Origin of the sequence: Bradyrhizobium sp. HKCCYLRH3059 (assembly GCF_051168035.1) — a bacterium.
Lineage (GTDB): Bacteria > Pseudomonadota > Alphaproteobacteria > Rhizobiales > Xanthobacteraceae > Bradyrhizobium.
Window position 1 is genome coordinate 57672 of record NZ_JBNPUF010000007.1, and the last position, 57149, is coordinate 114820.

General features: G+C 66.3%; 50 protein-coding genes (2 of these 50 cut by a window edge). 16 read left to right on the forward strand and 34 right to left on the reverse strand.

All coding sequences use genetic code 11. The annotated features are described in order from the left end of the window. The 3 genes from ACQR13_RS21910 to ACQR13_RS21920 all read right to left on the reverse strand — a co-directional run. Window positions 1–309, reverse strand: partial view of an arsenate reductase ArsC gene (locus ACQR13_RS21910; RefSeq protein ID WP_316192934.1) — the 5' portion only. It extends 219 nt beyond the left edge of the window; the window shows 309 of its 528 coding nt (coding positions 1–309); the start codon lies at window positions 307–309; its stop codon lies beyond the left edge, outside the window. Further along, window positions 302–664 carry an ArsR/SmtB family transcription factor gene (locus ACQR13_RS21915; RefSeq protein WP_315712722.1) on the reverse strand — a complete coding sequence of 121 codons (363 nt, stop codon included), beginning with the start codon at window positions 662–664 and terminating at the stop codon, window positions 302–304. The genes ACQR13_RS21910 and ACQR13_RS21915 overlap by 8 nt, the downstream gene beginning before the upstream one ends. 92 nt (window positions 665–756) lie before the next feature. Further along, window positions 757–1407 (reverse strand): Crp/Fnr family transcriptional regulator, encoded by a 651-nt coding sequence (locus ACQR13_RS21920; RefSeq protein WP_434841836.1) that lies wholly within the window; start codon window positions 1405–1407, stop codon window positions 757–759. A gap of 78 nt (window positions 1408–1485) precedes the next feature. On the opposite strand from ACQR13_RS21920, the gene ACQR13_RS21925 reads away from it, so the two are divergent. The 5 genes from ACQR13_RS21925 (at window position 1486) to ACQR13_RS21945 (ending at window position 6751) form a co-directional block, all read left to right on the forward strand. After that, on the forward strand, window positions 1486–1965 hold the full coding sequence (locus ACQR13_RS21925; protein ID WP_316169667.1) for a hypothetical protein: 480 nt from the start codon (window positions 1486–1488) through the stop codon (window positions 1963–1965). 103 nt (window positions 1966–2068) lie between these two features. After that, a complete protein-coding gene (locus ACQR13_RS21930; RefSeq protein ID WP_315712726.1) occupies window positions 2069–2386 on the forward strand; it encodes an ArsR/SmtB family transcription factor in 318 nt (105 codons plus the stop codon). A gap of 48 nt (window positions 2387–2434) precedes the next feature. Next, window positions 2435–3799: an NAD(P)-binding domain-containing protein gene (locus tag ACQR13_RS21935; RefSeq protein ID WP_434841835.1), complete on the forward strand. Its 1365-nt coding sequence runs from the start codon at window positions 2435–2437 to the stop codon at window positions 3797–3799. Between the two features lie 27 nt (window positions 3800–3826). Continuing rightward, window positions 3827–5014 carry an MFS transporter gene (locus tag ACQR13_RS21940; protein WP_316167148.1) on the forward strand — a complete coding sequence of 396 codons (1188 nt, stop codon included), beginning with the start codon at window positions 3827–3829 and terminating at the stop codon, window positions 5012–5014. 162 nt (window positions 5015–5176) lie between these two features. Then, window positions 5177–6751 carry an EAL domain-containing protein gene (locus ACQR13_RS21945; RefSeq protein WP_434841834.1) on the forward strand — a complete coding sequence of 525 codons (1575 nt, stop codon included), beginning with the start codon at window positions 5177–5179 and terminating at the stop codon, window positions 6749–6751. Window positions 6752–6781: 30 nt separating this feature from the next. On the opposite strand, the gene ACQR13_RS21950 is transcribed toward ACQR13_RS21945, so the two are convergent. Next, on the reverse strand, window positions 6782–7210 hold the full coding sequence (locus ACQR13_RS21950; protein ID WP_434841833.1) for a CHRD domain-containing protein: 429 nt from the start codon (window positions 7208–7210) through the stop codon (window positions 6782–6784). Window positions 7211–7399: 189 nt separating this feature from the next. Between ACQR13_RS21950 and ACQR13_RS21955 the strand changes: the two genes are divergently transcribed. After that, window positions 7400–8056 carry a TetR/AcrR family transcriptional regulator gene (locus ACQR13_RS21955; RefSeq protein WP_315753189.1) on the forward strand — a complete coding sequence of 219 codons (657 nt, stop codon included), beginning with the start codon at window positions 7400–7402 and terminating at the stop codon, window positions 8054–8056. Between the two features lie 2 nt (window positions 8057–8058). On the opposite strand, the gene ACQR13_RS21960 is transcribed toward ACQR13_RS21955, so the two are convergent. Continuing rightward, window positions 8059–8775, reverse strand: coding sequence for a GntR family transcriptional regulator (locus ACQR13_RS21960; protein ID WP_315828184.1), 717 nt, complete (start codon window positions 8773–8775; stop codon window positions 8059–8061). A gap of 174 nt (window positions 8776–8949) precedes the next feature. Here ACQR13_RS21960 and ACQR13_RS21965 point away from each other — a divergent pair, with 174 nt between their 5' ends. From ACQR13_RS21965 to ACQR13_RS21980, 4 genes are read left to right on the forward strand one after another with little or no spacing between them, the layout of a single operon-like run. After that, window positions 8950–9843 carry a VOC family protein gene (locus tag ACQR13_RS21965; RefSeq protein ID WP_434841832.1) on the forward strand — a complete coding sequence of 298 codons (894 nt, stop codon included), beginning with the start codon at window positions 8950–8952 and terminating at the stop codon, window positions 9841–9843. Between the two features lie 31 nt (window positions 9844–9874). After that, entirely contained in the window at window positions 9875–11431 is a 1557-nt protein-coding gene (locus ACQR13_RS21970; RefSeq protein ID WP_434841831.1) for a bifunctional 3-(3-hydroxy-phenyl)propionate/3-hydroxycinnamic acid hydroxylase, read from the forward strand. Between the two features lie 27 nt (window positions 11432–11458). Further along, window positions 11459–12781, forward strand: a complete 1323-nt coding sequence (locus tag ACQR13_RS21975; RefSeq protein ID WP_316167151.1) for an MFS transporter — start codon at window positions 11459–11461, stop codon at window positions 12779–12781. A gap of 9 nt (window positions 12782–12790) precedes the next feature. After that, window positions 12791–13642, forward strand: coding sequence for a fumarylacetoacetate hydrolase family protein (locus ACQR13_RS21980; RefSeq protein ID WP_315753194.1), 852 nt, complete (start codon window positions 12791–12793; stop codon window positions 13640–13642). Window positions 13643–13764: 122 nt separating this feature from the next. Here ACQR13_RS21980 and ACQR13_RS21985 read toward each other — a convergent pair whose 3' ends face one another. From ACQR13_RS21985 to ACQR13_RS22035, 11 genes are all read right to left on the reverse strand, one after another. Then, on the reverse strand, window positions 13765–15348 hold the full coding sequence (locus ACQR13_RS21985; RefSeq protein ID WP_315753195.1) for a DHA2 family efflux MFS transporter permease subunit: 1584 nt from the start codon (window positions 15346–15348) through the stop codon (window positions 13765–13767). 12 nt (window positions 15349–15360) lie between these two features. Then, window positions 15361–16626 carry an HlyD family secretion protein gene (locus ACQR13_RS21990; protein ID WP_315753196.1) on the reverse strand — a complete coding sequence of 422 codons (1266 nt, stop codon included), beginning with the start codon at window positions 16624–16626 and terminating at the stop codon, window positions 15361–15363. A gap of 312 nt (window positions 16627–16938) precedes the next feature. Continuing rightward, window positions 16939–17631, reverse strand: coding sequence for a YoaK family protein (locus tag ACQR13_RS21995; protein WP_315753197.1), 693 nt, complete (start codon window positions 17629–17631; stop codon window positions 16939–16941). 19 nt (window positions 17632–17650) lie between these two features. Next, window positions 17651–19054 carry an alginate export family protein gene (locus ACQR13_RS22000; protein ID WP_434863239.1) on the reverse strand — a complete coding sequence of 468 codons (1404 nt, stop codon included), beginning with the start codon at window positions 19052–19054 and terminating at the stop codon, window positions 17651–17653. A gap of 30 nt (window positions 19055–19084) precedes the next feature. Further along, window positions 19085–19975 (reverse strand): glyoxalase, encoded by an 891-nt coding sequence (locus ACQR13_RS22005; protein ID WP_316167162.1) that lies wholly within the window; start codon window positions 19973–19975, stop codon window positions 19085–19087. A 26-nt stretch (window positions 19976–20001) separates the two neighbouring features. Next, window positions 20002–20427, reverse strand: a complete 426-nt coding sequence (locus ACQR13_RS22010) for a DoxX family protein (protein ID WP_316167163.1) — start codon at window positions 20425–20427, stop codon at window positions 20002–20004. 1 nt (window position 20428) lies between these two features. Then, a complete protein-coding gene (locus ACQR13_RS22015) occupies window positions 20429–22306 on the reverse strand; it encodes an amidohydrolase (protein WP_434863240.1) in 1878 nt (625 codons plus the stop codon). After that, window positions 22303–22590: a XapX domain-containing protein gene (locus ACQR13_RS22020; RefSeq protein ID WP_315738868.1), complete on the reverse strand. Its 288-nt coding sequence runs from the start codon at window positions 22588–22590 to the stop codon at window positions 22303–22305. Before ACQR13_RS22020 ends, ACQR13_RS22015 begins: the two co-directional genes overlap by 4 nt. Window positions 22591–22604: 14 nt before the next feature. Further along, window positions 22605–23249 (reverse strand): hydrolase, encoded by a 645-nt coding sequence (locus ACQR13_RS22025; RefSeq protein WP_315712755.1) that lies wholly within the window; start codon window positions 23247–23249, stop codon window positions 22605–22607. Between the two features lie 27 nt (window positions 23250–23276). Further along, complete coding sequence (locus tag ACQR13_RS22030) at window positions 23277–23789, reverse strand: hypothetical protein (RefSeq protein WP_434844060.1); 513 nt, start codon at window positions 23787–23789, stop codon at window positions 23277–23279. 15 nt (window positions 23790–23804) lie between these two features. Beyond that, window positions 23805–24629: an alpha/beta fold hydrolase gene (locus ACQR13_RS22035; protein WP_315753203.1), complete on the reverse strand. Its 825-nt coding sequence runs from the start codon at window positions 24627–24629 to the stop codon at window positions 23805–23807. Between the two features lie 140 nt (window positions 24630–24769). On the opposite strand from ACQR13_RS22035, the gene ACQR13_RS22040 reads away from it, so the two are divergent. Continuing rightward, a complete protein-coding gene (locus tag ACQR13_RS22040) occupies window positions 24770–25819 on the forward strand; it encodes an AraC family transcriptional regulator (RefSeq protein ID WP_434863241.1) in 1050 nt (349 codons plus the stop codon). A gap of 33 nt (window positions 25820–25852) precedes the next feature. Here ACQR13_RS22040 and ACQR13_RS22045 read toward each other — a convergent pair whose 3' ends face one another. Both ACQR13_RS22045 and thiD read right to left on the reverse strand, forming a co-directional pair. After that, window positions 25853–26308 carry a nuclear transport factor 2 family protein gene (locus ACQR13_RS22045; protein WP_409977945.1) on the reverse strand — a complete coding sequence of 152 codons (456 nt, stop codon included), beginning with the start codon at window positions 26306–26308 and terminating at the stop codon, window positions 25853–25855. A 114-nt stretch (window positions 26309–26422) separates the two neighbouring features. Further along, on the reverse strand, window positions 26423–27223 hold the full coding sequence (thiD, locus tag ACQR13_RS22050) for a bifunctional hydroxymethylpyrimidine kinase/phosphomethylpyrimidine kinase (protein WP_434863242.1): 801 nt from the start codon (window positions 27221–27223) through the stop codon (window positions 26423–26425). A 122-nt stretch (window positions 27224–27345) separates the two neighbouring features. Here thiD and ACQR13_RS22055 point away from each other — a divergent pair, with 122 nt between their 5' ends. After that, window positions 27346–27591: an Lrp/AsnC ligand binding domain-containing protein gene (locus tag ACQR13_RS22055; protein ID WP_315712762.1), complete on the forward strand. Its 246-nt coding sequence runs from the start codon at window positions 27346–27348 to the stop codon at window positions 27589–27591. Between the two features lie 381 nt (window positions 27592–27972). Further along, window positions 27973–29037: a helix-turn-helix domain-containing protein gene (locus ACQR13_RS22060; RefSeq protein ID WP_315753295.1), complete on the forward strand. Its 1065-nt coding sequence runs from the start codon at window positions 27973–27975 to the stop codon at window positions 29035–29037. On the opposite strand, the gene ACQR13_RS22065 is transcribed toward ACQR13_RS22060, so the two are convergent. Further along, a complete protein-coding gene (locus ACQR13_RS22065) occupies window positions 28991–31513 on the reverse strand; it encodes a bifunctional diguanylate cyclase/phosphodiesterase (protein ID WP_315753206.1) in 2523 nt (840 codons plus the stop codon). The two genes, ACQR13_RS22060 and ACQR13_RS22065, sit on opposite strands and share 47 nt — an antisense overlap. Before the next feature lie 236 nt (window positions 31514–31749). Here ACQR13_RS22065 and ACQR13_RS22070 point away from each other — a divergent pair, with 236 nt between their 5' ends. Further along, a complete protein-coding gene (locus ACQR13_RS22070; protein ID WP_315753207.1) occupies window positions 31750–32910 on the forward strand; it encodes an ABC transporter substrate-binding protein in 1161 nt (386 codons plus the stop codon). 27 nt (window positions 32911–32937) lie between these two features. Here the strand turns inward: ACQR13_RS22070 and ACQR13_RS22075 are convergent, their stop codons facing one another. The 9 genes from ACQR13_RS22075 to ACQR13_RS22115 all read right to left on the reverse strand — a co-directional run bounded on the left by ACQR13_RS22075 (window position 32938) and on the right by ACQR13_RS22115 (window position 44467). Next, entirely contained in the window at window positions 32938–33858 is a 921-nt protein-coding gene (locus tag ACQR13_RS22075; RefSeq protein ID WP_316201843.1) for a cytochrome c, read from the reverse strand. Between the two features lie 148 nt (window positions 33859–34006). After that, on the reverse strand, window positions 34007–34456 hold the full coding sequence (locus ACQR13_RS22080; RefSeq protein WP_315753208.1) for a c-type cytochrome: 450 nt from the start codon (window positions 34454–34456) through the stop codon (window positions 34007–34009). Between the two features lie 129 nt (window positions 34457–34585). Next, on the reverse strand, window positions 34586–36895 hold the full coding sequence (locus tag ACQR13_RS22085) for a xanthine dehydrogenase family protein molybdopterin-binding subunit (RefSeq protein WP_316201842.1): 2310 nt from the start codon (window positions 36893–36895) through the stop codon (window positions 34586–34588). Window positions 36896–37047: 152 nt separating this feature from the next. After that, a complete protein-coding gene (murJ, locus tag ACQR13_RS22090) occupies window positions 37048–38577 on the reverse strand; it encodes a murein biosynthesis integral membrane protein MurJ (RefSeq protein ID WP_315753210.1) in 1530 nt (509 codons plus the stop codon). 268 nt (window positions 38578–38845) lie between these two features. Further along, window positions 38846–39883, reverse strand: coding sequence for a trypsin-like peptidase domain-containing protein (locus ACQR13_RS22095; RefSeq protein ID WP_434841830.1), 1038 nt, complete (start codon window positions 39881–39883; stop codon window positions 38846–38848). A gap of 76 nt (window positions 39884–39959) precedes the next feature. Then, window positions 39960–40685: a hypothetical protein gene (locus ACQR13_RS22100; RefSeq protein WP_316201840.1), complete on the reverse strand. Its 726-nt coding sequence runs from the start codon at window positions 40683–40685 to the stop codon at window positions 39960–39962. After that, complete coding sequence (locus ACQR13_RS22105) at window positions 40682–40924, reverse strand: hypothetical protein (RefSeq protein ID WP_316201839.1); 243 nt, start codon at window positions 40922–40924, stop codon at window positions 40682–40684. Before ACQR13_RS22105 ends, ACQR13_RS22100 begins: the two co-directional genes overlap by 4 nt. A 1328-nt stretch (window positions 40925–42252) precedes the next feature. Next, the gene (locus ACQR13_RS22110; RefSeq protein WP_434863243.1) at window positions 42253–43404 is read right to left on the reverse strand and encodes a DegT/DnrJ/EryC1/StrS family aminotransferase; all 1152 of its coding nucleotides are present in this window, start codon (window positions 43402–43404) and stop codon (window positions 42253–42255) included. Between the two features lie 55 nt (window positions 43405–43459). After that, window positions 43460–44467, reverse strand: coding sequence for a Gfo/Idh/MocA family protein (locus ACQR13_RS22115; RefSeq protein WP_315712777.1), 1008 nt, complete (start codon window positions 44465–44467; stop codon window positions 43460–43462). Between the two features lie 360 nt (window positions 44468–44827). Between ACQR13_RS22115 and ACQR13_RS22120 the strand changes: the two genes are divergently transcribed. Then, on the forward strand, window positions 44828–45538 hold the full coding sequence (locus ACQR13_RS22120; RefSeq protein WP_315753213.1) for a DUF1223 domain-containing protein: 711 nt from the start codon (window positions 44828–44830) through the stop codon (window positions 45536–45538). A 7-nt stretch (window positions 45539–45545) separates the two neighbouring features. On the opposite strand, the gene ACQR13_RS22125 is transcribed toward ACQR13_RS22120, so the two are convergent. From ACQR13_RS22125 to ACQR13_RS22150, 6 genes are all read right to left on the reverse strand, one after another. Further along, a complete protein-coding gene (locus ACQR13_RS22125; protein ID WP_434863303.1) occupies window positions 45546–47765 on the reverse strand; it encodes a tetratricopeptide repeat protein in 2220 nt (739 codons plus the stop codon). Window positions 47766–47849: 84 nt separating this feature from the next. Next, window positions 47850–50063, reverse strand: coding sequence for a tetratricopeptide repeat protein (locus tag ACQR13_RS22130; RefSeq protein ID WP_434863244.1), 2214 nt, complete (start codon window positions 50061–50063; stop codon window positions 47850–47852). A gap of 81 nt (window positions 50064–50144) precedes the next feature. Continuing rightward, the gene (locus ACQR13_RS22135) at window positions 50145–52367 is read right to left on the reverse strand and encodes a tetratricopeptide repeat protein (RefSeq protein ID WP_315712781.1); all 2223 of its coding nucleotides are present in this window, start codon (window positions 52365–52367) and stop codon (window positions 50145–50147) included. Between the two features lie 70 nt (window positions 52368–52437). Continuing rightward, the gene (locus ACQR13_RS22140) at window positions 52438–53850 is read right to left on the reverse strand and encodes a mannose-1-phosphate guanylyltransferase/mannose-6-phosphate isomerase (RefSeq protein ID WP_315753217.1); all 1413 of its coding nucleotides are present in this window, start codon (window positions 53848–53850) and stop codon (window positions 52438–52440) included. Window positions 53851–53861: 11 nt separating this feature from the next. Further along, window positions 53862–54878 (reverse strand): NAD-dependent epimerase, encoded by a 1017-nt coding sequence (locus ACQR13_RS22145; protein ID WP_315753218.1) that lies wholly within the window; start codon window positions 54876–54878, stop codon window positions 53862–53864. 10 nt (window positions 54879–54888) lie between these two features. Beyond that, on the reverse strand, window positions 54889–56172 hold the full coding sequence (locus ACQR13_RS22150) for a nucleotide sugar dehydrogenase (protein ID WP_315753219.1): 1284 nt from the start codon (window positions 56170–56172) through the stop codon (window positions 54889–54891). A gap of 187 nt (window positions 56173–56359) precedes the next feature. On the opposite strand from ACQR13_RS22150, the gene ACQR13_RS22155 reads away from it, so the two are divergent. Beyond that, window positions 56360–57149 carry the 5' portion of a lysylphosphatidylglycerol synthase transmembrane domain-containing protein gene (locus ACQR13_RS22155; RefSeq protein ID WP_315712786.1) on the forward strand. It continues 173 nt past the right edge of the window, so only the first 790 of its 963 coding nucleotides appear in the window; the start codon lies at window positions 56360–56362; its stop codon lies off the right edge, out of view.

Here is a 57149-nt window from a genome sequence, read left to right on the forward strand (position 1 = left end):
CGGCTGCCCCGGCCAGATCGGACACGCCTCGCCGGCGGCGTTGTCGCAGACCGTGAAGACGAAATCCATCGCCGGCGCGCCGGCGGCGGCGAACTCGCTCCAGCTCTTCGAGCGCAGATCGTCGGTCGGATAGTCCATGCGCGCGAGCGTCTCGAGCGCCAACGGATGCACCGCGCCCTTCGGCGTACTGCCGGCGGAAAAAGCGTGGAAGCGGCCCGCGCCGTCCTTGCGCAGGATCGACTCGGCCAGCACCGAGCGTGCCGAATTTCCGGTGCAGAGGAACAATACATTGTAGATGCGGTCAGACACGGCTCTTCTCCTTGCGCTTCGGCGGACAGCACGGGGTGAGACTTGCGATGACGGGCGCGCAGACCTCCGGCCGGCCGCCGCAGCAGTCCTGCAGCAGGAACAGCGCGACCTTCTGAAACTGCGTGAGATCGGCCCGGTAGACGATCGAGCGGCTGTGCCTGATCGAACTGACGAGGCCGGCGCGCGCCAGCACGGACAGATGCGCCGACAGCGTGTTCTGCGGCACCTCCAGCAGACGTGCGAGCTCGCCGGCCGGCAGACCGTCGGGCTCGTGCTGCACCAGGGTGCGAAAGGCCTGCAGGCGCGTCGGCTGCGCCAGCGCCGCCAAGGCCAGAACGGCTTGCTCGTTTTCCATATATCCAGAACTATCGATATGATGATCCGGCGTCAAGGCTGACGAGTTCGAATGGTCCGTGTCGACGATCGGGAGACGCGGCGCCCGAAGGCTCACCGCAAGCGCAGGCGGGTGCCATCGACGGTGAGCTCGCCGTCCCGTTCCATGCGTGCCAGCGCACGATAGAGCGCCTCATGGGTGACGCCGAGCTCGGCGGCCCAGTCCTTCTTCGACCGGCCGAGCTCGACCTCGCCGCCCTCCCCCTCGGTCTCGATGAAATGCACGATCCGCTCGCGCGCCGTCTTCAGGCTGAGCCGCTCCGACTGCGCCCGGACCTTGCGCAACTCGCGGGCGAGATGATCGCACCATCGGTCCCCGATCTCGGGACGACGCAACGCTTCGGCGAAGGCCTCGCGGTCGATCGCGAGCAGCGCTGAGTCCTGTGTCGCGACGGCGTCGCAATGATACGTTGACTGATCGAGGCTGGCCTCGGCGAGAAAGCCCCGGCGGGCCCGCTGCAGGACGATGTCGTCGCCGGCGCGCGAGCGGCGCACCAGCCTCACCTCGCCGGTCAGCACGAAGAACATCGCCCGCGGCCGATCCCCCCGGCAGAACACCGTGCCCTGGCGCGGCACCTGGATGCGCCGGGCCTGCAACCGCGCGGCCGCGGGCAGCGCGGCGAGCAACGGCGACAGCCGTGCAAGAGCGCGCCAGTCGAGCGACGGGCGCGTGCCCTCGAGCGAGAGATGGAAGGTCCTCGGCATATGATCAGGATCATATGCGCCGCCCGGCTGCGCGGTCTAGGGAAGACGCCACCGCGTTCGCCCGAATGGGAGGTCCTCATGCGCCTGCGTCTCGCCGCCATCACGCTGGCCCTTGTTGCGTCCGCCGGCATCGCCACGGCGCAGCACCACGGCCATCACGACCACGGCAGCCATGGGGCGCTTCCGCCAGACCAGCGCGAGCGGGTGGCGTTTCCGCCCGATCTCGCCGAGCACACCCTCGCCAACATGCGCGACCATCTGCTGGCGCTGCAGCAGATCAACGACGCGCTTGCGGCGGGCGAGCCGGACAAAGCCGGCCAGATCGCCGAGCAACGCCTGGGCATGAGCTCACTGCGCCTGCACGGCGCCGCCGAGGTCGCCGGGTTCATGCCCCAGGGCATGCAGGAGGCCGGCACCGCCATGCACAAAGCGGCGAGCCGCTTCGCCATCGAAGCGCAGAATGCGGGTGTGACCGGCGACCTCAAGCCGGCGCTGAAGGCGCTCGGCGAGACGATGGCGGCCTGCGTCGGCTGCCATGCCGGCTACCGGCTGCGATAGCGCGCCGGACAACCGACCGCGCGCGGCGCGCACTCATGGATATTTCCAATATTCTAGAAATATCGTTTGACTCCGGCGGGCCGCATGCCGCATCCTCCACACCATGAAGCTCGATGACGCCGCTGCCCGCCTGGAAGCCCTCGGCAATACCACGCGCCTGAAGATCTACCGCGCGCTGGTGCGCGCCGGGCATGCCGGGATGCCGGTCGGCCGGCTGCAGGAGCGGCTGAAGGTCCCGGCCTCCACGCTGTCGCACCACGTCAAGACGCTGGTCGCGGTCGGGCTGATCTCGCAAATGCGCGAGGGCACGACGCTGGTCTGCCATGCCGAATATGACGTGATGCGCTCCCTGCTCGGCTTTCTGGTTTCCGAATGCTGCGTCGAGGAGCGCGACTGCGGCACCGCGAGGCCGGCGGCCTGATGATTTCGCCCTTTAATTCGATACTTCTAGAAATATAGGAGGAAGTACATGACGGACGCCAAGACGGTCGCAATCATCGGCGCCGGCCCGGTCGGGCTGGCGGCAGCAGCCCATGCGCTGGCGCGCGGCCTGACCCCGGTCGTGCTGGAAGCGGGTCCGGAAGCCGCGCATGCGGTGCGGCAATGGCAGCACGTCCAGTTGTTCTCGCCGTGGAAGTACAACATCGATAGCGCGGCGGCACGGCTGCTCGCTGCGACGGGATGGAATTCGCCCGAGCCCGAGGCCTATCCGACCGGGCACGAGCTGATCGAGACATATCTGGCACCGCTGGCGACGCGCACTGCGCTGCGCGACGTCGTCAGGACCTCGCATCGCATCACCGCGATCAGCCGGGCCGGCTTCGACAAGGCCACGTCGAAGGGACGCGCCGATGCGCCGTTCGAGATCCGCATCCACAACGGCAAGGGCGAGGCGGCGCTGCAGGCCGACGCCGTTATCGATGTCTCCGGTGCCTGGTTCTCGCCCAACCCTGCCGGCCATAGCGGACTGCCCGCGCTCGGCGAAGCCGCGCATGCGGCGCGCATCGCCTACGCGATGCCGGACGTCCGAGGCGCGCAGCGCAGCCGTTATGCTGGCAGGACGGTCGCGGTGCTCGGCGCCGGCCACTCGGCGATCGGCACCCTGATCGACCTGGCCGCATTGGCCGAGGTCGCGCCGGGCACGCAGGCGATCTGGCTGTTGCGCGGCGACGATCCCGCGAAGGCGTTCGGCGGCGGCAGCGCCGACCAGCTCGCCGCGCGCGGCGAACTCGGCCTGGCCTTCGCCGCGCTGGTACGTTCGGGCCGCATCCGGCTCGAGCCCGGCTTCGGCGTCACGGGGATCACCGATGAGGACGGCCGGTTGCGGATCGCCGCGGACGGCGACCGCCGCATCACCGCCGACGAGCTTATCGTCGCCACCGGCTTCCGCCCCGATCTGTCGCTGCTCGCGGAGCTGCGCCTGCGGCTCGATCCCGCGATCGAGGCTCCTGTTGCGCTCGCGCCATTGATCGATCCGAACGAGCATTCCTGCGGCACGGTGCGGCCGCATGGCGCGCGCGAGCTGGCGCAGGCCGACGAGCCCGGGTTCTATCTCGCCGGCATGAAGAGCTATGGCCGCGCGCCGAACTTCCTGATGATGACGGGCTATGAGCAGGTCCGTTCGATCACCGCCGACATCGCCGGGGACAAGGCCGCCGCGCATCGTGTCGAGTTGAAACTGCCGGAGACCGGCGTCTGCACCCGCGGCGGAGTGGAGAGCATTGCAGCCCTGCCCGGCTGCTGTGGCGGACCGGCGCCATCGGGCGTAGACAGTTGCTGTGCCGATGACGCCAAAGCCAAGCTGGCTGGCCGCAGCGGCTGCGGCTGCTCATGACGCCGAGCCAAGGAGAGGTCGACGGGAATGCAGGCAAGACGGCTGGGCGTGGTCATCGCTCTCGGCACCGCCCAGACGCTGGCCTGGGGATCGAGCTACTATCTTCCCGCCATCCTCGCCGACCCGATCGCCAGGGATCTCGGCCTGTCCAACAACTGGTTCTTCGCCGCCTTTTCCGCCTCGCTGATCATCTCCGGCCTGTTGGGTCCGCGCATCGGCCGCCAGATCGACCGCGTCGGCGGCCGCCAGGTGCTGTGCGCCTCCAACATCGTGCTGGCGATCGGGCTCGCACTGCTCGGCCTGTCGCATTCGCTGTGGGTGATGGCGCTGGCGTGGCTGTGGCTCGGCGTCGGCATGGGGCTCGGCCTCTATGACGCCGCGTTCGGCGCGCTCGGGCGCATCTACGGCAAGGACGCGCGCGGCGCGATCACCGGCATCACCCTGATCGCGGGCTTCGCCTCGACCGTCGGCTGGCCGCTGAGCACATGGGGGCTCGCGACGATCGGCTGGCGCGAGACCTGCTTCGCCTGGGCGATCGCGCATCTCGTCATCGGCCTGCCGCTCAATTTGTCGCTGCCGCGGGCGACCGTGATGGCGCCCGGCGATATCCCGACGGGCAAGCCCAACATCCCGCTCGACCGCCCGATGGTGCTGATCGCGTTCGCGATGGCGGCGGCCTGGACCGTGACCGCGGCGATGGCGGTGCATCTGCCGCGGCTGATGCAGGCGTTCGGCGCGACGCCCGCGCAAGCCTTGTTCGCCGGCATGATGATCGGGCCGGCGCAGGTCGCGGCGCGCGTGTTCGAGGCCGGCTTCCTCAGCCGCTTCCATCCGCTCGCCTCGGCGCGGCTCGCCTGCATCACCCATCCGATCGGCGCCGTGACGATCGGGCTGTTCGGCGGGGGCGCCGCGGCGGCGTTCGCGCTGCTGCACGGCTCCGGCAACGGCATCCTGACGATCGCTCGCGGCACCCTGCCGCTCGCCATCTTCGGCCCCGTCAACTACGCCTACCGGCTCGGCCTGATCGGGGCCCCGTCGCGGATCTGCCAGGCCTTCGCGCCGCTGCTGTTCGGCCTGCTGATCGATGGGCTCGGCCGCGGCGTGCTGATCGTGTCGGCGAGCCTCAGCCTGTCGGCGCTCGCCGCCCTGATGCTGCTGCCGGCCGAGCGCGCCGAGACGGCGGTGCCGCTCGACACCACCGACAAGGCGGCTTGAGCCGGTAGCCCTTTCTTAACCAGCTTTCTGCGCCCACCGCTCACCGTGCCGCTGCGGACGGGCATCCATGAGCGCATATACGGAAAGTTGAAGGTTGGATTGAAGGATACCCGTGGTCATACGGGGGTCATTCACGACACGATGGCATTGCAGCGCAAACACATGCTTCGCGTCGGGGCGGTGGCCGCCTGCGTCGGGATCTTCCTGGCCGGCGCCGATTTCGCCGTGACCGCGCTGATCGGCAACCAGACCGCGCGGCAGCTCAGCGAGCTCAGCAAGGTGGCGCTGCGCCGCTCCGAGGCGGCCATCGACTCGGCCGGATCGATCCTGAACCGCCTGATCGCGAAAGGTCCGATGGACTGCAGCGCCGTCGCGCTGCAGGCGCTGCGCCTTCACGTCTATCAAGGCACCATCATCAAGGACATCCGCACCGTCGACCGCGACGGCGCGGTCGAGTGTGCGGCCTATTCCGAAACGCTCGAATTCGACAATGGCTGGGCGCGGCGCGACGAGATGTTCAAGTCCGCCGACGGAGAGCTGCGGCTGTTCCGCGTCGAGCAGTTCACCGGCGCCGCGTTCGGCGTGATGCGCGACATCGACGCGCAACGGTCTCTGGCTGCGATCCTGCGCCTCGATGGCAACCTGCTGGACGTGATGCCGGTCGGCCTGCGCGCCGAGAGCAACGTCACCCTGACCCTGCCCGATGGCGAGCAGGTGGCCGGCTATCATCCCGATGCATCCGCCAAGTCTCCGGCGCAGACCGTCGCGTTCACCACCGTGTCCGACCGCTATCCGCTGCAGGCCACGATCCATGTGCGGCCGCAGAGCCTGAGCACCCGCGGCGACCTCGCTTATCTCCTGACCATGCTCGCCGCCGGCACGCTGGGCGGCATGTTCGGCCTGCTGCTGGCGAGCTATCTCAGCCGGCCGGTGGACCCGGTCGCCGAGCTCGACCGCGCGCTCGCGGCCAACGAGTTCAAGCCCTACGTACAGCCGACCTTCCGACTGAAGACCGGCGACATCGTCGGCTGCGAGATCCTGGCACGCTGGGAGAAGCCGGACGGCCGGCTGATCCCGCCGATGAGCTTCATCCCGCTCGCCGAGACCACCGGCCGCATCGAGAAGCTGACCTGGCAGCTTCTCAAGACCGCCTTGCGCGAACTGCAGCCGGAGATGAAGCAGGACAAGCTGTTCAAGCTGTCCGTCAACATCACCCCGCGCCATCTGCTCGGCGACCGCTTCATCGACGATCTGCGCAAGACGGTCGCGTCGTCGTCGGTCTCTACCCGCCAGGTCGTGCTCGAGGTCACCGAGCGCGAGGAGCTCGCCGATCTCGCCAAGGCGACTGATGTCGTAAGGGAGCTCAGCGAACTCGGCTTCCGCGTCGCGCTCGACGACGTCGGCATCGGCCATAGTGGCCTGTCCTATATCCAGCGGCTCGGCGCGCGCATCCTGAAGATCGACAAGTTCTTCGTTGACGCGATCACCCGCGACCAGTCCGCCATCGTGGTGGTGCAGATGCTGGTGGCGCTGGCGCGCGAGCTCGACATGTCCGTGGTCGCCGAGGGCATCGAGCATCAGGAGCAGGTCGATGCGCTGATCGCCTGCGGCGTCGAGGAAGGCCAGGGCTACCTGGTCGCGCCGCCGCTGTCGCTCGGCCGCTTCAAGCAGTTCCTCGACGTGCGCCGGGCCTCGGCCGTTCCCGGCCAGGCCGGCGAGCCGGAACTGGCCGCGTGACGGCGAGCCCGCGCGCGTCGGGCACGCGCCTCACTGCCGGGTCATCTGTCCGCGGATCTCGCCGCCCGGATTCGCCTGGGTGTGGACGTTGGCGTACCATTTGCCGGCCAGCAGATCGGCCGCCTGCGCATCGGTGATCACGGCGGAGCCCGTGATCGGCGGCTCCGGGCTCTTGAACGGCAGCACGATGCCGGCATTCTTGCCGGGCTCGCTAGGACCGTGGAAATGCGCGCCGATCGGCGGCCCGCTGAGGCCGGAGAAGGTAACCTTCCAGCTTAGCGTCTTGGTTGCGGTGTCGAAGCTCGCTTCGGCCGCGCCCGACGCGGCGGATGCGTTCGGCGGCACCTCGTTGGCGGCCTTGAGCTCAGACTTTAAGATGACGGTTTCGGCGCGAGCCATCGGCGCGGCCGCGACCCAGGCGACGGCGAGCAACGCCAAATGAACGAATGTCCGTCCCATGGTTTTCCTCCTAATTCCTTATGTGCAGTCTCAGTGTTCGAGACCCCACGGGCAAGCTGATATTCCGTGGAACGCATTAACACCCCAGGCATGAGCAGCGGCCCCGGCCGCGTTGATTGAACAATCCCGACCCCTGTGCCAAACAGGACGGGAACACAAAGGCCTCGAAAGAAAGCCATGGCGGATCGAATGGTTGCTTCCAGGACGGCGCGCGGCAAGGTGGGGCGGCCTCCGCTCGAACGTGCCGGCGAGGTTGAGGAGCGCATTCTCGACGCGGCAAAGACGGTGTTCCTCGCAAACGGCTTCGAAGGCGCGAGCGTCGACGAAATCGCGCAGACCGCGCGCGCCGGCAAGCCGACCATCTACGCGCGATTTCCCAGCAAGGCCGCGCTGTTCGCGGCCGTCATCGGCCGCCAGGCCGCGCGCAACACGCAGTATGAGAACCTGGTGCCGCAGGGCCGCACCTTCCGCGCCCGGCTGATCAGCCTCGGGCTCACCTTGATCGAGCGCGCCTTCGTCGAGGACACGATCGGCCTGATGCGCACCGCGATTGCGGAAAGTCCGCGCTTTCCCGAGCTGACGCTCGAGATCCAGGACACGGCGCGCAAGCGCGCCACCTGCAATGTGAGCCACGCGATCGGCGAGCTCGCGCGCGCCGAAGGTCTCGCCGGCAAGGGCGCGTTCTCGGCCGACCGCATCGAGGACAGCGCACGGATCTTCCTCGATCTCGTCGTGTTCGCCGTGTTGATCCGCAGCCTGCTCGGCGAGGACATGCGCGCCCTGAAGAAGGAAGCCCAGGCGCATGTCGAGAAGCGCGTCGACTTCTTCCTCGCCGCGACGACGTGATCCTAAATCTTTCTGTCCTTGCGCAGCTCCGGAAAGATCGTCTCGTCCTGCAGGATCACGTCCGCGGTGCGCTGATAGTGCGCGGTGAGCAGCGCAACCGCGCGTTCGGTGTCGGCGTCGAGCACGGCGTTCACGATGTCGGCGTGCTCGTCGCCGACGGGGCGTGACGGAAACGCCTTGCGGATCGACAGCCGGCGGTAGCGATAGAGCTGGTCGGCAAGCTGGCCGCAGAACGCGATCAGCGACTGCGAGCCGCAGTTCGAGATCAGGACCCGATGATAGATCCGGTGCAGCCTCTCCCACTCCGGATTGTCCTCGAACGTCGTCGCGCTGAGCGAGCGCGGCGCGCGGCTGAGCCGATGCTGCGCCAGCACCAGTTGCTCCTCCCAATCGGGCGTCGCCGCCGCCATCGACTCGCGCAGCGCCAGCGCCTCGACCCAGCAGCGCGTCTTGGTCAGTTCGGCGAGCTCGGCGCGGCTGATGTCCTTGACGTAAAAGCCGCGCTGCTCGCGCACCTCTACCAGTCCGTCGGCAGTCAGGCGGTTGAGCGCCTCGCGCAGCGGTGTCTGCCCGGTCTGATAGGTCTCGGTCAAAAACCGCATCTGCAGCTTGCGCGATGGCGCCAGCCGGCCGGACAGCAGGTCCTCGCGCAGCCGGTCATACACATGACTCGCCTGCGTCGACGGGCCTTGCCCCTCGGCCTCCAAAACCGCATCCACGCCCGATCTCCTCTGAATCAGACGACATGTATAGAGCGAGGCTGCAGAACATAAAATTTATAAATTCTGATTGATTTCGATTTTTTATGTAATAAAAGGGGCGAGCCGGTTTCGCCGGCCAGGAACAGAAACGTCGCGCGTCCTCACCCGGGCATCGCGCAGGAGGACACGCTCATGACCCGGTTTCCGGTCGCGGCTCTGCGCAGCGTCGATCTGGGCACGCCAGATCTCGCGCGTTCGGAAGCGTTCTATCGACAGACCTGGGGGCTGGAGCGCGTCGCGGAAGCCCCCGGCATCGTCTACCTCCGCGCGACCGGCAGCGACCATCATGTCGTGGCGCTGCACCAGAGCGAGCGCACCGAGCTGCAGGCGGTGACTTTCCGCCTCGCCGAGTCCAGTGATTTCGATGCCATCAGCCGCAACGCCATCCATGAAGGCGCGACGCTGATCGCAGCGCCGGCGCCGAACCCCGGCCCCGACGGCGGCGTGATCATGAGCCTGCGCGGCCCCGAGGGCGGCGTGCTGCGCTTCGTGCATGGTGACATCAGGCACGACGCCAGGCCGCCGCGGCCCGAGCTCCCGGAGCGGCTCGCCCACGTCAATCTCAACAGCACCGATGTCGATCGTTCGGCGGCCTTCTACGAGAAGGCGCTCGGCTTCCGCCTGACCGACCGCTCCGCGGCGATGGCCTTCGTTCGCTGCAATTCGGACCACCATGCCGTCGTGATCGCTGCGGCGAAGGTCAACGGGCTCAACCATGTCGCCTTCCTGATGCCGACCTGGGAAGGCGTGATGCGCGGTGCGGGCCGCATGATCGATGCCGGCCATCCGATCGCGTGGGGCGTCGGACGCCACGGCCCCGGCGACAATGTCTTCGCCTACTTCATCGATCCCGTCGGGACCGTGATCGAATACACCGCCGAGGTGCTGCAGGTCGACGACGACTACGTCGTGCGCGGCCCGGAGCATTGGGTCTGGCCGCCCGGCCGCACCGATCAATGGGGCATCGCTCCGCCCAAGGCCGAGCACGTCAAGTCCGCGCAGCTCGCGGTCGGCTACGCCGCCTGACTCGTTTTCCAACTCCAGAGTTTCCAGATCCATGTCCGCCACGTCAGATCACAAGCATTTCGAGGCCGTGATCGTCGGCTTCGGTCCGACCGGCGCCATCGCCGCGAGCCTGCTCGGCATGCAGGGCATCAAAACGCTCGCGATCGACCGCGCTGTCGAGATCTACGACAAGCCGCGCGCGATCGCGCTCGATCACGAGATCATGCGGCTGTTCGACAATCTCGGTATCGCCGAACAAGTCAGCCGGTACGTCGCGCCGTTCCCGGCGTCCGAGCATTTCGGCGCCCAAGGGCAGTTGATCCGCCGCATCGACATGGTCGGCGAGCCCTATCCCCTCGGCTACACGCCGAGCATGGTGTTCACCCAGCCGCCGGTCGAGCAGGTGATGCGCGATCGTGCTCGCCGCTGTCCTTCCGTCACGGTCGAGCTCGGCACGACCCTCGTCACGATCCGGCAGGATGCGACGGCGGCGACCGTTGTGCTGCAGCGGGCGGACGGTACAGTTCGCGAGGTCACCGCCGACTACGTGATCGGCTGTGACGGCGCCTCCAGCACCGTGCGCCAGCAGCTCGACATCAGCTTCGACGATCTCGACTTCGACGAGCCGTGGCTGGTGGTCGATCTTCTCGTAAATGACGGCGGTGTCGGCAAGCTTCCGGCCACCGCGGCCCAATTCTGCGATCCCGCGCGTCCGACCACCTACATTATCGGCCCCGGCAACCATCGCCGCTTCGAGATCATGCTGCGAGCGGGGGAAGACCGCCACGCGATGGAGCAGCCGGAGCAGGTCTGGCGTTTGCTCTCACCCTGGCTCAGGCCCGAGGACGCAACGCTGTGGCGCGCGGCCAGCTATCGCTTCCATGCGCTGGTCTCACGCCGCTGGCGCCAGGGGCGCGTCCTGCTCGCCGGCGACGCCGCGCATCAGCAGCCGCCCTTCATCGGCCAGGGCATGTGCCAGGGCCTGCGCGATGCAGCCAATCTGTGTTGGAAGCTCGCGCGCGTGTTGCGCGGCCAATCGACCGCGGCGCTGCTCGACAGCTACGAGATCGAGCGCAGCACGCATGTGCGCGAGCTGACCACGCGCATCAAGGCGATCGGCCGCGTCATCTGCGAGCAGGATCCGGAGGCCGCAGCGGCACGCGACGCGCGTATCCTTGCCGAAGGCGGCGGCGCGCCGCGCACCATCACCCGGCAGGAGATCGTGCCGCCGCTGACGCAGGGACTGCTCGCGACCAAGGCAAATGCGGCCAACGGCACGCTGTTTCCGCAGCCCTGGATCGTCGGTGATGGCGGGCGTGCCCTGCTCGATACCGTCGCCGGCACCGGATGGCGGCTGGTCATCGACGGGCGGGGCACGCTGAACTCGAGCGCGATCGACGCTGCCACCCGCGACGCCGGCATCAGTCTGATCGCCATCGGCGGTCACGGCCTGCACGAGGAGAGCGCCGTCGTCGCACGCTGGTTCGAACGCCACGGCTGCGGCGCCGCGCTGGTGCGACCCGACCATTATGTCTACGGCGTCGCGACGGACGCGCCAGGGCTCGCCTCGCTGCTGAGCGAGCTGAACCAACGACTGCACTCATCATAACAAGAGACTATCAAACGGGGAAACGCCATGACGACAACATCGGACACCGCCAGACCCAATGTGGGAGGACGCGCGATCGCCGTCCTCATCATGCTGTTCCTGTTCCAGACGCTGAACTTCTTCGACAAGCTGGTATTCGGCCTCTCGGCCGTGCCGATGATGAAGGAGCTGGGCTTGAGCCCGAAGGAGTTCGGGCTGATCGGCAGCAGCTTCTTCCTGCTGTTCTCGCTGTCGGGCATGGCGGTCGGCATGTTCGTCGTCGGCCGCTTCCCGGTGAAATGGCTGCTCCTGATCATGGCCGGCGTCTGGTCGGCGACGCAGATCCCGATCTTCTTCTCCGGCTCGATCGCCGTGCTGGTGATCTGCCGCATCATCCTCGGCGCCGGCGAAGGGCCTGGGCTGCCGACCGCGCTGCACGCCTGCTACAACTGGTTTCCCGCCGACCGGCGCAGCGTGCCGAGCGCCGTGGTGCTGCAGGGCATCAGCGTCGGCCTCTTGGCCGGCGGTCCGATCCTGACCTATGTCATCGTGAGCTATGGCTGGCGCACCGGCTTCCTGTTCTGCGGCCTGCTCGGGCTGGCCTGGATGCTCGGCTGGTTCTTCATCGGCGGCGAAGGACCCTACTCCGCCCATGCGCCGGAGGCTGCGGCGGCCAAGGACAAGGCGTTGCCGGCGCGCGTGCTGTGGGCCGATCCGACCGTGATCGGCGTCATCATCATGTCGACCGCGTCGTACTGGATCGTCGGCATGTCCGCGACCTGGCTGCCGCCCTATCTGCAGCTCGGGCTCGGCTACAAGCAGGTCGATGTCGGCTGGATCATCTCAGGGATCTATCTGTTCCAGTCGCCGCTGCTGCTCGGCGGCTCCTGGCTGACGCAAGTTCTGCAGCGCAAAGGCTTCAGCTTGCGTGCCTGCCTCGGCCACGCCTCCGGTCTCGCGCTGCTCGCCGCCGGCTGCGCACTGCTGTTGAGCATCGTCACCTCGGGCCCGCTGCAGCTCGCCTGTATCGCGATCGCCTTCGCCGCACCGAGCCTCACCACGATCTTCGGCCCCGTCGCGCTCGGCGCCGTGGCGCCGGCGATCCAGCGCGGCCGGCTCATCGTCGTGATCTATTCCGGCAACGCGGCATCCGCGCTGGTGTCGAATGCGCTCACCGGCTGGATCGTCGGCGAGGCCGGCGGCAACGCGCCGCTTGGTTACGCCCACGCCATGACCTTCACCGCCGGCGTGCTGATCGTTGGCGCCATCTCGGCCTTCGCGCTGATCTTCCCGGAGCGCACCATCGCGCGCTTCGCGAAATCGGCGCAAGAACCGGCTTCTCCCTCCGCCGTAGCGGCGGTTTCGACCTGAGGACATCGGATGAGATTTGCAAGCTTCACCATCGACAATGCGCCGACCTGGGGACTGGTCGAGGGCACTGACATCGCCGATCTCGGTGCTGTCCTGCGCGACCGCTTCCCGGATCTGAAATCGGCGATCGCAGCGGACGCGCTGAAGGAAGCGGCTGCAGCGGCCTCGGGCGCAAGGCGGTATCCGCTCTCGGCCATCAGCTTCCTGCCGGTGATTCCGAACCCGGACAAGATCCTCTGCATCGGCCTGAACTACGAGACGCACCGCAAGGAGACCGGCCGCTCCGAGGTCGAGAACCCCACGGTGTTCGGCCGCTTCGCCAACAGCCAGACCGGGCATCTCACCGACATCATCCGCCCGCGCGTCTCGACCGATCTCGATTTCGAGGGCGAGCTCGCCATCGTCATCGGCAAGCCCGGCCGCTACATCCCGCGCAGCGAGGCTTGGCAGCACATCGCCGGCTATGCCTGTTACAACGAGGGCAGCGTGCGCGACTTCCAGCGTCACACCCACCAGTTCACGCCGGGGAAGAATTTTCCCGCGACCGGCGCGTTCGGCCCGTGGCTGGTCACGCCGGACGAGATCGACGATCTCGGTCCGCTGCGGCTGCAGACCCGACTGAACGGCGAGGTGGTGCAGGACGCCACGATCAGCCAGATGATCTTCGATATCCCGCGCCAGATCGAATACTGCTCGTCGTTCACCCGGCTCGAGCCGGGCGACGTGATCGCCACGGGGACGCCGGGCGGCGTGGGGTCGCGCCGAACACCGCCGCTGTGGATGAAGCCGGGCGACGTGGTGGAGGTCGAGATCGACCGCATCGGGCTGTTGCGGAACGGCATCGCCGACGAGGCGGTGTAAGCGCCCCTGATGTTCTTGACCGTCATTCCGGGGCAGCCCGTCAGGGCTGAACCCGGAATCTCGAGATTCCGGGTTCGATGCTTGCCATCGCCCCGGAATGACAGCCGAACAACAGTGCCTACTCAATGCGCCATCGCCGGCCCGCCGCCGAGCTTGACCTTGCGGAGCGTCAGCGCCAGCGGAATCGCCGACAGCGAGATCAGCATCAGCGCCCAGTAGACGTCGACATAAGCGAGCAGCGACGACTGCATCTGCACGGTCTGGCCGATCCAGGCGAGCGCCTGCTGCTGCGCCTGGACCAGCGAGCTGCCATGCGCGGTGAAGTAATTGGTCACCTGGTGCAGCGTGTCCTGATAGGCCGGATTGGATGGAATCGCATTCTCCACCAGCCGGCTCTGGTGGAACTGCCCTCGATGCGCCAGGATGTTGGCGGCCAGCGACACGCCGATCGAGCCGCCGGTGTTGCGCGCGGCGTTGATCAGCGCCGAGGCCTGGTCGGTCTTCTCAGGCGGAATGCCGTTGTAGGACGCGGTCGTGATCGACAGGAAGATCAGCGGCAGGCCAATTCCGATCAGCATGCGGGATTCGGCGAAGAACCAGAAATCCACATTGGCGTAGACCCGGGTGAGGTCGTACATCGCGAACGCCACGACGGCCGCGCCCGTCATGATCATGTATTTCGGCTGCACCTTGCCCGAGAGGCGCCCGACGACGAACATCATCGCCATCGTGACGAGGCCGCCCGGCGACAGCACGAGGCCGGCCCAGGTGGCGGTGTAGCCGAAATCCTGCTGCACCATCTGCGGCAGCATCTGCGTGGTGCCGAGCAGGATCGCGCCGGTCGCCAGCATCACCAGGAAGCTGGCGCCGAACTGGCGCGACGCCAGCATGCGGACATCGACCGTCGGATTTTTCTGGTTCATCTCCCACGGGATCATCGCGATGAAGGCCGCGACGCAGACCGCGGCGGTCACCATGATGAAGCGCGAGTCGAACCAGTCGTCCTCCAGGCCACGGTCCAGCATCAGCTCGAGCGCGCCGAGAAATGTCGCGACCAGCACGAAGCCGACCACGTCAAAGCCATGCGCCTGCTTGCGCCGCTCGGCCGTGACCTCTTCTGGCTCCTTGAGGATGAGCCCGATCAGGATCATCGCGGCGACGCCGACGGGGCCGTTGATCAGGAAGCACCAGTGCCAGGAGACGTTGTCGGAGAGATAGCCGCCGAGCGTCGGACCGACGACGGGCGCGACCACGACGGCGACGCCGAACAGCGCGAACGCCTGGCCGCGCTTTTCCGGCGGGAAGGAGTCGGCGAGGATCGATTGCGCCACCGGCACCATGCCGCCGCCGCCGAGGCCCTGCATGATCCGGAACAGCAGCAGCACCTGCAGATTCCAGGCGAAGCCGCACAGCACCGAGCTCAAGGTGAACAGGCCGAGGCACAGCAGGAAGAAGGTCTTGCGGCCGAAGCGCTTGGCGAGATAGCTCGAGGCGGTCAGGATGATCGCGTTGGACACGAGATAGGTCGTCACCACCCAGGAGGATTCGTCCTGGCTGACGCCCATGCCGCCGGCGATATAGGGCAGTGCGACGTTGGCGATGGTGGTGTCCAGCACCTCCATGAAGGTCGCGAGCGCCACCAGCACCGCGATGATCCACGGACTGCCTGCGGATCGCGACGCGGCGAGAGGAGCAGCCTCACTCATGGCCGACCTCTCTCACAGCACGGCCTTCAGCCGCTCATAGAGCGACGGCTTGGGATCGACGCGAACGGTCGGCACCACCGACATGCCCGGGCCGAGCGCGACGTCCGTCGGCGGATCGTCCATGTCGATCTTGACCGGCACGCGCTGCACGATCTTGACGTAGTTGCCGGTCGCATTCTGCGGCGGCAGCAGCGAGAATGCCGGGCCCGAGCCGGACTGCACGCTCGCGACGTGGCCGCGGATCTCGCGCTCCGGATAGGCATCGATCTCGAGGGTCACGGGCTGGCCGGGTCGCATCTCGTCGAGCTGGGTTTCCTTGAAATTGGCGGTCACCCAGACGTCATCGGGCACGAACATCGAAAGCGCCGTCCCTTGTGCCGCGAACTGACCATCGGCGGCGCTGAGATTGACAATGCGGCCGGACTGCGCCGCGGTCACGGTCGTGTACGACAGATTGAGCTGGGCCTGGTCGCGCTGGGCCTGCGCCTGAGCGAGATTGGCGTCGGCGCTCTCGTGCTGCGCCTTCAGCGACTCCAACTGGCGTTGCGCGACCGAGAGGTTGGCCTGCGCCGAGGTCAGCGCCGCCTTCTGCTGCTGGAGCTGCGATGTGTATTGCTGCTCGCTCTGCACCGTGCCGGAGCCGGTGCGGGCGAGGTCCTGATAGCGCTTGGCCTGCTGCTCTGCGAAGGTCAGCCCGGCCTGGGCCTGCTCGACCTGGGCCTGGCCCGCGGTGATCTGCGCCTGCTGCACGTCGATCTGCGCATCGATGTTGCGGATCGCCGCCTGCGCCGACTTCACCTGCGCATCGGCCTGCGCCAGCGCGGTCTTGTAGTCGCGATCGTCGATGCGCGCGATCACGTCGCCGGCCTTGACGTGCTGGTTGTCGGTGACCGGGACGGCGGTGATGTAGCCGGAGACTTTCGGCGCAATGGAGAACTGGCGGGCCGCGATGAAGGCGTCGTCGGTGGTCTCATAGTGACCGGCCGCATCGTAGTAGACGTAGCCGCCGGCGCCGACGGCGAGCAGCAGCACGAGACCCAGCGCTGCCCCGAGCGGATGCCGCCGGATCAGGCTCCTCCGGGACCCCTCCTGGCGCTCCCCGTGCTCCGTCGGCGGCGGGCCGGGCTCCGCCGCCGGCATCTTGGCCTCGACCTGCTGCCGAGGCTCGCCGGAGGCCCGCCCGCGCCATTGCTGCACGGCCCGATCGCGGGCCGAGACCGCCGGATCGTCGTTGGCCGCCGATGGGACCTCGGCCGACGACAGAGCTTGCCGTGTCATCACGTCTCCTTGAATAGAACGGAACCGTTTCGTTTCTATAATTGGGCGTAAGGCAGGTGGGACGCAATGGCGAGCCGCGATGCGGACGGCTAAACTTTTCGTCATTGAAGGCCGCCGGCGCGCGTTCCGCTGCGCCTTCACCGCGGTCCGCCGTCAGCAACGTCAACTGCGTTCCGCCGCCGCGGTTGCAGTCTCACGTCATCGCGATGGCTCGATGAACTCGGGCAAATACAACACGCGCACACGGCTGCCGCCGGCGGCGCCGGCACCGCACGTCCGGCCGGCGCGCGGCACCGGCCCCTGACGGCGTTCTCAGCGCGCCGGCTCCGGCCCGGCGAGACGCACGGCGAGAGCCAGCGCGCCGATGACCGGCGGCACGACGAAGCACCAGCTGCCCAGCCGCACGAACAGCAGCGCGGCGGCGCCGCAGCCGAGCGCAAAGGCGAGCACGTTGATGGCCATCTGCATGAGCCGCGCCGGCGGCGACGCCTGGCCCTTGTCGCCGACATAGATCCTGTCGGCGAGGTCGATCATCACCTGCGTGGTGGTGCCGGTCATCAGGGTCGAGGGCGGCGAACTCGGCAGATGGATCCGGTGCACGGCATTCTGGATTGCCATCGCCGCGACCAGCACCATGCCGGTGATGATTGCCTCGCGGCTGTCGCCATTGTGGAACGGGCCGAAATGGATGGCGAGCACGGCGCCGAGGACGAGCAGCACCAGCTTGACGCCGATCAGGATCTCGAAGGCGCGTGACCACCGCCGCGACAGCAACGTGCCGGTCAGCCGCGTCGCGATCACGACCACGCAGAACACCGGCAGCGCCAGCAGCTTGGCTATCGCGCCCGAGGTCCCGAGCGCCAGCGCCGCGCCGAACGTCACGAAGTTGCCGGTAACATGCGCCGTGAACAGGCCCTGCAGCGCCAGGAACCCGGCGGTGTCGACATAGCCGGCATTGACGCTGAGCAGCAGCGGCACCACGTTGCGGGACTCGAATTGCGACATGTCGTCCTACTTTCGTTGCTCAGAGCGCGTATTTCAATTCGATGCCAATGTAGTCGGAGTCATGGCCGCCAGCGCGGCGCAGCGTCTGGCCGATCTCATAGTGCACGGCTTCCAACGCTCCGGTGAGGTTGGCGTTGAAGCGATAGTCGGCGCGCAACTGCGCATAGACGCCGGACCACGAGCTGCCCTGCCCCGCGGTGCCGGCGACCGCGACATTGGGCTGGACGTAGATCGCGTCCGCATCGGTCACGCGCCATTGCAGGCCGATCGCGGCCATGAATGACAGCGCGGCGGTCGGCTTCACCGTCAGCGACGGCTTGAGATGGATCAGGTTGGTGTAGCCGGTGAAGCCGGCCAGCGTGAAGTAATAGCCGTTCGGGAACAGCGGATTGAACGTCTCGATCCTGTTGTCGCCGGGATGGCGGTCGCCGGAGGCGCCGTCGACCTGAAGGCCGATGCGCGGCTGCCAGGCGAGGTCGGCGAAGGTGTAGCCGGCGCGGGCGCCGGCGCCCCAGGCGCGGATCTGCTTCGCCCCGACCGAGCCCGCCTGCCCCATCGCCTCGAGATCCCAGTCGAAGCCCGCGAGCTTGCCGGCGAAGCGGATGTCCAGCACGTGGCGCTGCTCGAGGCCGGCTGCGTCGAGGAAACGCGCATTGTCGCGCTGATAGTAGGAATAATACGACGACAATTCGTTGGTGCCGAGCACCTGGCGCTCGACGCGGAAGGTGTGGAACAGGAACGATCCGTTCGACGTGTCGTCGAACGGACGCACCAGATTATATTGCACCGGCTGGCTGACGAAGCCGATGAAGCGCCATGGGCCGCTTTCCCAGTCGGCCCACAGCGCATCGAAGGACTGGCGCACGTTCGGTCCGTCGCGCGACGACACGAAGCGCTGCAGGTCGAAGTCGAAATCCTGCCGCCCGACCCGGGCCTTGAACGTGCCGCTGTCCGTCGTATTGACATAGGCGAGGAAGGCGAGCCGGAGGTCGAGCGGGTCCTGGTCGACGGACGTGATCTTGGCCTTGCCGAAGGCACGGTCGTCCTCCAGCTGGACGAACAACTGCCAGTTCTCGTTGAGATGTGCGTCGGCATGGATCTGCAGCCGTTGCAGGACATGCTGATCGGGTCGCGTTCCACCGATGCCGAAGCTCGCGGCATCCAGGCTCTCGAACCGCTCGCGCAGGTTCATGCCGAACGAGACGTAGCTCTGCGGATGGTCCTGCTGCAGCGGGATGTACTTGATCGGATCTGATGGCGCCGTGCGCAGCGCCGGATCGGCCAGCACCGACCAGTCCTCCTGCCAGCGGTTGGTGCGGATCGCCGGACGCGAGGCGTTGTCCTCGGCGAAAGCTGGCGTGGCTGCACACAGCGCGCTGAGCAGCGTACTCGCGACCAGGGTCTTTCTCAGGAGCCACGCCATCCATGACCTCTCAGGAATCGCCGCAGCATCCTACTTCAATGGCGCATGAATCTCCGCGACATAGCCGCCGGGAAACTGCACCACCGCCTGCTCGCGCCTGTCCGAGTTGAACGGCTCGACCAGCACAGTGGCGCCCGCTGCTTTTGCCTTGTCCAGGGTCGCCTTGAGATCAGTCACCTCGTAGCCGGTCGTCTCGCGTCCGAACGGATACGGCAGATGGCCGTCGGTGACGAGCACGGTCATGCCGCCGAACACCGACGCGATGCGGATGCGCCGATAGTGATCATTCGGACGGCCGATCTCGACGCCCGGCGCCCTGGTGTCATCGGAGATGACCTTGCCCTTGGAGAAGCGCAGGAAGGCGCGCGTGAAGGTCTCGGCGCGGTCGGCTGACACATAGACGCGATTCTCCGGAACGGTGTCGAACGCCGGATAGGACGGCTTGGTCGTGTGCCAGTACAGCTGCATGTTGACGCCGCCCGGCCATTGGATCACGGCATCACGTCCGATCGGATCGGGGAATGGCGCGACCAGCACGTCGGCGCCGGCGGCCTTGGCCGCCTCGATCGCCGCGTCCAGATCGGTGACCAGATAGCCGGTGCGTTCGGCCCCGAACGGATACGGAATTCCGGTCTTGAAGCCGAACAGCGAGACCGTGCCGACTGGCGTCTGCAACAGCTGCGAGGTCGTGCTGCTCGGAGCAGGCGTCACCGTCGCAACCACCTGCTTGGTGCTCTGGCCGCCGAAGGTGGCGAGGAAGCTGGTGGCGAACTTCTCGACGTCGTCCGGCGCGACATAGACATGCGTGGTGTCGTATTGCGCGCCCACGCCGATCAGCGGCGCCGCGTCCTTGGCGAACGCGGGCGCGGCGAGCAGCGTGGTGGCGATGACGGCGCCGAGCAGATGACAGGAACGGACCATGACGACCTCGAATGAGCAGATGTGGATCAAGCGCGGTGCGTGCGCCAGGAGATGATCGAGACGAGCACGAGGCCGGCGATCAGGCCGAGATGCTCGAAGAAGGCGTTCAGCGCCATGAACCGGTCATGGCCGGACATGTGCCAGAAATCATTGGCGGCGAGCATCGCAACGAGCGTGAGCACGCCGAGCGCCCCGGCGCCGAGCCAGACGAACCGGTTCGCGATGACGAGCACCGAGCCGATCAGCTCGACGGCGATCGCGGCCGCCGCCCACGGCTCCGCTGGCTGCAGGCCGAAATGCGCCTGCTCGGCAATCGCGCTTGGGAAGTCCATGAACTTCTGGACGCCGCCGATCAGATAGGCTGAAACCAGCGCGACCCGCGCCGCGTGCCACAGCCAGCGCCAGTCGAGCACCGCGGCGATCGGCCGTGGCGTGTCGGACATCCCCGCCATCTCAGACCGCCCAGCAGGCGCAGCCGAGCGCACCCCAGAAGCTCTTGAGATCGGAGACCGGCAGGCTGGAGGACCATGCCCGCGCGTGGTCATGGCCATGCACGCCGCATGCGCTGGCGCAGCCGCACATCTGCATCGCCTGGGCGCGGATGCCGCCGTGATCGTCCTTCTCCAGCCAGGCGCCGTAGCCGCCGAAGCGGCGCACCGGCGACCACTCCGGCATGGCCGGCGGCGGAGCCGCGTCGTCCAGCGGCTTGAACGCGGCGGCGGCGTAGACGATGCGGCCGCCGACCATGGTGAGGTCGCTGGTGATGTCGGCGATCTCGGCCTCCGCACAGGAGAAGAAGTCGCGATGCGGCACGATCAAATCGGCGAACTGCCCGACCGCAATGCGGCCCTTCCTGCCTTCTTCGTTGGAGAACCAGGTGACGTTCTCGGTCCACATCCTGAGCGCGGTCTCGCGATCGAGGCAGTTGCGCTGCGGATACAGCCGCAGGCCACCGACGGTGCGGCCGGTCACCAGCCACGACAGCGACACCCAGGGGTTATAGGAAGCGACACGGGTCGCGTCGGTGCCGGCGGAGACCTTGACGCCCTTGTCGAGGATCTTCTTCACCGGCGGCGTCGCCTCGGCCGCGCCGAAGCCGTAGCGCTCGACGAAGTACTCGCCCTGATAGGCCATGCGGTGCTGCACGGCGATGCCGCCGCCGAGCGCCGCGATGCGGTCGATCGATTGGTCCGAGATCGTTTCGGCATGGTCGAAGAACCAGTGCAGACCCTCGAGCGGCGTATCCTGGTTGACTTTCTCGAACACGTCGAGCGCGCGCGAGATGGTCTCGTCATAGGTCGCGTGCAGCCGCCACGGCCACTTGTTCTGGACCAGGATGCGCACGACCTCCTCGAGCTCGCCTTCCATCTCGGCCGGCATGTCCGGCCGCGGTACGCGAAAATCCTCGAAATCGGCGGCAGAGAACACCAGCATCTCGCCGGCGCCGTTGTGGCGGAAATAGTCGTTGCCCTGCTTGTAGGTCGAGCTCTGCGTCCAGCGCAGGAAGTCGTCTCTCTCGCCCTTTGGCTTCTGGGTAAACAGATTGTAGGCGAGTCGGATCGTGAGCTCGCCGTCATCGGCCAGCTTCTGGATCACGGCGTAGTCGTCCGGATAGTTCTGGAAGCCGCCGCCGGCATCGATCGCACCGGTGACGCCGAGCCGGTTCAGCTCGCGCATGAAGTGCCGCGTCGAGTTGAGCTGATAGTCGAACGGCAGCTTTGGACCCTTGGCCAGCGTCGCGTAGAGGATCGCGGCGTTCGGCTGGGCGAGCAGCAGGCCGGTCGGATTGCCCTGTGCGTCACGCGCGATCTCGCCGCCTGGCGGCTGCGGCGTATCCTTGTCGTAGCCGACGGCACGCAGCGCGGCGCCGTTCAGGATGGCGCGGTCGTACAGATGCAGCAGGAACACGGGCGTGTCGGGCGCGACGGCGTTGAGCTCGTCAATCGTCGGCAGCCGCTTCTCGGCGAACTGGTGCTCGGTGAAGCCGCCGACCACGCGCACCCATTGCGGCGGCGGCGTGATCGCGACCTGGGCCTTGAGCATCGCCATCGCGTCCGCGAGCGAGCGCACGCCGTCCCAGCGCAGCTCCATGTTGAAGTTGAGCCCGCCGCGGATGATGTGCAGGTGATTGTCGATCAGCCCCGGCAGCACGCGACGGCCCTTGAGATCGATGATCTTCGTTCGGGGACCGGCGAGCTTCATCACGTCCTGCTCGTGGCCGACCGCGGTGAAGGCGCCGTCCTTGATCGCCACCGCGCTCGCCGTGGGATTGGACCGATCGAGCGTCGTGAACAGGCCGTGATGGAGGATGAGATCGGGGTAATCGCTCATGAGGCCTTCTCATTCTGGGCGGTAGAATTGGTCGTCTCTGCCCGGCCGTGGTGGCCGGGCAGCAGGCCGAAGATGTGCGTGGCGCAGGCCGCCTTCTGCCACGCGGCAGCAAGCGTGGTCCCGTTCAGGAGCTGCTTGCCCACGGGGATCACCTGCTCTCCGACGAGGATGCCGAGCAGGCCGACCAGCGCCACCAATGGCGGCGCCGGCGAGCGGACCTGAAGCAGGCTGTAGATCACGCCGACCAGCAGCCCTGCCCCGAGCGAAAACAGATAGATCTTCATCGTTCGTCCCGGGACTACTTGGCCCCGCCCTCCGAGGCGTGCTCTCCAAGCGCCCATTTGGAGAAGCGGATCTGGATGCCGTAGGGCGAATGCGCCTTCAGGATCTCCATCATGCCGTCATAGGTCTCGGCACGCGCCCAGTCCTGCTGCAGCTCGAAGGCGAACTGGCATGAGGTGATCGGCACCGCGCCGGCCTGCACCGCGCGGTCCATCGCCCTGTTGTGCGCTTCGAGCGACAGGTCGCCGCAGGCATCGGCCGGGATGTAGATCTCATAGCCTTCGCGCAGCATGTCGAGCGTCGGGAACAGCACACAGGCCTCGGTCCAGAGTCCCGCGATGATGAACTTCTTGCGACCGGTGGCAGCGACCTGCTTGCGGAAGCCGGCATCGAGCCAGGAGTTCATCGCCGTGCGGTCGACGATGTCGTGCTCTGGAAACAGCTCGGTCACCTCCGGCATGAAGGGACCGGAGAACGAGTCCTTGGCGACTGTGGTGAGCACGGTCGGAATCTTGAACAGCTTGGCCGCCTTGGCGACGATCTGGATGTTGTTGAACACGCCGAGGCGGTCATGAGACTGCACGCCCTGATACATCGCGGGCTGATAGTCGATCAGCGCCACGGCGCAGTTCTGCGGGGTCAGCATTTCGAGCTTGGACACGAGGTTCTCCTTGAAGGGTCGAATCGATCAGGTGAGAGACGCTCGCGGCGCCAGCGTGGTTGGCGCGAAACGCCGCCACGAGAAGACACCGAAAGCAATGAACATAGCGAGCGTGACGAGCTGAGCTGCGGCGAACGGCGGCTCGCTCTGCGTCGGCGCCAGGACATTGAGCACGCCGATCTTCTGGAACGACTGCACGATCGCGACGAAGACGTTGAGATAGAGCGAGAGCAGCGCGGTGACGACGTAGACCCGTCGCCACCATCCCGACAGCGCGAACGCATAGAGTGCGGCGCTGGCCGCAATCAACAGCGCGAGCAGGATGATGCCGATGATGCGCGGCGGGTCGAGACCGAACGGCGGCAGCGGAAAGCCGGTCACGCCGGTGAGGAAGGTCGTGACCAGGAACAGCGCCGCCCAGGCCGCCAGATGGCGGCCTGCCAGCATGCCGGCGAGCATGACGAGCCCGGTCGCGATTCCGATCAGGCTCAGCACCACGTGGATCTGAAGAAACAGGGCCGTCGGAATTCCCCAGGTCATGCAAGCCTCCTCTGATCAGCCCTTGATGAAGGTCAGTAGGTCGGCGTTGATGGTCTCGGCTTCCGTGGTCGGCATGCCGTGCGGAAAGCCCTTGTAGGTCTTCAGCACGCCGTTCTTCAGCAGCCTGGCCGACAGCGGCGCGGAATCCGCGTAAGGCACGATCTGGTCGTCCTCGCTGTGCATGACCAGCACCGGCAAGGTGATCTTCTTGAGATCCTCGGTGAAATCGGTCTGCGAGAAGGCGACGACGCCGTCGTAGTGCGCCTTGGCGCTGCCCATCATGCCCTGCCGCCACCAGTTCTGGATCACGGCCTCGGACGGCTTGGCGCCAGGCTTGTTGTAGCCGTAGAACGGCCCAGCGGCGACGTCGCGATAGAATTCCGCGCGGCGCGTGGCGACCTGGGTCTGAAAGTCGTCGAACACCGACTTCGGCAGCCCGCCCGGATTGGCCGCGGTCTGCAGCATCAGCGGCGGCACCGCGGCGATGATGGCAGCCTTGGCCGCGCGGCTCTCGCCATGGCGCGCGAGGTAATGCACCACCTCGCCGCCGCCCGTGGAATGGCCGACATGGATCGCGCGCTTGAGATCGAGATGCGCGGTCAAGGCCGCGAGATCGTCGGCATAGTGGTCCATGTCGTGACCGTCGGCGACCTGGGCCGAACGACCATGGCCGCGGCGATCATGGGCGATGACGCGAAAGCCGTGATTGAGGAAAAACAGCATCTGCGCATCCCAATCATCCGCTGACAGCGGCCAGCCATGGCTGAACACGATCGGCTGGCCGGAGCCCCAATCCTTGTAGTAAATCTCTGTGCCGTCATTGGTTTTCAGAACGGGCATGATTTTCTCCTGCGCGCCAGCCATGCGGTCGCACCAACGAATTTCGTGTCGCGATCGCCAATACCCGGTGCTATGCAATCTCATGTGCATCTGCACAATGACCCGAGGAGGCCAAAGCACTGGCCCCAGAAGGCCAAGGGATGGCTCAGCAGATTCGAACCACATCGTCGTCCTGGATGCGCGGCGTCGCGACGACGCTGAACGAGCAAGGTCTGGATGCGGCCGCGCTGTTCGCCGACGTAGGCCTCTCGATCGACGATCTCGACGATTGCGATCGCCGCTGGCCGACCGAGGCGCTGAGCCGGTTGTGGATGCTGGCGGCCGAGCGTTCGGGCAATCCGGACATCGGGCTGGCAAAGCTCGATGCGCCGCGACCTGACAACTATGGCGTCGCCGGCTATGCCATGATGTCGAGCCCCACGCTGCTCGCCGGGCTGACGCGACTGATCCGCTACATGTGCCTGGTGAGCGACGCGGTGACCATCACGCTCGAGCAGGGCAATGGCGGCCGTTGGGTGCGGACCGACGTGTTCGGCGGTGAATGCCCGATTCCGCGGCAGCGCTATGACTACGGCGTCGTCAATCTGCTCAATCTATGCCGGTGGATGCTGGATCGTCCGCTGACGCCGCTCGCCACGCGTTTCTCGCATGCGGTGCCGCTGTCGATCGCGTGCTACAACAGGGCGTTCCAATCCCCACTCGAATTCGATGCGCCATTCAACGGCTTCCTGGTGTCGGATCAGGATCTCGCCTGCAAGCTGACGACCTCGGCGCCCGAGCTTTCGGCAATCCACGATCGGATCGCCGACGAGGCGCTGGAGCGTCTGGTCAAGGCCGACACTGCGTATCGCGCCCGCGCCGCGATCGTCAGGCTGCTGCCCGACGGCAGCCCGCTGCGCTCGGCCATCGCAGCCGAGCTGGGCTTGAGCGACCGAACCTTCCAGCGCCGGCTGGCGGACGAAGGCCTCTCCTTCAGCGATCTCGTCGACGATGTCAGGCGCGAGCTCGCCCAGCGCCATCTCGCCGATTTCCGCATGACGCTCACCGACATCGGCTATCTGCTCGGCTATGCCGACCAGAGTACCTTCTTCCGCGCATCCAATCGTTGGTTCGGCGAATCACCGGGCGAATACCGCTCGCGGCTGATGGAGGGCGTGCGGCGGGAAGTCGTTGTCGCGCGCGGACCATGATCCGCCGGCGGGAGACGCCTTCAGAGGCGTTCTTCAGAACATCCCGTTGGGATTGGCCGACTGCTCGGGAACGGGCTGCACCGAATCCCAATGCTCCTCGATCTTGCCGTCCTTGAGACGGAAGATGTCGACGATGGCGTTGCCGCGTGTGCCGGGCTCGCGGACGGCGTGAACGCGCAGCACGACGAAGTCGCCGTCGACATGCACCTGCGTGATCCTGCTGTGCGACTGTGGAAATTTGGCCTTCAAAAATTCGATGAACTTGCGAAATCCCTCCGGGCCGTCCTCGGCATTCGGATTGTGCTGGATGTAGGTGCCGAGATATTTCGACGCCGCCTCGAAATCCTTGCGATTGAGGCCCTGCTCATAGAAGTCGAGCACGATCGCCTTGTTGCGCTCCTCCTGGGCCGAATAGGCCCGCTGAGCCAGCACCGGTGTTGCGACCGTGGCGAACAGCACCGCGGCCACCGCGGCGAAACGCGTCATCATTCCGTCATCTCCCCCGGGGCGCAGATATGATGCAGCCGTTGCCCACCCCAGCTATTTCGGCTGTCGCCAGCTAAGCGGACTTCCCACGGGAAGTGACCTCAAAGATGAGTGACCTCAATAATAGCGGTGGAGATGATGCACCGGGCCGTGGCCGTGTCCGACCGTGAAGCGATCGGCCGCCGCGATGGCATCGGAGATGAAGGCCTTGGCGTTGCGCACGGCCGCCTCGAGGCTCTCCCCCTTCGCCAGCCCTGCGGCCACGGCCGACGACAGCGAACACCCCGTGCCGTGGGTGTTCTTCGTGTCGATGCGCGGCGACGGCAATGGGATGCTGGTTGCTGATGTGATCAGGTAATCGGTGCTGTCGGCGCCCTGCCCGTGGCCGCCCTTGATCAGCACGGCCGGACAGCCGAGCGCGAGCAGCCGGCGGCCTTGCGCGGCGATCGCCTCGTCCGAGGTCGCGACCGGCTCGTCCAGCAGCGCGGCCGCCTCGGGCAGGTTCGGCGTGATCAGCGACGCCCGCGGGATCAGCCCGCGGCGCAGCGCGTCGATCGCATCCTCCGGCAACAGCCGCGCGCCCGAGGTTGCGACCATCACCGGATCGAGCACCACGTGCCGCGGCCGCCAGCGCGCGAGGCTTGCCGCAATGGCGTCGGCAATCGGCGCCTGCGCCACCATGCCGATCTTGACCGCGCCGACCGCGAGGTCATCGAACACCGCATCGATCTGCGCGGCGACGAAATCGGGCGGCACCAGATGCACCCCGGTCACGCCCCTTGTGTTCTGGGCGGTCAGCGCCGTCAGCACCGAGGCGCCATAGACGCCGAGCGCCGCGAAGGTCTTGAGGTCGGCCTGGATACCGGCTCCCCCGGAGGAATCCGAACCGGCGATGGTGAGTGCGACGGGGGTGCTCATGCCCCCTTCCTAGCGCGGGCCGGCCGCGCCCGGCAAGCAGGCCGGCCCACCGGAGAAAGCGTATCGACTTCGTCGGAAAACGCTATATTGAGGCGAAAGATGCCTTCCGGAGACAGCCCGCAATGGTTCCCTTCTTCGTCCAGATCAAGTGCAAGCTTGGCCAGTCCTACACGGTCGCCAATGCGCTGGCGGAAGCCGAGATCGCCTCCGAGATCTACTCGACGGCGGGAAATTACGACCTGCTGGTGAAGTTCTACGTCGACAATGCCACCGACATCGGCCACTTCGTGAATGAGAAGGTCCAGATCCTGCCCGGCATTCAGGACACCCACACCATCATCACGTTCAAGGCCTTCGGCGCCACCTGACGAGGCGCTTTCTCACCCGGCGCGGCCTGCCCGTCGGGCGCCTGCCTCAACACCTGCCTCACGACAAAGGCGCCCGTCGTGACCGACGGGCGCCGAGGTCCTGAAAATGGGTCAAGCATGGTTTCGTCATGAAAGACGGTGGCGGCCGGAGACCGTTGTCCGCCAATTCGCACCAGTGGGCCGGAAAGCCGGGCCTTTCGATCGTGAGGGGCAATTGGGGGACCGTCGAACGGCCCGGCTTTCCCTTCGGCAACTTGGCGACAGGCGTTCTATAGCGGGTACGCGGAGCACCGGGTCAAGGCGGGCGGCCGATCCGATACGGTCGATCAAGAAGTTGAGACGAAAACTCAAGAATGACTGCGGCGCCGCGTGAAGAGTGAGATCAAAGCCGTTTCGTCCCTGCTGCCGAGCTACGGCTTTTGCGCCGAGCAGATGGACACCGAGGCGAACATTGCGGCGTGGCGCGAGGCCACGTCGACGTTCTTCGAGGTCGACCAGCTCGCGGCCGGCGAGGCCGCTCCGTTCAGAGCGGACGTGCTGTCCTATGCGCTGGGCTCCGTGCTGCTGGGATCGGCCCGTGCGAGCGGCCAGCGGTTCCGGCGATCGGCCGAAACCGTCGCCCGCAGCGGCGTGGATCACATCATCCTGCAGCTCTACGTGAACGGCAGCTATGAGGGCGTCGCGGGCGCCTCGCCGATCCGGGTCGAGGCCGGCGACCTCTGCGTGCTCGATCTCGCCCAGACACTCGAAACGCGCGCGACACCGTTCGAGAACGTCACGTTGGTGGTGCCGCGTCCGATGTTCGATGCGCGCCTGCTGCAGGTCGACGACCTGCACGGCCTGGTGCTGCCGCGCAGCGGCGCGCTGGCGCCGCTGTTGGCGCGGCATTTCGGCGCGCTGCTCGACTGTGCGCCGCGCATGAGTTTCGACGAGTGCCAGGCCGCGGTCGAGGGCACGATCGCGCTGATCTCGGCGTGCCTGCGCGGCGAGCTCGAACGCCGCGATGCCGACCGCAGCGTGACGCCGGACGCCTCGCTGCTCCGCGTCCGCCAATATATCGAAGCGCGGCTGTCGAGCCCTGAACTCAGCGCCGACGCGGTGGCGCTGCATTTCGGGATGTCTCGCGCGTCGCTCTATCGCCTGTTCGCGCCGATCGGCGGCATCGCCGACTACATCCGCAGCCGCCGCCTGCACCGCGCATTCTTCGATCTCGCCGGGACGGGATCGCGGACGCAGCGCATCAGCGAGGTCGCGCGGCGCTGGCAGCTCGGGACCGATGCGCATTTCACGCGGCTGTTCAAGGCCGCCTACGGCATCACGCCGAGCGCCGCGCGCGAGGCCGCCATGCTGGGCTCGCCACGCCTGCCGGTCGACGCGGACGCCGAAACCGCCTCGCCGCTCAGCCGTTGGATGCGAGGGATAGCAGCGCCCCGGACCGGGGAATGAGCGCGACGACGGCCGCCGAGTGCGGGTCGTCGTCCCCGGATGCGTCGTCCTCAGATGCGTCTTCGGCCGGCTGCGGCTCGTCGGCATCGGACGCAGCGCGCGCGATCTCCAGATGCTGCTCGAGCTGCTCGACCGGCATCGGCCGGCCCAGCAGATAGCCCTGCGCAAAGTTGACGCCGAGCGCGCGAAGTTGCACCAGCTGCTCTTCGGTCTCGACGCCTTCGGCGGTGATCTGGATGCCAAGCCCCCGCGCCAGCGTCACGACCGAGGAGATGACGGCGGCACTTTCGTCGCGCACGCTCAGATTGGCGACGAAGGACTTGTCGATCTTGATCTTGTTGAACGGGAACGCCGTCAGCGAACGCAGCGACGAATAGCCGGTGCCGAAATCGTCGAGCGCCAGCGAGATGCCGAGGCCCTTCAGCCGGTCGATGAAGCTCTCGTTCTCGGCCGCGCGCTCCAGCAGCACCGACTCCGTGATCTCGATCTCGAGACGCTTCGGATCGAGGCCGGACCTCGCGAGCGCCGACTGGATGACGTCGAACAGTTCGGCCTGCTTGAACTGGACGGGCGACAGGTTCACGGCGATCTTGACGTCGTCCGGCCATGCGGTGGCGTCGTCGCAGGCGCGCCCGATGATCCATTCGCCGAGCGGCACGATCAGGCCGGTCGACTCCGCAAGCGGGATGAACTTGTCCGGCGGCACCAGCCCCTTGACCGGATGACGCCAGCGCACCAGCGCCTCGACGCCGCGGCGCTCGCGCGTCTCGGCGTCGTAGAACGGCTGATAGTGCACCTCGAACTGGCACTGCGCGATGGCGTCGCGCAGATCACCCTCGAGCGTGTTGCGCGCCTCGAGCTCGGCCGACATCGCATCGTCATAGAGCGTGTAGCAGCTGCGGCCGGCGGATTTCGAGCGATAGAGCGCGAGGTCGGCCTTCTTGAGCAGGTGCTCCTGGTCGCGGCCGTGCTGGGGCGCGAGCGAGATGCCGATGCTGGTGCCGATCTCGACCCGTTGCCCGCCGAGCTGGAACGGCTCGGCGATCAGCTTGGTGATGCGCTGCGCAAGCTCGATCGCGGCGGCGCGCTGGTCGGCGGATCCGGCCTGGATCAGGGCGAACTCGTCGCCGCCGAGCCGGGCCAGCACGTCCTCGTCGCGCAGCTGCGATCTCAGCCGCTGAGCGACCTGCACCAGCAGTTCGTCGCCGGCGCCATGGCCGAGCGAGTCGTTGACGTTCTTGAAGCGGTCGAGGTCGAGCAGGAAGACGGTGAAGCGGCCGCTCTTCTCGTCGTTGATGCGCTCCATTTCCTCGAGGAAGAAGGCGCGGTTCGCAAGGCCCGTCAGCGCGTCGGTCTGCGCCAGCTCGAGCACGCGGCGATTGGCGAGCGCGAGCTGCAGGGCGTTGCGGCTCGACAGCGCGAGATACACGGCGAGGAAGATCGTCGTCGCCATGCCGGCCGCATACAGCGCCAGCGCGCGGTTGTGGCTCGCCATCAGGCTGCCACCGGCGGGCGCCGCCTGGAACACCCAGTCGGCATCGCCGATGCGCAAGGTCGTCGACCAGATGCTGGGGTCCGCGGGCCAGCGCTGCGGGTCCACGCCGGAGGCGTTGATCACGCGCTCGGGCGGCAGAAGGTTGATCGCGAGCGCCGGGCTGTTGGGATTGTTCGCGCGCACCGACTGCAACAGCGTCGGCAGGTCGAACACGCCGATGATGAAGCCGCTGAGATTGCGCCGGCGGTCGGCGACCGTCGTGCGCGACGTCCCCTTGGCGTAGACGGGGATGCCGATCATCACGGCGTTGTTGCGCTCGTTCTGATTGATCAGGTTCTGACGCGTGCGCAATGCGCCGATCACGTCGTAGTCGCGCGACTGTTCCAGCACGGCGCGATGGTCGGGAATGCTCCAATAATCGAGACCGTAGACCGGCGAGGTCTTCGCCTCGGTGGAGAAGTAGACCGGATAATATTCGTCGCTCTCCGGCGCCACGGTGCCGTCGGGGTAGGACTTGATGCGAAAGGCGGGAACACCATCGGTGATCGCCGCCGCCTCGTATTCGCCGCGCTCCTTGCGCTTGATCCGCGGCAGCCACGCCAGGCGCAGCATGCCGCGATGCGCCTCGAACAGGCGCGCGCTGAAGGTCTGGTACTCGCTGCGGGTGATGTCGTCGTTGGCGGATTCGAAGCGGGTGCGCAGCGCGGTCAGCCGGCTGACATATTCGTTGACGCCGTTCTGGACCAGGATCGCCTGAGCTTCGGCCACGCCTTCGAAATCGGTGCGCGCCAGCCGGTTTTCCCAGCGTCCCACGGCAACCGTCCCGACGACCGACAGCACGACGCCGACGCATGCCGCGATGATCGCAGGGCGATAAAGCCGGTATCGCGATAGCGACGCGCGCAGCCTCTCGCGCCCGCTACCGCTGCGAGCATCATCCTTTTCCTGCAGCGTCGGTGCGCTGTACTCTTCAACCTGCAATATGGCCCCCGCCAAACGGCTGCCCCTCACCACGATGCGGCCGATGCTGGCCGCGGTAAGTTAAGGACGGTCAAAGATGATCCGTCGTGGCGTACCAGAAACCGGGCTTGGTTAACGGCTGACTGTTGAGGGCCGCCCAAAACGCGATCAAGCGCGGGCCACGTCTTTAGCGAGGTCTTCATTCAACACGCCTAGACTGAGTTGTCATCAAGCGTACTCGTGCATCGAAGATCGCAATGAACTGGTTTTCAAGCCTTCGGATCTCCATCGTTCTCGCCCTGATCGCCGGCGTGCTCCCGCCCGGGTCTGCGCGCGCCGACGAGCTCGGCGTCACCAACGACTCCATCATGTTCGGCCAGGTGGCGGCGCTGGAGGGCCCGTCGGCCGCGCTGGGCCAGGCGGCGCGCCAGGGATTGCTGGCGGCCTTCAACGAGCTCAACGCCAAGGGCGGCGTCTACGGCCGCAGGCTGAAGCTGGCGAGCCGCAATGACGGCTACGACCCCGATCGCTCGGTGGTCGAGACCATCAAGCTGATCTACGAGGACAAGGTGTTCGCGCTGATCGGCGCCGTCGGCACCCCGACCGCGATGGCCACCGCGCCGATCGCGGCGTCGAACGACGTCCCCTTCATCGGGCCGATCTCGGGCGCCGAATTCCTGCGGGCGCCCGAATTCCAGAACGTCGTGAACATCCGCGCAAGCTACGCGGCCGAGGCCGAAGCCACGATCAAGCATCTCACCGAAGAGCTTCACCTCACCCGCATCGCCATCTTCTATCAGGATGACTCGTTCGGCCGCGACGTGCTGGCCGGCGTGAAGACGCATCTCGATCGCCGCGGCCTCGAGCTCGCGGCCGAAGGCACGTTCGAGCGCAACACGCGCGCGGTCGGCGCGGCGCTCAAGGTCATCCGGCGCGCGGAGCCGGAAGCGGTGATCCTGGTCGGCACCTACGGCCCGTGCGCCGAGTTCATCAAGATGGCGCATCGCAGCGGCTTCAACCCGACGTTCTCGGCGGTGTCCTTTGTCGGTGGCAATGCCCTTGCAAAGGAGCTCGGTCCGGAGGGACGCGGCGTCATCGTCTCCGAGGTGGTCCCGTTTCCGTGGGACACCGACCTCCGCGTCGTCGCCGACTACCAGGCCGCGATGAAGACGCTCGATCCGAGCCAGACGCCGGATTTCATCGGGCTCGAGGGCTACATCACCGGCCGCCTGGTGGCCCGCGCCCTGGCGATGACCGGGCCGAACCCGACCCGCGCCGAGCTGCTCCGCATCATCAACGAGGTCGGCCAGTTCGACATCGGCGGACTGGTGGTCAGCTTCGGCAACGCGCGCAAGGAGAATCCACCGCCGGTATCGCTGACGGTGATCCAGAGCGACGGCAGCTTCAAGCCGATCTGACCTGCGTGCGCGCGCTCGCCGAACTGATCAGCTTGCCGGCTTCTTCGGCTTCGGCGGGCCTTCCGCCGGCGGCAGCGATTTCAGATAGACCGCCATCGCCTTGCGATCCTCGGGCGTGAGCTGCGAGGTGTTGCGGATCACCCGCGCCATCGAGCCGCCGGCGCTGTCGCCGTCGGGCAGCTGTCCGGTCTCGAGGAAATAGCTGATGTCGCTCTCGCTCCAGTCCGCCAGGCCCTTCTGGGTGATGTTCGGCACGAAGCCCTGACCTTCCGGATCCGGCCCACCCGCCAGACGCTGCGCCGAAACGATGCCGCCGAGCGCGTTGCGCGGGCTGTGGCACTCGGCGCAATGGCCGAGCGTATTGACCAGATAGGCGCCGCGATTCCACTCCGCCGGGCGCGCGGCGTTGGCGGCAAACGGCCTGTCGTCGAAGAACAGCAGCTTCCAGACCCCAACGGTGCGACGGATGTTGAACGGGAATGGCATGTCGTGCGCGCGCGAGGCGCCGGCGACCGGCGGCAGCGTCTTCATGTAGGCGAAGAGATCGCGGACGTCGTCGATCTTCGCCGCCGCGTAGGAGGGATAGGGAAACGCCGGGTAGTAGTGGCTGCCGTCCGGCGACACGCCGCTCACCACCGCATTGACGAACTCGGCCTCGCTCCAGCGCCCGATACCGTCAGTGGGGTCGGGCGAGATGTTGGGCGCATAGAAGGTGCCGAACGGCGAGCTCAGCGGCAGACCGCCGCCGAGCTTCAGTCGATCCGGCTGGTTCGGCACCGCGTGACAGGACGCGCAGCCACCGATGTTGAACATCTCCTGCCCGTTGGCGAGATCCGGCGCGCGCGTCGCCGCTGCGAGCGTGATCGTCGACGGCTGGGTCAGCCACCAGAACACCGCCATGCCGGCGGCGCCGAGCACGCAGAGAGCAAGCAGGAGGCGGCGTAGCATGGTGGCTCCGTCACAGCAGGAGGATATCGTCGGCCCGGCGATCATCACCGGAGCTCGGCGGCGCCGTGATACGTCAGGACGCCCGCGCGGCGCAAACAAACGGGGGCGGACGCCATGTCGCGTCCGCCCCCGTTGATGGCTGGTCAGATCAACTGTTCTTGAGACGGAAGGTCTCGTGACAACCGCCACATTCCTTGCCGATGCCCGGCGCGGTCGCCTTCAGGCTGTCGAGATCCTTGATCTTGGCCTTGGCCTCGGTGACGACCTTGCCGAAGGTCTCGATCTTGGCCTTGAAGCCGGCCTGGTCTTCCCAGATCTTCGGCGACGGACCGTAGTCGCCTTCGAACTTGGCGCCCTTCAGGCTCGCCGGATACATCGTCGGCAGCTTCTTGGCGGTCTCCTCGAGCTGCGCCAGAGCGGCATTGACGGCGGCCTGATCATACGGCTTCTCGCCCTTGACCATCGCGATCAGGACACCGCCGAGGTTCTTGGCGTTGGCCTTCATCGTGTCCTGGCTATGCTTGACCAGATCCTGCTGTGCCATCACGGCGCCGGCCCCTAGCAGCAAAGCTGCGACAGCCACGACAGTCCGCTTCATCAATTCGCTCCTTTGTTGTCACAATCCCGTCCAGCCCACCTGGACGGGTCGCTTGGGTGGTCAACCCCTCAGCCGGCGGGTTATTCCGGAATTGAGGCGGATATCGGAGGAGATCCGGAGGGAGAGTACTCAGAGACTATGACGGCGATGCTGCTCCCGGATCGCGATCCAGACGCGCTCCGGGGTCGCCGGCATGTCGATGTGATCAATCTTGTACTCGCGCCAGAGGGCTTCGACGATCGCATTGACGACGGCCGGACAGGAGCCAATCGCGCCCGCTTCGCCGGCGCCCTTGACGCCCATCGGATTGGTCTTGCAGGGCACGTTGTGGGTCTCGAAGGTGAAGGACGGCGCGTCGGCGGCGCGCGGCAGCGCGTAGTCCATGAAGCTGCCGGTGACGAGCTGAGCGTCGGAGTTGCTGTAGACCACCTGCTCCATCAGCGCCTGGCCGATGCCCTGCACCGCACCGCCATGCACCTGGCCGGCCAGCAGCAGCGGATTCAGCGTCACGCCGAAATCGTCGACGATGACGTAGTTGACGATCTTGATGATGCCGGTCGCCGGATCGATCTCGACCTCGGCCACATGCGTGCCGTTCGGATAGGTGCCATCGGCGCTGGCGAAGGTGGCGCTGCCGTTGAGCTTGGCGGGATCTGTGCCCGGACGCTTGGCGAGATCGGCGAACGAGATCGCGCGGTCGGTGCCGGCGACGCGGATCACGCCGTCGGCGATCTCGAGATCGCCGAGGCCGGCCTCGAGTGCTTCCGCCGCGATCTGCTTGAGCTTGTCGCCGAGCTCATGGGTGGCGCGCTGCACGCTGACGCCGCCGGAGGGAATCGAGGCCGAGCCACCGGTGCCGAGGCCGGTCGCGATTTCGGCCGTGTCGCCCTGGTGGATGTGCACGCGCTCCGGCGGCAGGCCGAACTGCTCGGCGACGATCTGGGCGTAGGCGGTCTGGTGGCCCTGCCCGCTCGACTGCGTGCCGATCAGGATGGTGACGTCGCCGTTGGGATCGAGCCGCACGTTCGCGGTCTCCTCGCCCATGGTGCCGCAGACCTCGACATAGCTCGCGAGCCCGATGCCGCGGATCAGCCCGTGCTTCTTCGCAGCCTTGGCGCGCTTCGGAAACTCCTTCCACTGCGCGATCTCCATCGCGCGCTTGAGATGCGCATTGAAGTCGCCGGAATCATAGACCTTGCCGGTCGCGGTCTTGTAGGGCAGCGCGCGCGGCGGAATGAAGTTCTTGCGCCTGATCGCATCGACGCTCATGTCGAGCTTGCGCGCGCAGGCATCGACCAGGCGCTCGATGACGTACGCTGCCTCGGGGCGGCCCGCGCCGCGATAGGCGTCGACCGGAACGGTGTGGGTGAAGATCGTGCGCACCCGGCAGTGGAACGCCTGGATGTCGTAGAGCCCCGGCAGCATGCCGGCGCCGCCATGCGGGATGTAGGGCGCGAAGGTCGAGAGATAGGCGCCCATGTCGCCCATCAGGTCGACGTCCATGGCGAGGAACTTGCCGTCCTCGGCCAGCGCCATCTTCGCCGTGGTGACGTTGTCGCGGCCCTGCGCGTCGCCCATGAAATGCTCGGAGCGGTCGGCGGCCCAGCGCACCGACTTGCGCAGCCGCTGCGCGGCGACCGCGAGCAGCGCATACTCCCGGTAGGGAAACAATTTTGTGCCGAAGCCGCCGCCGACGTCGGGGCAGATCACCCGCATCTTCTCGGTCGGGATCTTCAGCACGTTCTGGCAGAGGATGTCGCGCAGCCGGTGGCTGCCCTGGCTGCCCGCCGTCAGGGTCAGATGATCGCGCTTGGTGTCGTATTCGCAGACCGCGGCGCGCGTCTCCATGAAGCTCGCCACCACGCGCGGATTGACGATGCGGATCTCGGCCACCGCATGCGCTTTCGCGAAGGCCGCCTCGGTCGCGGACTTGTCACCGATCGAAACGTCGAACAGCACATTGCCCTTGTGTTCGGCCCACACCTGCGGCGCATCCGGCTTGATCGCGTTCACGACGCCGGTCACGGCCGGCAAGGTCGTCCACTCGACCTTGATCGCCTCCAGCGCGTCGCGCGCGTGATCCAGCGTATCGGCGACGACGAAGGCGATGGCGTCACCGACGTGGCGCACCTCGTTCTTGGCGAGGATCGGATAAGGCGGCGCGGTGAAGGGATCGGTCTCGAGATTGAACAGGCAGGGCAGCCCACCGAGCTCCGCGGTGTCGGCGGCGGTCAGGATCAGCGCCACGCCCGGCAAGAGCCGCGCCTGGGTGACATCGATGGTGAACTTGGCATGGGCATGCGGCGAGCGCAGCACCAGCGCATGCAAGGCGGCAGCCGGCGCCAGATCATCGGTATAGCGGCCCTTGCCGCGAATCAGCGCGTCGTCCTCTTTCCGGAGAACGCTTTGTCCGACGCCGAACTTGATAGGAGCTGCCATCTGGTTTCACTTCCCGCTTGCATTGTCGCAAATATTGGACGGCATATTGCAGCGGAACGAAGACTCGCGCAAACGCCATATGGCCGCCCCTGGACCCACGCGCGGTCAACTCTCGGCAGGCATGCCACCAGCTCGATGCTGCAGCGCAAACATCAGCGCCGCACGAGGGCCTTGAGCCAGCGCGGGCCGAACAGCACCAGAATGGCGCCGGCATAAATGACGGCCCCCACCACGATCAACAGGCCGAGAACGGCTTCGTCCTGCAAGCGGCCGAGCGAAGCGAGATGGGCCGATGCCACCAACGCCGTCGCCCACAGCGCCGCCGCGAGCACCACGCCGGTTCCGGCAAATTTCAGCAGCGACATGGTGAGCCGCCGATCGAAGCGCAGATAGCCCTTGTGCACGGCGAAGCCGAGCACGAGCAGCAGGTTGATCCAGGCGCCGACGGCCGTCGCCAGCGCGAGGCCGACCTGGGCCAGCGAGCCCATCAGCAGCACCTTCAGCACGACGTTGGCGGTCAGCCCGGTGAGCGAGGCCTTCACCGGCGTGGCCGTGTCCTTCCGAGCGTAGAAGGTCGAGACCGCGCTGCGGATCATCACGAACGGAATGAGGCCGACGGCATAGGCGGCAAGCGTCGCACCCGCCGCCGCCGCATCGCCCTTGGTGAAGGCGCCGCGCGCGAACATCGCCCGCGTGATGACGTCGGGCACCGCGAGGAAGGCGGCGACGAACGGCACCGAGAACAGCAGCGTGAACTCGAAGGCGCGGCGCTGCTGCTCCATGGCCCCTTCATGATCGTTCGCCGTCAGCCGCCGCGACATTTCCGGCAGCAGCACGGTGCCGATGGCGATGCCGATCACGCCGATCGGCAATTGGTTGAGACGGTCGGCATAATACAGCGCCGAGATCGCGCCCGCGGGGAGGAACGTCGCGATGATGGTGTCGGCGAACATCGCCACCTGCGTGCCCATCGAGCCGAGCGTGGCCGGCCCCAGCGCCTTGAAGAAGGCGCGGATGTCGTCGTCGAGCTTGAGCGGCGCGAAGCGCGGCAGCCCGCCGTGACGGGCGAGATCGCCGGCGAGCAGGAAATATTGCAGGAAGCCCGAGATCAGCACGCCCCAGGCCGCGGCATGACCGACGCCGGGGAAGAACGCCGCCAGCGCCAAGGTCCCCATCATCGCGAGATTGAGGAAGATCGACGCCGCCGCAGCGCTGGCGAAACGCTGCATCACGTTGAGCATGCCGCCATACAGCGTCACCAGCGTGATCAACAGCAGGTACGGAAAGGTGATCCGGGTCAGCGTGATCGCCAGGTCCCGCTGCGCCGGATCGTCGGTGAAGCCGGGCGCCAGGATCGTCATCGCCTGCGGCATGAACACCCAGGCGAGGACCAGCAGCACGATTTGCGAGGCCAGCAGCAGGGTGAAGATGCGGTCGGCAAACAGGCTCGCCGAGGCCGGCCCCTTTTCGCCATGGACATGCGCATAGGCCGGCACGAAGGCCGCGTTGAACGCCCCCTCGGCGAAGATCGCCCGGAAATGATTAGGCAGCCGGAACGCAATGAAGAACGCATCCGCCACCGGCCCAGCGCCGAGAATCGCCGCCAGCATGATGTCGCGGGCAAAGCCGGTGAGGCGCGACAGCAGCGTATAGCCGCCGACGGTGAAGATACGTCCAAGCATGGGGGGCTTCTAGAGCATTGGGGGGAGAGTTTGAAGCGGAGAACGTGGGCGATGGCCGCTTGGGGCCAAAGTGTGGCGACACGGCAGCTGGCCCCCTCTGCCCGCTTGCGAGCCCAAGGCTGGTTAAGATCATCTCCCACCTGCGAGGGCGTCGGCCCAAAACCTTCCCCGCTCGCGGCAGGACAATCGCATATCATGAAACGAGGTATGGCTGCCCCTCGCTTCAGCCCCGGCGGCCTCTTTTCAGCCAGCTCAAGTCCGTACAACACTACATACCTGCCCCACGCAGGACGGCTATCCCTTCCGCCTGAGCCATCTGCATTGCGTCGAGGCTCTTCCCGCCCATTCTCGCAATTGGGATACCCATCGAGGGGCGCAGCATCGACCCGAAGCTGAAATTCTCAGGCCCTTCTTGATTTTCCCAGCCCTTGCTAATTACTCCATAGACATAAACGCCTTCCTTATCGAAAATTGGGCCACCGCTCATGCCACCTGGAATTTTGGCGCCGAATGAGAAGCATGGCCCCGGCGTCGATACATCCCGCTTGATCAAATTGTCCGGAAAGAACTGAATGATTTTGCCCACCGAGCCATGCAGATCGAACTGTGGCTGTGAGATGAAAATCTGCCCTGCAGCATTCACGTTGAGTTCGAAATCCGACATGTCTGCATAACCAAGCGCATGCGCTTCCGATCCTTCGCGCATGCCTACGCCGATCACGCCCGACTGCACGAGCGTCAAAGGCTGGTGCGGATAATTCGTGTTTGTCCGCGCCGGCACCTTACATATCGCAATGTCATAAGTGATTTTGACATCAACACCTCTGAACGAGAATGGCGCGTCGCGAGACTGCGCCATGAGCATCGACCACTCGAAGGGATAGAACGCGAAGCCTGGGGCTTGGAACAGCGGATTGTTCGGCACGAGCACGCCGAAAGCGAGTCCTTGCGTCTCAATGACTTGCCCCTCAGCCTCGCGCACATTTCCATACCGTCGATCAATCGGATCGGTGATGACATGCGCTGCGGTGACCAACAACCCTGAGCAACTAATGAAGAACGCAGTGCCTACGCATCGTACTCTACGTTCGCCATTGGCGACGGCGACGACCGGCACAATGCTTTCGCCTAAGGCGGACCTGATCGTTCCGCCGACAGGGGGTGTTTGGGTTAAGACAACGTCGTCACGAACAGCAAAAAACTCCTGTCCAGATCGTTCTGGTCCCAAGAGATCCAGCCCTTTCATATCCACAATGGCGTATGCGCCGTCTTGCTGCTGCCGCCAGAAGAGTTTCAAGATTTTCATGCGATCCCCATCGCCGCAGCAAGACACTGGAGTAGCCCGTAGGGCGAATTGCCATCCGCCCTACTCGCTGCGAGCATCAGCGCCTCGCTTTCAGCGCCCCCTTGTCGACGTACGGGAAGGGTAACGTCATCCGGAGCATGAGAACGAGATTGAAGACGTAGGTCAATAACACATAAATCAGTGCCACTGTGGACCAACGTCCAAGGGATGGATGCTGCCAAATGTCATAGATGAGAGCCCAATGAACCGCGAAGGAAGCTGCGATCGCGATGCAAACCATTACAACTATGAGAAGCGCAGCAACAATGACAAACGCTTTTCCGTGCCATAATCCAAATTGCCAGCGGTCGTGCTCGCGCGGAATGTAGATCCTCACGTTGAACGCGGTTGGGATGATAAACACGCCGAAGTGCTTTAGTTCGGATGCTACGGTTCCTTCGGCTACCGCTGAAGCGACATGTAGCGCAGCATCTCGCGAGTAAGTCAGTGCAGCCATGAAGACAGCCGCGGTGGAAGAGACCGCCAAGAGTACTTCACGAATTCCTTGGATGCTTTTCAATTCAACGCTGAAGAGCGAGCTCTTGGCATCCGGAGACACGAAGCCTACAATTAAAAAGGCGATGACGGCAGCTTGCAGCGCGAACAGCTTTAGAAGCCATTCCTCCTGCTGCTTTACCTGTCCAGCAATGGCTTCTACGAACGAATGATCGAAGAAGTCGTCGGCCCCATGTTGAGTGAGCGCCTCTCGCACGTCTGCCTGGATACGCTGCTTGTAGGTAAGCCACTTCGTGGGAAATTTCATAGCTGCACCGGCATTCGGACGAGAGAGACGTCACTCGAGGACTTCAGGCCGCGGAAGCGTTGAGCGATTTCGCTATCGAGAATCTGTTGCATCAGGTCGCGAGCCTTGCTCGCCTTCGTCGTATCCTCGAAGTGTGGCCTTACGGACGGGGATTTTCGCTCTTGCTGGAGGTTGAAGCCAGGCAGGATCTGCCCATTGGGCACCTGGGTATCAGCGACTGTCGTGAGCTTCCACGGCATGCGTCCCTCCTCTGCGACCATCATCCTAAGGTAGCATGAGATGCCGCTTTGGAGTCCAATATTCGCCCAATGCAGGCTCGACGGCCCGTCCGATCCATCCTTAGCGCCGAGCGTGCGGCTTTCGCTCCGGCATGGGGCGTCTCAGCACGCAGGGGTGAACTAGCGGACCGGATCTGTCCCGCCGGAATTCAGATGGCAGCCTGAGTGACATGCTGATCGAGGCTGGAGGCAGGTCAGTCAGCGGGCTAACACGAGGAAAGCCAAAGCAGGGGACCAGCTTTCCAGCCAACTCGGTTGATAGTGCGATGCGGTCTATCGCCCCGCCTGCTGAACCCGCGTTGCGTCGTCCAAATCGCGCGCGCCAAAAAACTCATTTCGCGAACCACTTCAAGCGCATCCCCCGATCCGCCCCGTGCCGGAAGAATATTCCGCTTTCTTTTTATCAGAAATCATGATTGTATGTCGCCGTCCCGTCTCGATCAGAGGGGCGCTTCGCGGTCGTCACGGACGTTGAGGCGGGATGCGGTGGGCGTGTCGATATTGCAGCGTGGTTCTCCATGCCGACGAACGACGTCGATGCGCACGGTCAAGTCGCGTGGTCCTGGCATCCCGACGCTGATGCCAAGTTGGTGCTGATGCGCAAAGCGCAGTGCCGATGACGGTGGCCAAAAAGCCCGGAGCACCGGGGAGAACGCGAAGCAGCCGTTCCATCCATCGCGCGGGGAATGCCGGGATGTCTCGGCTGAACCTGTGGTTCCTGCCGCCTGCATTTTTTTCGCAGGCGGGCCATGGGTGCGGCCAGCGCCCGGCATTCCCCGTGCCCTCTTCGAGGAGAGGGCAGGACGAACAGCAAAGCTCGGACGCGATCAGCGCCGCGAGAGAGCGGAGTTATGTCTCACCGCCGTCATTGCGAGGAGCGAAGCGACGAAGCAATCCAGAGTCCCACCCGGGGCTCTGGATTGCTTCCGCCGTCGCCCTTCGGGCTATGGCGGACAAGTCGCTTCGCTCGCAATGACGATGAGTGTGTCGATGCGGCGTCAGCACGAACAACACCGGAGAAGGAGCGAGATGCGTGCCAAGCACTCCGCTATCATCCCGGACAAGCCGGCCGACGCAAAGCGGCGGCGGGCGCTGATCCGGGATCCATACGCCGTGCGGCCGATGGGGCGCGTGGATCGGGCCGCCTGCCCGTTTCAGAGATCACGCGGTATGGGTCCCGGCGTTCGCCGGGACGACAGTGTGATTTGGGGCTGCCAACGGGGCAGATCGCCCGCGGCGCTGTGAGCCGCGCCGCAGCAAGCGGCGTGACGTCAAGGATGCGTAAGGCCTCAGGCGCGGACGGCGCCGCGGACGACGTCGATGATGCGCCCTTGCGTCGGCTCGTCGAGATAGGCGTGCATCGGCAGGCTGATGACATCGCTGGACAGCTGCTCGCTGACCGGCAGGCCGCCATCGGCGCTCGGGAAGATGCGGTAGGCGGTCTGCTGATGCATCGATTTCGGATAGTAGATCGCGGTCGGAATGCCCTGCGCCTTCAGCGCGGCAGCGAAGGTGTCGCGGTCGACGCCCTTGGGCAGGCGGATGGTGTATTGCGCCCAGACCGAGGTGCAGCCCTCGGCGAGGCGCGGCACCTTCACGACGTCGGCCAGCGCCGCGGTGTAGCGCTCGGCCACCGCGTTGCGCGCGGCGATCTCGTCCTCGAAGATCTTGAGCTTCTCGATCAGCACCGCAGCCTGGATGGTGTCGAGCCGCGCGGTGAGGCCGAGGCGGACATTGTCGTATTTGTCGCTGCCGCCACCATGGGCGCGCACGCTGCGCAGGCGCTCCAAGAGGCCGGCATCGTCGGTGAGGATGGCGCCGCCGTCGCCGAAGCAGCCGAGCGGCTTGGCCGGATAGAAGCTGGTGGCGGTGGCGAGGCCGAAGGTGCCGATGCGGCGGCCCTTGTAGCTGGCGCCAAAACCTTGGGCTGCGTCGTCGAGCACGAACAGGCATTCGTCCCCCGCGATCGCGGCGACCGCATCGTGGTCGGCGCTCTGCCCGAACAGGTCGACTGGGATGACGGCCTTCGGCTTCAGGCCAAGCCGCTTCGCGGTGGCGATGCCGCGGCGGAGCGAGGCCGGATCGATGTTGAAGGTGTCCTCCAGCACGTCGACGAACACCGGCGTGGCGCCGGTCAGCGCCACCGCTTCGCCGGTGGCGCTGAAGGTGAAGGACGGGCACAGCACCGCGTCGCCGGGGCCAATGCCCTGGGCCATCAGCACCATCAGCAGCGCGTCGGTGCCGCTGGAGCAGCTCACGGCGTATTTGGCGCCGCAGAATTCAGCCAGCTCCTTCTCGAGCTGGATGATTTCGGGGCCGCCGAGAAACTGGCAATGCGCCAGCACGCGGGCGACGGCGTCATCGAGCGACTTGCCGAGCCGCTGGCGCTGCGCGGCGGTGTCGATGAACGGAATGGGCTGATGACGCAGGTGCTGGTTCATGAGCTCTGACACATGTTCGCAAACGGAAATGAGGATGAAGCGAAGGCCGGGCCGGCTAGCCGGCCGCACGCAGCTTGGTGGCGGCGGCCTCGGCCGGACGATGGCTCGAGGTTTCCAGGCACTGCGTGGCGATCGCCAGACTCGCGACGCCCTCGTCGCCGGTGACGGCGGGCGACGTGCCCGAGCGCACCGCATGCAGGAACGCGATCAGCTCGGCGCGGAGAGGCTCGTCATGGCCGACCGGGAGATGCCGCATCGAGTAGCTGCCGTCCGGCTTGAAGCCGAAGCATTCGGTGACCTGGCGGGTGAGCAGGTCGCCCATGATGTACTTGCCGCGCGTCGCCACGGTGACGTTGCGCGCCTTGAACGGCGTCAACCAGTTGGTGTTGATGTGGGCCAGCACGCCCGAGGCGGTGCGGAACTGCAGAAGCGCGATGTCCTCGCGCTCGGCGACCGCGCTGGAGAGCTGCGGCTGCACCTCGATGATGTCGGACTCGGTGAACCAGCGGATCAGGTCGATGTCGTGCACGGCGAGGTCGATGACGACGCCGACATTGGACATGCGCGGCGGGAACGGGCCGACGCGGGTGATCGCGATCGACAGGATGTCCTCGCCGGCGATCGCCTTCTTGATCGCGGCAACCGCCGGATTGAAGCGCTCGACATGGCCGATCATCAGGGTGACGCCGGCGCGGTGCGCGGCCGAGACGATCTCCTTGCCTTCCTCGACCGTGGAGGCGATCGGCTTCTCGACGAGCAGATGCACCTTGCGGGCGATGCAGGCGAGCGCGAGCTCGTGATGCAGATGGGTGGGAGCGGCGATCGTCACGGCGTCGACGCCCTCGGCGACGAGCTCATCGAGCGTCTCGAAGGTCGGGCAGTTCGCAAGCTCGGTGACGCGGCTGCGATGCGCCGGCAGCGGATCGACGACGCCGACGAGGTGCACGTCGGGCAGACCGGCGAGCACGCGGGCATGATTGCTGCCCATCACGCCGGCTCCGATCACGCCGACTCGCAGCGCCTGCCTCAGCTCGGCCTTGTGGCCCGCCCCCTTGGAACTCATGTCATCGACCCCATCAATGTCCCCGGATTGCGACGTCACGGATTGGCCGCAACGGTTAACGAACGGCAAATCACCGGTCGAAGCTCTCCTAGCATGCCGCTTGAAGCGAGGCGAATGCGGAAACCCTTTTCAGGACACGATTTGATTCAGAAAGTTACATCGGGTGCGGACGAAAAGCGCTGTCTTTTGAACGGCGTGCACGATGCCCTTCACGTGTGGCGAGCGCCCTGCTCACGCGTCACGACAGGCCGCGAAGGTAACGGTCGATGCGTCTTCACGCCTGCGTGTTGGCTACGGCGGGAGGTAACACGGTGGATCCCGCCGGCGAAGGAGATCACGTCACATCGCGGGAGAACACCCATGACCCTCAGCCTTGCCTCGCTCCGCTACGCCTCATCCTTCGCCGTGCTGCTCGCCTCGCTTGCTCCGTGGTCGCCGTCGGTGGCCGCGGTGGATCGGCCTGTCGTCATCGAGCTCTTCACCTCGCAGGGCTGCTCCTCCTGCCCGCCTGCAAATGCCTATCTGAACGAGCTGGTGCGGCAGCGCCGCGACGTGCTGCCGCTCGCCTTTCACGTCACCTATTGGGACCGGCTCGGCTGGAAGGATCCGTTCTCGTTGCCGGCCGCCACCGATCGCCAGGCCCGCTACGGCAGCCGCTTCGGCGACGGCTCCTACACGCCGGAGATCGTCGTCGACGGGGTGACGGGTCATGTCGGCTCCAACAGGGCCGAGGTGGGAGCCGCGATCGATCGCGCCAGGGGCGCGAGCGCGACGGCGGCGCGGCTCAAGCTCGCGCGCGATGGCGACAGGCTCACGGTCGAGGTCGACGGCGGCGAAGGACGCGGACGCCTCCTCCTGGTCGGCTTCGATCATCGGCATGAAACGGCGATCCGCCGCGGCGAGAATGGCGGCCGCACGCTGGAGGAGCTCAACGTGGTGCGCTCGGTGCGTCCGCTCGGGGATTGGAGCGGCACCGCGCTGCGCCTCACCGAACCCATGCCGGAGGGCGAGGATGCCGCCGTGATTCTCGAAGCGGCGGACGGGCGCATCGTCGGCGCGGCGCGATTGTAGTATGCGGTCAGGAGGAGGCGCAGTACCGGTGCCAGAACTGGCGGTAGCCCTCCTCCACCTTGCGCGTGTAGGTCTCGACATTGCCGGCGGCCGAGTTGGCAACCATGGCCGGCAGTTCAGCACGCAGCTTCGCCAGCGTCGCGGGTGCGGCAGCATATTTCAGCGCGATGGCGATGTAGCCGTCATCGTCGGAGGCCACGAAGTCGCCGAGCCCGACCGCCGTGTTGATCGCCGCCGCCGCGCGCGCCGCCGCGCCGTGGCCGAGCTTGGCGATGACGGGGACGCCGGCCTGCAGCGACTCCCAGGTGCTGACGCCGCCATTCTGCGGGAACGGGTCGAGCGACACGTCGATGCCTGCGAACTGCGCGATGTGCTGGTCGCGCGTCGACAGGCCGAGGCAGGTGATGCGCTCCTGCGCGATGCCATGCGCCACGAACCGCGCGACGAGGCCGTCGCGCAGCAAGGGCTCATCGAGCGCGCCGTTCTTGATGACGATCCGCGAGCCCGGCAGCGCGCCCATCAGGCGGGACCAGAGCGCGAGCGCAGGCTCGGAGATCTTGTCGATCCGGTTGAAGACGCCGAACGTGACGGTGCCGTTGCGCAGCATCGGCAGTGGCGTCGGCTGCCATCCCGGCAACGGATCGGTGGTGATCACGGCCGGCAGATCATAGACCTGCTCGGCAAACAGCGGACGCACAGCCTCCGGCACCGTCACCGGATCGGCGAAGAAGTAGTCGATGGTCGGAAGCCCCGTGCCGGTGCCGCTGCCCCACGCCGTGACCTGCACCGGCGCCGGCTTGCGCGCGAACACCGGCAGCCGGTTGCCGGCGGAATGGCCGGAGAGGTCGACGAGGATATCGACCTGATCGGCCTCGATGCGATCGCTCAGTTCCTCATCGGACATCTGCCAGGCGTCGACCCAGAGGTCGGCGGCGGAACGGCATCGCTCGGTCATGCCATCCTGCAGCGGCGAGCAGGAATAGCAGACGCCCCTGAACGCCTGATGGTCGTGGTGGCGCAGGACCGGCAGGAACACCAGGGCAGCCGAGTGATTCCTGAAATCGGACGAGACGTAGCCGATGGTGAGCCGCCGCTCCGGATCGCGGTCGCGGACCGGCGGCGGCCGGCGCGTGATCTTGCTGCCGATCCTGGTCCACCATTCCCGGCGTACCGCCTGATGCTGAGCGAAATCGGTATCCGGCATGAAGTCGAGCAGGAAGATCTTCGCGGTAATCGCATCACCGAAATCCGGCTTGATCTCGAGCGCACGCTCGAAGTGCTGCAAGGCCGTCGCGAGATCGCCCTGCTTGCAGAAGCATTCTCCGAGCCAGGTCCAGGCAACCTCCGACTGCGGGTTCTGCTCCAGCACCTTGCGGCAGGCATCCATCGCCGGCGCGATATTGTCCTTGATGGCGCTGAGCTGCGCGAAGCCCAGGAGCGCGACGTCCAGCCGCGGATCGAGCGCCAGCGCGGCCTCGAAATCGGGCATCGCCTTGTCGAAACGTCCGGCCTGCTGATGCAGCCGGCCGCGCTGCGCCAGCACCTGCGCGGCGTTGGGTTTGATCGCAAGCGCGGCGTCGAATGCCGCGAGCGCCTCGTCGGAATGGCGCAGATTGATGCTGGCGAGTCCCTTGCCGAACATCGCCTCCATGTGACGCGGGTTGAGCGACAACGCGCGATCGAAGCTCTGATTGGCCTCCGCATTGCGGGCGAGCGGAAGCAGCGCCATGCCGCGATTGCAATAGGCGTCGGCATAGTCGGGCTTGAGCGCGATCGCCCGGTCATGCGCGGCGATCGCCTCCTCGGGCCGGCCCAGGCGCATCAGCGTGTTGCCGAGGCCCGTGAGCGCCACGAGCAGATTCGGTTTCAGCGCGATCGCGCGCTCCTGGCATTTGCGCGCCTCGTCGAAGCGCTTGCGGTTGAACAGCGCGAGACCGAGATTGGAGAGCGCCTCGGCATGCCGCGGCTCGATCTCCACGGCCCTGGTCAGGGCCTGCTCGGCGAGGTCGAGCTGGCCGCCGTCGAGCGCCGTGACGCCGAGCAGGTGCAGCGCATCGAAATGGTCGGGAAGCAGCGCCAGAATCTGGCCGCAGATCGCCTGCGTCTCGGCGTGACGGCCGGCACGATACGCCGCCACGGCGCGCGGCATGAGCTCATCGGCCTGCTTGCGATGCTTCTTCTGCAATCTCGCATTCTGGAAGGCGCGAGAGCCGACATTGCTTGCCAAAAGACTTGCCTCCATGAGGAGCGTGCAGATCGCGGGAACGCGGTGAACTCACATGCGGCACGAGCGGATGCCGCGACACAAGAACTATCCGGCGCAATGGCGGCGCCAGAACAGGCGATAACCCTCCTCGACCTTGCGCGCGTAGGTCTCGACATTGCCCGCGGCCGAGCCTGCGACCATCGCCGGCAGAGCAGCCCGCAGCCTGGCGAGCTCCGCCGGCCGAGAGGCCCACTTCGCGGCGAGCGCAACATACCCCTCGTCGTCCTCGGCCACGAACTCGCCGAGCCCGACCGCCGTGACGATCGCGGCTGCGGCGCGCGACGCCGCGCTGCAGCCGAGCCTGGCGATGACCGGCACGCCGGCCTGCAGCGATTCCCAGGTGCTGACGCCGCCATTCTGCGGAAACGGATCGAGCGAGATGTCGACCTCGGCAAACTGCGCGATCTGCTGCTCGCGCGTCGACCAGCCGAGACAGACGACGCGCTCCGGCACGACACCATGGGCGGCGAAGCGCGCCAGGAGACGGTCGCGCAACAAGCGATCATCGAGCGAGCTGCTCTTGATCACGATGCGCGAGTCCGGCAGCTGCTGCATGATGCGGGTCCAGACGATCAGCGCAGCGTCGGAGATCTTGTCGAGCCGATTGAACACGCCGAAGCTGACAAAGCCGTTATTGAGCATCGGCAGCGGTGTCGGCGCGATGTCCGGCAACGCTTCGGTGGTGATCACCGCCGGCAGGTCGTAGACCTGCTCGGCGAACAGATGACGCACGGCGTCGGGCACCGTCACCGGATCGGCCAGGAAGTAGTCGATGGTCGGCAGGCCGGTGCCAGTGCCGCTGCCCCAGGCCGTGACCTGGATAGGTGCGGGCTTGCGGGCAAACAGCGGCAGCCGGTTGCCGGCGGAGTGGCCGGAGAGATCGACCAGGATATCGACGCCATCGGCCGTGATGCGGTCGGCGAGTTCGTCGTCCGACATCTGCACGGCGTCGACCCAGAGATCGGCGCAGGCACGGAACTGCGCGGTCACACTGTCCTGCACCGGCGAGCAGGCGTAGCAGACGATCGCGAAATTCTGCGGGTCGCGATGCCTGAGTACCGGCAGAAATGTCAGCGCGGCCGAATGATTGCGGAAGTCGGACGAGACGTACCCGATCGTCAGGTGTCGTTCCGGGTCGAGATCGCGCTTGGCCGCCGGCCGGCGCGGGATGTGGGCGCCGATCCGCTGCCACCATTCGCGCCGCGCCGCCTGCTGGAGCGCGAAATCGGCCTCCGGCATGAACTCGAGCGTGAAGATCTTGGCGGTCATCGCCTCGGCGAAATCGGGCCTGATCTCGAGGGCGCGATCGAAATGTGCGACGGCCGAGGCGACCTCGCCCTGCTTGCCATAGCAGACGCCGAGCCACAGCCAGGCCTCCTCGGAGCGCGGATTCTGCTCCAGCACCTTGCGGCAGGCGTCGACGGATTGGGCGACGTCCTTGAAATGGCCGAGCTGGGCCTTGCCGAGCAACGCCATCTCCAGCATCGGATCACGCGCCAGCGCCGCCTCGTAGTCCGCCTTCGCCTGGTCGAAACGCCCGGCCATCTGATGCAGCCGGCCGCGCTGGGCGAGCACCTGCGGTGCACCGGGCTTGATGGCGAGCGCGGCGTCGAAGGCCGCGAGCGCCTCGTCGGAATGGCGCAGATTGATGCTGGCGAGTCCCTTGCCGAACATCGCCTCCATGTGACGCGGGTTGAGCGACAACGCGCGATCGAAGCTCGCATTGGCCTCTGCATTGCGGGCGAGCGGAAGCAGCGCCATGCCGCGATTGCAATAGGCGTCGGCATAGTCGGGCTTGAGCGCGATCGCCCGGTCATGCGCGGTGATCGCCTCCTCCGGCCGGCCCAGGCGCATCAGCGTGTTGCCGAGGCCCGTGAGCGCCACGAGCAGATTCGGTTTCAGCGCGACGGCGCGCTCCTGGCACTTGCGCGCCTCCTCGAAGCGCTTGCGGTTGAACAGCGCGAGACCGAGATTGGAGAGCGCCTCGGCATTCCGCGGCTCGATCTCGACGGCCTTGGTCAGCGCCTGCTCGGCGAGATCGATCTGGCCACCGTCGAGCGCCGTCACACCGAGCAGATGCAGGGCATCGAAATGGTCCGGCAGCAACGCCAGGATCTGGCCGCAGATCGCCTGGGCCTCGGCCCGCCGACCACCGCGATAGGCGGCGACGGCCGCGGGCATCAGCGCATCGGCCTGCTTGCGGTGTTTCTTCTGCAGCCTCGCATTCTGAAACGCACGGGAACCGACATCGCTTGCCAAAGACGGCCTCCGAATAACGCGTGGATCTACATATCGGGCTTGTTCACGCGCGACCTTGCTTCAGGCCGCGACGGATGGGCCTCAGCCGCCAGTAGCGCAATAGCGGCGCCAGAACTGGCGATACCCCTCCTCGACCTTGCGCGTGTAGGTCTCGACGTTGCCGGCGGCCGAGTTGGCCACCCGCATCGGCAGCTCCGCACGGAGCTGAGCGAGCTCGGCCGGCCGCGCCGCGTGCTTCAGGGCGATCGCAATGTACCCCTCGTCGTCCTCGGCCACCCAGTCGTCGAGCCCGATCGCCTTGACGATCGCGCCGCCGGCCCGCGACGCTGCACTGTTGCCGAGCTTGGCAACCACGGGAACGCCGGCCTGCAGCGATTCCCAGGTGCTGACGCCGCCATTCTGCGGGAACGGATCGAGCGAGATGTCGATGTTGGCGAACGCCGCGATGTGCTCATGGCGCATCGAAGCGCCGAGACAGGTGAGGCGGCTCTCGCCGACGCCGTGCGCGGCGAAGCGGGCGATCAGCGTGTCGCGCAGGTATGCGTCCTCGAGCGCGCCGTTCTTGATGACGATGCGGGCGTCCGGCAACGCTTGGAGCAGCGCCGACCACACCCTCAGCACCTCGTCGGAGATCTTGTCGACGCGGTTGAAGACACCGAAGTTGACGTAGCCGTTGCGCAGCATCGGCAGCGGCGTCGGCTGCGCGTCCGGCAGCGGATCCGTGGTGATCAGCGCCGGAAGATCGTAGACCTGCTCGGCAAACAGCGGCCGCACCGCCGCCGGCACCGTCACCGGATCGGCAAAGAAGTAGTCCATCGTGGGCAATCCCGTGCCGGTCGCATTGCCCCATGCGGTGACCTGGATCGGCGCGGGCTTGCGGGCGAACACGGTGAGCCGGTTGCCGGCCGAATGACCGGAGAGGTCGACGAGAATGTCGACCTGATCGGCCTGGATGCGATCGGCCAACTCATCGTCGGACAATTGAGATCCGTCGACCCAGCCGTCGGCCGCCGCCTTGCACTGCTCGGTGACCGAATCGACCAGCGGCGAGCACGAGTAGCAGATGACCTTGAACGCCGCGTGGTCGTGATGGCGCAGCACCGGAAGGAAGGTCAGCGCGGCCGAATGGCTGCGGAAGTCGGACGACACGTAACCGACCGTGATGCGGCGATCCGGATCACGGTCGATGGCGGCGAGCTGGCGCTGCGAGATATGCGCGCCGATCCGCTCCCACCATTCGCGGCGGACGGCCTGATGCACGGCGACGTCGGCGCCGGGATAGAAATCGAGCGCGAAGATCTTCTTCATCATTGCATCCTCGAAATCCGGCTTGATCTCGAGGGCGCGGTCGAAGTGCTGGATGGCGCCGGCCGTGTCGCCCTGCTTCGCCAGGCACGTGCCGAGCCAGATCAGCGCGACCTCCGACGCCGGATTCTGCTCCAGCACCCGCTTGCAGGCGAGCATCGCCGGAGCGATCCGCTCGGTGAGCACGCAGACATGCGCCTTGCCGAGCAGCGCCGCCTCGAGCCCGGGGTCGGTCGCCAGCGCGGCATCGAAATCGGCCTCGGCCTCGGCGAACCGTCCCATCTGCACATAGAGACGGCCACGCTGCGCGATGACGGCCGCCGTGCCCGGCTTCATGGCAAGGGCGGCGTTGAAGGCGGCGAGCGCCTGCTCGAGGTGCCGCAGATTGATGCTGACCAACCCCTTGCCGAAGGTCGCCTGCATGTGCCGCGGCGCCAGTGCCAAGGCGCGGTCGAAGCTCTGTCTGGCCTCCTCGTTGCGCAGCAGGAGCAGTTGCGCCATGCCGCGATTGCAGTAGGCGTCGGCGAAGTCGGGCTTCAGCGCGATGGCGCGGTCATGCACCTCGATCGCCTGCGCGAACAGCTGCATGTTCATCAGGGTGTTGCCGAGGCTCGTCAGCGCGGTGGCGAAATTGGGCTTGAGCGCGACGGCGCGCTCCTGCACCGCGCGCGCCTCCTCGTAGCGCTTCATGCTGAACAGCACGAGGCCGAGATTGGCCAGGGCCTCGGCATTGCGCGGCTCCACCGCGACGGCGCGGGTCAGGGCCTGCTCGGCGAGGTCGAGCCGACCGCTGTCGAGCGCGGAGGCGCCGAGAAGGTGAAGGGCGTCGAAATGATCGGGCACGAGGGCCAGCGCCTGACCGCAGATGGCCTGGGCGTCGGCATGCCGGCCCGACCGGTAGGCCTCGACGGCCTTCGGCAGCAGGCCGTCGGCCTGCTTGCGGTTCTTCTTCTGCAGGCGCGCGTTCTGGAACGCGCGCGATCCGATCGTGCTTTGCAAGGAAGCTCTCCGGCGGACGACGTCCGGGGCTATCTAGCACGGCTCGCGTGATTCGCGGCGAGACCCCGCCCTACTCGCGGCGGTAATCGTCCTCGATGCGGATGATGTCGTCCTCGCCGAGATAGGACCCGGTCTGGACCTCGATCAGTTCCAGCAGGATCTTGCCCGGGTTCTCCAGCCGGTGCACCGCGCCCATCGGAATGTAGATCGATTCGTTCTCGTGCACGGTCTTGACCGTCTCGTTGATGGTGACCCGCGCCGCGCCGCGCACTACGATCCAGTGCTCGGAGCGGTGATAGTGCTTCTGCAGCGACAGCCGCTGGCCGGGCTTGACGATGATGCGCTTGACCTGATGACGCTCGCCATTGTCGACCGACTGATAGCTGCCCCAGGGCCGATGCACCTTGATGTGCGCCTCGGTCACTTCGGGCGCGACGGTCTTGAGCTTGGCGACCAGCCGCTTCAACCCGTTGGCATCGCGCTGGCGCGACACCAGCACGGCATCCTGCGCCGCCACCACGACGAGATCGTCGACGCCCTCGAGCGCGACCAGCGCCTTGTCGGTGACCACGTTGCAGTTGCGGGAATCCTCGAACACGGCGGTGCCGCGCGCGGCATTGCCCTGCTCGTCCTTGTCGGACAGTTCCCAGACCGCATGCCAGGAGCCGACATCAGACCAACCGCACGACACCGCCACCACGGCGGCACGTTCGGTCTTTTCCATCACGGCATAGTCGATCGAGATCGGCTTGGCCGCCGCGAAGGCATCGGAGTCCAGGATGATGAAGCCGAGGTCGCGGCCGGCCTTGGAGACAGCGTCGATCACCGTCTGCACGCTGCCCGCATCGAACTTGCGGTATTCATCGAGCAGGACCGACGCGCGGAACATGAAGTTGCCGCTGTTCCAGAGATAGCCTTCGCGAATGTAGCGCTCGGCGGTCGGCTGATCCGGCTTCTCGACGAACTTCGCGACGGCCCGCACTTCCCCGGATACCGATGCACCCGGGCTGATATAGCCATATTCGGTGGCCGCGCGCTCCGGATTGACGCCGAAGGTGACGATGCGGCCGGCCTCGGCGGCCGCGAGCCCCTGCCGGCACGCCGCGAGAAAAGCGGGGGTGTCACGGACGACGTGATCGGCCGCGAGTGCCAGCACGACAGCGTCCTGATGGCGCGACTGGGCGAACGCCGCTCCGGCGGCGATGGCCGGGCCCGAATCGCGCCGCATCGGCTCCAGCAGCACGTCCGCCTCGATGCCGATCTCGGCCAGTTGCTCCAGCACCATGAAGCGATAGGCCAGATTGGTGATGATGATCGGCCGTTCGAACAAGTCGGCATCGGATACGCGCAGCAGCGTGTCCTGGAACGTGGAACGGGCGCCGAACAGCGGCAGGAACTGCTTCGGGCGAACCTCCCGCGAGGCCGGCCAGAGCCGGGTCCCGGCGCCGCCGCACATGATGAGAGGAATGATGCGTCCGGTCATGAATCAACCCGTTAAATTCGGTGATAGTCGCGGTACCATTTCGCAAAACGTCCGATGCCGTCGGCGATCGACGTCGCCGGCCGGAAGCCGATGTCGCGTTCGAGGTCGCTGACATCAGCATAGGTCGCCTCGACGTCGCCGGGCTGCATCGGCAGCATTTCCCTGATGGCCGGCCGCCCAAATTCCTTCTCCAACAACGTTATCACGTCCATCAGCTGTTCGGGATGATTGTTGCCGATATTGTAAATCCGCCATGGCGCCCGGCTGCTCGACGGATCGGGCCTGTTTCCATCCCAATCCGGGTTTCCCTGGGGCGGGCGGCCGATCAGGCGGACGATGGCCTGCACGATGTCGTCGACATAGGTAAAATCACGCCGCATCCGGCCCTGATTGAACAGCTTGACCGGCTGCCCGGCGAGGATGGCCTTCGCAAAGATGAACATCGCCATGTCGGGACGGCCCCAGGGGCCGTAGACGGTGAAGAAGCGCAGCCCGGTGGCCGGCAGGCGGTAGAGATGGCTGTAGGAATGCGCCATCAGTTCGTTGGCCTTCTTGCTCGCCGCATAGAGGCTGATCGGATGATCGACATTGTCCTTGACCGAGAACGGCAGCTTGGTGTTGGCGCCATAGACCGATGAGGACGAGGCGAACAGCAGATGCTCGCAGCCATGATGGCGGCAGCCTTCGAGGACGTTGATGAAGCCTTCGAGATTGGCGTCGACATAGGCGTGCGGATTTTCCAGCGAGTAGCGCACGCCGGCCTGAGCGGCGAGATGCACCACGACCGGAAAGCGATGCTGGGCGAACAGCGCCTTGATGCCGGCGCGGTCGACGAGATCGAGCTTATGAAAAACGAAACCCGGCTGCGCCTTCAGGATCTCGAGGCGCGCCTCCTTCAGCTTCGGATCGTAATAGGCGTTGACGTTATCGATGCCGATGACCCGGCGCCCCTCCGCAAGCAGCCGCTGCGACAGGTGGAATCCGATGAAGCCGGCGGCGCCGGTCACGAGGATGGGATGATCTGCCATGGTCGCTCCGTCAGGGTCGCCACAGTTCGATGGCGGCGGGTTTGCTCGCGCGGTCGAGCTTCATCTTCACGTCGAGCACGAGGCCGCTCTCCTCGCGCAGCAGGCCCTGCACGAGAGCCCAGCCTCCGGCGAGATACTGATCGTGCGACACGGCCAACACCACCGCGTCGGCTGGGCGCAGCGCCTCGATCGCCGTCAGGCCGATGCCATACTCCTCGTGCACCGCCGCTGCATCGGCGAGGGGATCGGCGATCTGCACCTCGACGCCGAACGACTGCAATTCGCTGATGATGTCGATCACCCGCGAATTGCGGATGTCCGGCACGTTCTCCTTGAACGTCATGCCGAGAATGGTGACGACGCCCCCCCGGCCCTTCCGCCGCAGCAATCCGCGGATGCATTCGCGCGCGATGCGCCGGCCCATCTCGTCATTGATGCGGCGGCCCGCCAGGATCACCTCGGGATGGTAGCCCGCCTTCTCGGCGCGGTAGGTGAGGTAATAGGGATCGACGCCGATGCAGTGGCCGCCGACCAGGCCGGGGGTGAACGGCAGGAAGTTCCACTTGGTCGCGGCAGCCGCGAGCACGTCGCCGGTATCGATCTCCAGTGCCTGGAAGATCAGCGACAACTCGTTCATGAAGGCGATGTTGAGATCGCGCTGGGTGTTCTCGATCACCTTGGCCGCCTCGGCGACCTTGATCGATGGCGCGCGATGGATGCCAGCGGTGACGACCGAGCCGTAGACGGCGGCGACGATCGCGAGCGTCTGCGGATTCTGTGCCGAGACCACCTTGGTGATGGTCTCGAAGCGATGCGTCTTGTCGCCGGGATTGATGCGCTCCGGCGAATAGCCGACGTTGAAATCCGTCCCCGCCTTCAGTCCCGAGCAGCTCTCCAGCAACGGGACGCAGTCTTCTTCGACGGCGCCCGGGTACACGGTCGACTCATAGACGACGATGTCGCCGCGTTTCAGAACGGCCCCCACCGTGCGCGTCGCGGCCAGCATGGCGCCGAGATCGGGCCGCCGCGCGCTATCGATCGGGGTCGGAACGGTGACGATGAAAAAATCGGCAGTCGCGATATCATCCGGCTCGCTGGTGAAGCGCAGGCCTGGCCGGCGCAGGTCGGCCGCATCGACCTCGCAGGTCCGGTCCCTTGCATCCTTCAGCTCCGCGACCCGGACCGCATCGATATCGAACCCGATCGTCGGGCAGCCTGTCCGCGCGAACGCAGCCGCGACCGGCAGGCCGACATAGCCAAGGCCTATCACCGCAATCTTCCGGCCATGAGACATAAATTGATATTCCGGTCGTTTCGGAGGCCATTGACGCCACCCCTGCGACTGTTTAGCCACCGGTGCATCAGGACCGCAAGGGGCGGCTAAGGCTCCCCCTCGACCGGGGTCCGGCCTTGCCAGGACGGGAGTTGCGCGTATCGCACTCGGCTTGGACCGTTTCAACCAAGAGCGAAGCCAGCCTGGCATGCGTGCGTTTTTGATTCTTCTCCTCCGGATCGTGGTGTCGCTGGCCCTGCTGTATCTCGCGTTGCGCGGGATCAACTTTGCGGCGATCCGCGAACGGCTCAGCCAGATCAACATCGGCTGGATCGGGCTGGCGGTAGCCATCACGCTGGTGCAGATCTTCATCGGCGCCCTGCGGTGGCGCGAGATCTCCGCGCTGTGCGGCGCGCCGCTGACGGACCTGCAGGCGTTCCGCTACAACATGATCGGCGCCTTCTTCAACCAGACCCTGCCGTCCTCGATCGGCGGCGATGCCGTGCGTCTCTGGCTGATCGGGCGCACCGGCGCCGGCTGGCGCGCGGCCAGCTACTCGATCCTGACCGACCGCGCCGTCGGCTTCATTGCGCTGGCGCTGATCATCGTCTCGAGCCTGCCGTGGAGCTATGGCATGATCGCCGACGAGCACGGGCGGCTGGCCCTGGTGCTGGTCGACGCCGCCGCGCTGGCGGCCGGCGTCGGCTTCCTCACCATCGGCCATCTGCCGGCGGCGTGGATGAAGGCGTGGTGGCCGACGCGTCACGTCTATGCCTGCTCGGTGATCGCGAACAAGGTGATCTTCGGCCGAACCACGGCTGCGAAGATCGCCGCGCTGTCACTGTCAATTCACGTGCTGGCCGTCGTCATTGCCTGGTGCGCGGTGCGCTCCATCGCGGCGCCAGCCGCATTCGAACAACTGTTCCTGCTGACCCCGCCGATCATGCTGATCACGATGCTGCCGATCTCGATCGCCGGCTGGGGCGTGCGCGAGGCGA

Excerpts from the sequence above, each read along its gene's own strand:
- ACQR13_RS21965 (WP_434841832.1), top strand. The coding sequence starts at position 8,950 with ATGACCCGGTTTCCGGTCGCGGCTCTGCGCAGCGTCGATCTGGGCACG.
- ACQR13_RS21970 (WP_434841831.1), top strand. The coding sequence starts at position 9,875 with ATGTCCGCCACGTCAGATCACAAGCATTTCGAGGCCGTGATCGTCGGC.
- ACQR13_RS21920 (WP_434841836.1), bottom strand. The coding sequence starts at position 1,407 with ATGCCGAGGACCTTCCATCTCTCGCTCGAGGGCACGCGCCCGTCGCTC.
- ACQR13_RS22140 (WP_315753217.1), bottom strand. The coding sequence starts at position 53,850 with ATGACCGGACGCATCATTCCTCTCATCATGTGCGGCGGCGCCGGGACC.
- ACQR13_RS22095 (WP_434841830.1), bottom strand. The coding sequence starts at position 39,883 with ATGAAAATCTTGAAACTCTTCTGGCGGCAGCAGCAAGACGGCGCATAC.
- ACQR13_RS22000 (WP_434863239.1), bottom strand. The coding sequence starts at position 19,054 with ATGGCGTGGCTCCTGAGAAAGACCCTGGTCGCGAGTACGCTGCTCAGC.
- ACQR13_RS21975 (WP_316167151.1), top strand. The coding sequence starts at position 11,459 with ATGACGACAACATCGGACACCGCCAGACCCAATGTGGGAGGACGCGCG.
- ACQR13_RS22075 (WP_316201843.1), bottom strand. The coding sequence starts at position 33,858 with ATGCTACGCCGCCTCCTGCTTGCTCTCTGCGTGCTCGGCGCCGCCGGC.
- ACQR13_RS22040 (WP_434863241.1), top strand. The coding sequence starts at position 24,770 with ATGGCTCAGCAGATTCGAACCACATCGTCGTCCTGGATGCGCGGCGTC.
- ACQR13_RS22020 (WP_315738868.1), bottom strand. The coding sequence starts at position 22,590 with ATGAAGATCTATCTGTTTTCGCTCGGGGCAGGGCTGCTGGTCGGCGTG.
- ACQR13_RS21940 (WP_316167148.1), top strand. The coding sequence starts at position 3,827 with ATGCAGGCAAGACGGCTGGGCGTGGTCATCGCTCTCGGCACCGCCCAG.
- ACQR13_RS21995 (WP_315753197.1), bottom strand. The coding sequence starts at position 17,631 with ATGTCGCAATTCGAGTCCCGCAACGTGGTGCCGCTGCTGCTCAGCGTC.
- ACQR13_RS22070 (WP_315753207.1), top strand. The coding sequence starts at position 31,750 with ATGAACTGGTTTTCAAGCCTTCGGATCTCCATCGTTCTCGCCCTGATC.
- murJ (WP_315753210.1), bottom strand. The coding sequence starts at position 38,577 with ATGCTTGGACGTATCTTCACCGTCGGCGGCTATACGCTGCTGTCGCGC.
- ACQR13_RS22100 (WP_316201840.1), bottom strand. The coding sequence starts at position 40,685 with ATGAAATTTCCCACGAAGTGGCTTACCTACAAGCAGCGTATCCAGGCA.
- ACQR13_RS22010 (WP_316167163.1), bottom strand. The coding sequence starts at position 20,427 with ATGGCGGGGATGTCCGACACGCCACGGCCGATCGCCGCGGTGCTCGAC.
- ACQR13_RS22055 (WP_315712762.1), top strand. The coding sequence starts at position 27,346 with ATGGTTCCCTTCTTCGTCCAGATCAAGTGCAAGCTTGGCCAGTCCTAC.
- ACQR13_RS22120 (WP_315753213.1), top strand. The coding sequence starts at position 44,828 with ATGACCCTCAGCCTTGCCTCGCTCCGCTACGCCTCATCCTTCGCCGTG.
- ACQR13_RS21945 (WP_434841834.1), top strand. The coding sequence starts at position 5,177 with ATGCTTCGCGTCGGGGCGGTGGCCGCCTGCGTCGGGATCTTCCTGGCC.
- ACQR13_RS22035 (WP_315753203.1), bottom strand. The coding sequence starts at position 24,629 with ATGCCCGTTCTGAAAACCAATGACGGCACAGAGATTTACTACAAGGAT.
- ACQR13_RS21930 (WP_315712726.1), top strand. The coding sequence starts at position 2,069 with ATGAAGCTCGATGACGCCGCTGCCCGCCTGGAAGCCCTCGGCAATACC.
- ACQR13_RS22150 (WP_315753219.1), bottom strand. The coding sequence starts at position 56,172 with ATGTCTCATGGCCGGAAGATTGCGGTGATAGGCCTTGGCTATGTCGGC.
- ACQR13_RS21950 (WP_434841833.1), bottom strand. The coding sequence starts at position 7,210 with ATGGGACGGACATTCGTTCATTTGGCGTTGCTCGCCGTCGCCTGGGTC.
- ACQR13_RS22145 (WP_315753218.1), bottom strand. The coding sequence starts at position 54,878 with ATGGCAGATCATCCCATCCTCGTGACCGGCGCCGCCGGCTTCATCGGA.
- ACQR13_RS22080 (WP_315753208.1), bottom strand. The coding sequence starts at position 34,456 with ATGAAGCGGACTGTCGTGGCTGTCGCAGCTTTGCTGCTAGGGGCCGGC.
- ACQR13_RS21955 (WP_315753189.1), top strand. The coding sequence starts at position 7,400 with ATGGTTGCTTCCAGGACGGCGCGCGGCAAGGTGGGGCGGCCTCCGCTC.
- ACQR13_RS21935 (WP_434841835.1), top strand. The coding sequence starts at position 2,435 with ATGACGGACGCCAAGACGGTCGCAATCATCGGCGCCGGCCCGGTCGGG.
- ACQR13_RS22105 (WP_316201839.1), bottom strand. The coding sequence starts at position 40,924 with ATGCCGTGGAAGCTCACGACAGTCGCTGATACCCAGGTGCCCAATGGG.
- ACQR13_RS22045 (WP_409977945.1), bottom strand. The coding sequence starts at position 26,308 with ATGATGACGCGTTTCGCCGCGGTGGCCGCGGTGCTGTTCGCCACGGTC.
- ACQR13_RS21980 (WP_315753194.1), top strand. The coding sequence starts at position 12,791 with ATGAGATTTGCAAGCTTCACCATCGACAATGCGCCGACCTGGGGACTG.
- ACQR13_RS22005 (WP_316167162.1), bottom strand. The coding sequence starts at position 19,975 with ATGGTCCGTTCCTGTCATCTGCTCGGCGCCGTCATCGCCACCACGCTG.
- ACQR13_RS22110 (WP_434863243.1), bottom strand. The coding sequence starts at position 43,404 with ATGAACCAGCACCTGCGTCATCAGCCCATTCCGTTCATCGACACCGCC.
- ACQR13_RS22085 (WP_316201842.1), bottom strand. The coding sequence starts at position 36,895 with ATGGCAGCTCCTATCAAGTTCGGCGTCGGACAAAGCGTTCTCCGGAAA.
- thiD (WP_434863242.1), bottom strand. The coding sequence starts at position 27,223 with ATGAGCACCCCCGTCGCACTCACCATCGCCGGTTCGGATTCCTCCGGG.
- ACQR13_RS21925 (WP_316169667.1), top strand. The coding sequence starts at position 1,486 with ATGCGCCTGCGTCTCGCCGCCATCACGCTGGCCCTTGTTGCGTCCGCC.
- ACQR13_RS22015 (WP_434863240.1), bottom strand. The coding sequence starts at position 22,306 with ATGAGCGATTACCCCGATCTCATCCTCCATCACGGCCTGTTCACGACG.
- ACQR13_RS21990 (WP_315753196.1), bottom strand. The coding sequence starts at position 16,626 with ATGACACGGCAAGCTCTGTCGTCGGCCGAGGTCCCATCGGCGGCCAAC.
- ACQR13_RS21985 (WP_315753195.1), bottom strand. The coding sequence starts at position 15,348 with ATGAGTGAGGCTGCTCCTCTCGCCGCGTCGCGATCCGCAGGCAGTCCG.
- ACQR13_RS22115 (WP_315712777.1), bottom strand. The coding sequence starts at position 44,467 with ATGAGTTCCAAGGGGGCGGGCCACAAGGCCGAGCTGAGGCAGGCGCTG.
- ACQR13_RS22030 (WP_434844060.1), bottom strand. The coding sequence starts at position 23,789 with ATGACCTGGGGAATTCCGACGGCCCTGTTTCTTCAGATCCACGTGGTG.
- ACQR13_RS21915 (WP_315712722.1), bottom strand. The coding sequence starts at position 664 with ATGGAAAACGAGCAAGCCGTTCTGGCCTTGGCGGCGCTGGCGCAGCCG.